This is a genomic window from Dyella sp., from assembly GCF_036384435.1.
Taxonomy (GTDB): Bacteria; Pseudomonadota; Gammaproteobacteria; order Xanthomonadales; family Rhodanobacteraceae; genus GSA-30.
In genome coordinates, this window is record NZ_DASVMI010000159.1 from 1 (window position 1) to 48318 (window position 48318).

The 48318-nt window shown below is 60.8% G+C and carries 42 protein-coding genes and 1 pseudogene; 18 read left to right on the forward strand and 25 right to left on the reverse strand.

Features of this window, described 5'->3' with window-relative positions; translation table 11 throughout:
• From VF436_RS16285 to VF436_RS16300, 4 genes and pseudogenes are all read right to left on the reverse strand, one after another.
• Positions 1-124, reverse strand: a pseudogene (locus VF436_RS16285) (hydroxymethylglutaryl-CoA lyase); the annotation flags it as partial.
• A gap of 9 nt (positions 125-133) precedes the next feature.
• Positions 134-2128: an acetyl/propionyl/methylcrotonyl-CoA carboxylase subunit alpha gene (locus tag VF436_RS16290; protein WP_330905083.1), complete on the reverse strand. Its 1995-nt coding sequence runs from the start codon at positions 2126-2128 to the stop codon at positions 134-136.
• 158 nt (positions 2129-2286) lie between these two features.
• A complete protein-coding gene (locus VF436_RS16295; RefSeq protein WP_330905122.1) occupies positions 2287-2664 on the reverse strand; it encodes a VOC family protein in 378 nt (125 codons plus the stop codon).
• Positions 2665-2679: 15 nt separating this feature from the next.
• Positions 2680-3465, reverse strand: coding sequence for an enoyl-CoA hydratase-related protein (locus VF436_RS16300; RefSeq protein WP_330905084.1), 786 nt, complete (start codon positions 3463-3465; stop codon positions 2680-2682).
• A gap of 219 nt (positions 3466-3684) precedes the next feature.
• On the opposite strand from VF436_RS16300, the gene VF436_RS16305 reads away from it, so the two are divergent.
• Genes VF436_RS16305 through VF436_RS16315 form a run of 3 tightly spaced genes read left to right on the forward strand, consistent with a single transcriptional unit; the run spans position 3685 to position 6070 of the window.
• Positions 3685-3927 carry a FeoA family protein gene (locus VF436_RS16305; RefSeq protein ID WP_330905085.1) on the forward strand — a complete coding sequence of 81 codons (243 nt, stop codon included), beginning with the start codon at positions 3685-3687 and terminating at the stop codon, positions 3925-3927.
• The gene (gene feoB / locus VF436_RS16310; protein WP_330905086.1) at positions 3924-5771 is read left to right on the forward strand and encodes a ferrous iron transport protein B; all 1848 of its coding nucleotides are present in this window, start codon (positions 3924-3926) and stop codon (positions 5769-5771) included. The genes VF436_RS16305 and feoB overlap by 4 nt, the downstream gene beginning before the upstream one ends.
• Positions 5768-6070, forward strand: coding sequence for a DUF6587 family protein (locus tag VF436_RS16315; protein WP_330905087.1), 303 nt, complete (start codon positions 5768-5770; stop codon positions 6068-6070). The genes feoB and VF436_RS16315 overlap by 4 nt, the downstream gene beginning before the upstream one ends.
• Before the next feature lie 75 nt (positions 6071-6145).
• Here the strand turns inward: VF436_RS16315 and VF436_RS16320 are convergent, their stop codons facing one another.
• From VF436_RS16320 to VF436_RS16340, 5 genes are all read right to left on the reverse strand, one after another.
• On the reverse strand, positions 6146-7570 hold the full coding sequence (locus VF436_RS16320) for a hypothetical protein (RefSeq protein ID WP_330905088.1): 1425 nt from the start codon (positions 7568-7570) through the stop codon (positions 6146-6148).
• On the reverse strand, positions 7567-9258 hold the full coding sequence (locus VF436_RS16325; RefSeq protein WP_330905089.1) for a molecular chaperone HscC: 1692 nt from the start codon (positions 9256-9258) through the stop codon (positions 7567-7569). The genes VF436_RS16320 and VF436_RS16325 overlap by 4 nt, the downstream gene beginning before the upstream one ends.
• Positions 9259-9307: 49 nt before the next feature.
• Positions 9308-10915 carry a carboxyl transferase domain-containing protein gene (locus tag VF436_RS16330; RefSeq protein WP_330905090.1) on the reverse strand — a complete coding sequence of 536 codons (1608 nt, stop codon included), beginning with the start codon at positions 10913-10915 and terminating at the stop codon, positions 9308-9310.
• A 274-nt stretch (positions 10916-11189) separates the two neighbouring features.
• Positions 11190-11612, reverse strand: coding sequence for a hypothetical protein (locus VF436_RS16335; protein ID WP_330905091.1), 423 nt, complete (start codon positions 11610-11612; stop codon positions 11190-11192).
• 179 nt (positions 11613-11791) lie between these two features.
• Positions 11792-12976 carry an acetyl-CoA C-acyltransferase gene (locus VF436_RS16340; protein ID WP_330905092.1) on the reverse strand — a complete coding sequence of 395 codons (1185 nt, stop codon included), beginning with the start codon at positions 12974-12976 and terminating at the stop codon, positions 11792-11794.
• Between the two features lie 206 nt (positions 12977-13182).
• On the opposite strand from VF436_RS16340, the gene VF436_RS16345 reads away from it, so the two are divergent.
• From VF436_RS16345 to VF436_RS16365, 5 genes are all read left to right on the forward strand, one after another.
• Complete coding sequence (locus VF436_RS16345; RefSeq protein WP_330905093.1) at positions 13183-16023, forward strand: S8 family serine peptidase; 2841 nt, start codon at positions 13183-13185, stop codon at positions 16021-16023.
• 460 nt (positions 16024-16483) lie between these two features.
• Positions 16484-17188, forward strand: coding sequence for a fimbria/pilus chaperone family protein (locus tag VF436_RS16350; protein WP_330905094.1), 705 nt, complete (start codon positions 16484-16486; stop codon positions 17186-17188).
• A gap of 96 nt (positions 17189-17284) precedes the next feature.
• A complete protein-coding gene (locus VF436_RS16355) occupies positions 17285-19645 on the forward strand; it encodes a fimbria/pilus outer membrane usher protein (protein ID WP_330905095.1) in 2361 nt (786 codons plus the stop codon).
• 132 nt (positions 19646-19777) lie between these two features.
• Positions 19778-20437, forward strand: coding sequence for a DUF1120 domain-containing protein (locus VF436_RS16360; protein ID WP_330905096.1), 660 nt, complete (start codon positions 19778-19780; stop codon positions 20435-20437).
• 392 nt (positions 20438-20829) lie between these two features.
• A complete protein-coding gene (locus VF436_RS16365) occupies positions 20830-21492 on the forward strand; it encodes a hypothetical protein (protein ID WP_330905097.1) in 663 nt (220 codons plus the stop codon).
• A gap of 224 nt (positions 21493-21716) precedes the next feature.
• On the opposite strand, the gene VF436_RS16370 is transcribed toward VF436_RS16365, so the two are convergent.
• The 3 genes from VF436_RS16370 to VF436_RS16380 all read right to left on the reverse strand — a co-directional run bounded on the left by VF436_RS16370 (position 21717) and on the right by VF436_RS16380 (position 24517).
• Positions 21717-22874 carry an isovaleryl-CoA dehydrogenase gene (locus tag VF436_RS16370; RefSeq protein ID WP_330905098.1) on the reverse strand — a complete coding sequence of 386 codons (1158 nt, stop codon included), beginning with the start codon at positions 22872-22874 and terminating at the stop codon, positions 21717-21719.
• Between the two features lie 423 nt (positions 22875-23297).
• Entirely contained in the window at positions 23298-23732 is a 435-nt protein-coding gene (locus VF436_RS16375; protein ID WP_330905099.1) for a copper chaperone PCu(A)C, read from the reverse strand.
• A gap of 173 nt (positions 23733-23905) precedes the next feature.
• A complete protein-coding gene (locus VF436_RS16380) occupies positions 23906-24517 on the reverse strand; it encodes an SCO family protein (RefSeq protein ID WP_330905123.1) in 612 nt (203 codons plus the stop codon).
• A gap of 96 nt (positions 24518-24613) precedes the next feature.
• Here VF436_RS16380 and VF436_RS16385 point away from each other — a divergent pair, with 96 nt between their 5' ends.
• On the forward strand, positions 24614-24997 hold the full coding sequence (locus tag VF436_RS16385) for a DUF423 domain-containing protein (RefSeq protein ID WP_343215408.1): 384 nt from the start codon (positions 24614-24616) through the stop codon (positions 24995-24997).
• On the opposite strand, the gene VF436_RS16390 is transcribed toward VF436_RS16385, so the two are convergent.
• The 5 genes from VF436_RS16390 to VF436_RS16410 all read right to left on the reverse strand — a co-directional run bounded on the left by VF436_RS16390 (position 24994) and on the right by VF436_RS16410 (position 29055).
• On the reverse strand, positions 24994-25452 hold the full coding sequence (locus tag VF436_RS16390) for a DUF1203 domain-containing protein (protein ID WP_330905100.1): 459 nt from the start codon (positions 25450-25452) through the stop codon (positions 24994-24996). The two genes, VF436_RS16385 and VF436_RS16390, sit on opposite strands and share 4 nt — an antisense overlap.
• 70 nt (positions 25453-25522) lie before the next feature.
• The gene (locus tag VF436_RS16395) at positions 25523-26308 is read right to left on the reverse strand and encodes a type II CAAX prenyl endopeptidase Rce1 family protein (protein WP_330905101.1); all 786 of its coding nucleotides are present in this window, start codon (positions 26306-26308) and stop codon (positions 25523-25525) included.
• 11 nt (positions 26309-26319) lie between these two features.
• Positions 26320-26523 (reverse strand): Arc family DNA binding domain-containing protein, encoded by a 204-nt coding sequence (locus tag VF436_RS16400; protein WP_330905102.1) that lies wholly within the window; start codon positions 26521-26523, stop codon positions 26320-26322.
• 94 nt (positions 26524-26617) lie between these two features.
• Complete coding sequence (locus VF436_RS16405; protein ID WP_330905103.1) at positions 26618-27478, reverse strand: SPFH domain-containing protein; 861 nt, start codon at positions 27476-27478, stop codon at positions 26618-26620.
• 95 nt (positions 27479-27573) lie between these two features.
• Positions 27574-29055 carry a transglutaminase-like domain-containing protein gene (locus VF436_RS16410; protein ID WP_330905104.1) on the reverse strand — a complete coding sequence of 494 codons (1482 nt, stop codon included), beginning with the start codon at positions 29053-29055 and terminating at the stop codon, positions 27574-27576.
• Positions 29056-29204: 149 nt separating this feature from the next.
• Between VF436_RS16410 and purT the strand changes: the two genes are divergently transcribed.
• Both purT and VF436_RS16420 read left to right on the forward strand, forming a co-directional pair.
• Entirely contained in the window at positions 29205-30386 is a 1182-nt protein-coding gene (gene purT / locus VF436_RS16415; RefSeq protein ID WP_330905105.1) for a formate-dependent phosphoribosylglycinamide formyltransferase, read from the forward strand.
• A gap of 76 nt (positions 30387-30462) precedes the next feature.
• Positions 30463-31992 carry an FMN-binding glutamate synthase family protein gene (locus VF436_RS16420; protein ID WP_330905106.1) on the forward strand — a complete coding sequence of 510 codons (1530 nt, stop codon included), beginning with the start codon at positions 30463-30465 and terminating at the stop codon, positions 31990-31992.
• 5 nt (positions 31993-31997) lie between these two features.
• Here VF436_RS16420 and VF436_RS16425 read toward each other — a convergent pair whose 3' ends face one another.
• The 5 genes from VF436_RS16425 to VF436_RS16445 form a co-directional block, all read right to left on the reverse strand.
• Positions 31998-33719, reverse strand: coding sequence for a sensor domain-containing phosphodiesterase (locus tag VF436_RS16425; protein WP_330905107.1), 1722 nt, complete (start codon positions 33717-33719; stop codon positions 31998-32000).
• Between the two features lie 230 nt (positions 33720-33949).
• Complete coding sequence (locus VF436_RS16430; protein WP_330905108.1) at positions 33950-34654, reverse strand: arginyltransferase; 705 nt, start codon at positions 34652-34654, stop codon at positions 33950-33952.
• Between the two features lie 59 nt (positions 34655-34713).
• Positions 34714-35106 (reverse strand): hypothetical protein, encoded by a 393-nt coding sequence (locus VF436_RS16435; RefSeq protein WP_330905109.1) that lies wholly within the window; start codon positions 35104-35106, stop codon positions 34714-34716.
• Between the two features lie 17 nt (positions 35107-35123).
• The gene (gene tesB, locus VF436_RS16440; protein WP_330905110.1) at positions 35124-35987 is read right to left on the reverse strand and encodes an acyl-CoA thioesterase II; all 864 of its coding nucleotides are present in this window, start codon (positions 35985-35987) and stop codon (positions 35124-35126) included.
• Between the two features lie 48 nt (positions 35988-36035).
• Entirely contained in the window at positions 36036-36596 is a 561-nt protein-coding gene (locus VF436_RS16445; protein WP_330905111.1) for an N-acetylmuramoyl-L-alanine amidase, read from the reverse strand.
• 91 nt (positions 36597-36687) lie between these two features.
• Between VF436_RS16445 and VF436_RS16450 the strand changes: the two genes are divergently transcribed.
• The 3 genes from VF436_RS16450 to VF436_RS16460 all read left to right on the forward strand — a co-directional run bounded on the left by VF436_RS16450 (position 36688) and on the right by VF436_RS16460 (position 39866).
• Complete coding sequence (locus VF436_RS16450) at positions 36688-37215, forward strand: alpha/beta hydrolase (RefSeq protein WP_330905112.1); 528 nt, start codon at positions 36688-36690, stop codon at positions 37213-37215.
• Positions 37212-39398 (forward strand): bifunctional 23S rRNA (guanine(2069)-N(7))-methyltransferase RlmK/23S rRNA (guanine(2445)-N(2))-methyltransferase RlmL, encoded by a 2187-nt coding sequence (gene rlmKL, locus VF436_RS16455; protein WP_330905113.1) that lies wholly within the window; start codon positions 37212-37214, stop codon positions 39396-39398. The genes VF436_RS16450 and rlmKL overlap by 4 nt, the downstream gene beginning before the upstream one ends.
• Before the next feature lie 63 nt (positions 39399-39461).
• The gene (locus tag VF436_RS16460) at positions 39462-39866 is read left to right on the forward strand and encodes a hypothetical protein (RefSeq protein ID WP_330905114.1); all 405 of its coding nucleotides are present in this window, start codon (positions 39462-39464) and stop codon (positions 39864-39866) included.
• 71 nt (positions 39867-39937) lie between these two features.
• On the opposite strand, the gene VF436_RS16465 is transcribed toward VF436_RS16460, so the two are convergent.
• Complete coding sequence (locus VF436_RS16465; RefSeq protein ID WP_330905115.1) at positions 39938-40390, reverse strand: DUF6491 family protein; 453 nt, start codon at positions 40388-40390, stop codon at positions 39938-39940.
• A 208-nt stretch (positions 40391-40598) separates the two neighbouring features.
• On the opposite strand from VF436_RS16465, the gene egtB reads away from it, so the two are divergent.
• Together egtB and egtD are read left to right on the forward strand one after the other, a co-directional pair.
• Positions 40599-41843: an ergothioneine biosynthesis protein EgtB gene (gene egtB, locus VF436_RS16470; RefSeq protein WP_330905116.1), complete on the forward strand. Its 1245-nt coding sequence runs from the start codon at positions 40599-40601 to the stop codon at positions 41841-41843.
• A gap of 70 nt (positions 41844-41913) precedes the next feature.
• Complete coding sequence (gene egtD / locus VF436_RS16475) at positions 41914-42885, forward strand: L-histidine N(alpha)-methyltransferase (protein WP_330905117.1); 972 nt, start codon at positions 41914-41916, stop codon at positions 42883-42885.
• Positions 42886-43050: 165 nt separating this feature from the next.
• On the opposite strand, the gene mfd is transcribed toward egtD, so the two are convergent.
• Together mfd and VF436_RS16485 are read right to left on the reverse strand one after the other, a co-directional pair.
• On the reverse strand, positions 43051-46503 hold the full coding sequence (gene mfd, locus VF436_RS16480; RefSeq protein ID WP_330905118.1) for a transcription-repair coupling factor: 3453 nt from the start codon (positions 46501-46503) through the stop codon (positions 43051-43053).
• Between the two features lie 96 nt (positions 46504-46599).
• Positions 46600-47208: a GNAT family N-acetyltransferase gene (locus VF436_RS16485; protein WP_330905119.1), complete on the reverse strand. Its 609-nt coding sequence runs from the start codon at positions 47206-47208 to the stop codon at positions 46600-46602.
• Positions 47209-47384: 176 nt separating this feature from the next.
• Here VF436_RS16485 and VF436_RS16490 point away from each other — a divergent pair, with 176 nt between their 5' ends.
• Together VF436_RS16490 and VF436_RS16495 are read left to right on the forward strand one after the other, a co-directional pair.
• Positions 47385-47768, forward strand: a complete 384-nt coding sequence (locus tag VF436_RS16490) for an MmcQ/YjbR family DNA-binding protein (RefSeq protein WP_330905120.1) — start codon at positions 47385-47387, stop codon at positions 47766-47768.
• Complete coding sequence (locus VF436_RS16495; RefSeq protein WP_330905121.1) at positions 47765-48157, forward strand: VOC family protein; 393 nt, start codon at positions 47765-47767, stop codon at positions 48155-48157. Before VF436_RS16490 ends, VF436_RS16495 begins: the two co-directional genes overlap by 4 nt.
• Positions 48158-48318 lie beyond the last annotated feature (161 nt).

The following is a 48318-nucleotide window of genomic DNA, read 5'->3' on the forward strand; positions in this document are numbered from 1 at the left end:
GCAATCCGGTACCGGAGAGACGGTCGATCAGGGCGATTTTGACATCGGCCGGCAGGATGGTCTTTTCGTTCTGCAACCCGTCGCGAGCGCCGACTTCGACAATGCGTACACGATCGTTGGTCATGGTGTTTTCTCAACCTGCCTGGGCAAAGCGAACCAGCACGGCATCGGCTTCGACGAAGTCGCCCTGGCTTGCACTGACGCTTTCGATGGTGCCCGCGCGCGGGGCCTTCAAGGCCAGCTCCATTTTCATGGCTTCCATGACCAGCAATTCCTGGCCTTCTTCGACGCTGTCACCGGGCTTGGCCTTCACCAGCACGATGCGGCCAGGCATCGGGGCCGCAACCTGGTTGCCACCTCCAGCCTGGCGCGATTGCCAGGCAAATGCACTGGTCCTTGCCAGGCTGTAGCGGTCACCTTCGGCATCGTGCAACAGGACGCGCTGGGCATCGACCTGCAGTGGCGTGCGTTGTGCCTGGCCGTCGAATCGCGCACTCAGCAGTCCGTGCTCAAGGCGTGCGCCCTGGACGTGGCAAAGGTCGTCGCCGAGCGCAAGGCGATAATGACCGGCATGACCGTACGCCTCGATGTCATGGCGTTGTTCACGCCAGGAAAGGGCTACGATGCGCTTACCCTCGTGGCCGACACGCCATGCATCGGTTTGCGACCACGGCGAATGCGGGTCCTCGGTTGCCGTGGCGATGTGCGATTCATCGTGCAACAGTGCCGCAGTGGCCGCGGCAAAGAACACCCGAGCAGGCGGTGCTTCGTCGCCGGCCAGAAACTGATCCAGGTGACGATCAAGATAACCGGTGTCGATGCGTCCCTCGAGCACGATGGGATGGCGCACCAGCCGTTCGAGGAAGGCGATATTGGATTTCGGGCCGATGATTTCGCTTTGTGCCAGCGCTTGGCGCAGTCGCTGCAAGGCTTGTGTTCGGTTGGCATCGTGCACGATCAGCTTGGCGATCATCGGATCATAGAAGATCGTCACCGTGTCGCCTTCGATGACGCCGCCATCCAGGCGCACATGCGCCGACGGCGTAGGCAGGCGCAGGCGCAACAGCTTGCCCGAGCCTGGCAGGAAATTTTGTTCGGGATCTTCGGCGTACAGTCGCACCTCGATGGCGTGGCCGTGAGCTTGTACCTGCTCCTGGCGCAGCGGCAGTGGCTCGCCGAATGCCACGCGCAATTGCCATTCGACCAGGTCCAGCCCGAGTGTTTCCTCGGTGACCGGGTGCTCGACCTGCAAGCGCGTGTTCATCTCCATGAAAAAGAACTCGCCGTCCTGGCCGACGATGAATTCTACCGTGCCTGCACCGACATAATCGACGGCCTTGGCGGCCGCCACAGCGGCAGCACCCATGGCAGCGCGGCGTTCGGGGGTGAGGAAAGGAGAGGGCGTTTCTTCCAGTACCTTTTGATATCGACGTTGTGCCGAACACTCGCGTTCATTCAAGTGGATCACGTGACCGCGTTTGTCGCCGAAGACCTGGAATTCGATGTGCCGCGGATGTTCGACGTAGCGCTCGAGGATCACGCGCGTGTCGCCGAAGGCATTGGCTGCCTCGCGTTGCGCGGAGGCGAGCGCATCGGCGAACTCGCTTTCACCGCGTACAATACGCATGCCCTTGCCGCCGCCACCGGACGCTGCCTTGATCATCAGCGGGAAGCCGGTCTTGCGCGCCTGTTCGCCCAGGTAGGCATCGTCCTGGTTCTCACCGTGATAGCCCGGCACCAGAGGTACGTGATGTTGTTCCATCAGAGCCTTGGCAGCCGCCTTGGAGCCCATGGCATCGATGCTTTCAGGGTTGGGGCCGATGAACGTGATGCCGGCGTCCTGGCAGGCTCGCGCGAAGGCTGTGTTCTCGGAGAGAAATCCGTAGCCGGGATGCACGGCCTGGGCGCCGCTGCGGCGTGCCACGCCAAGAATCGCTTCGGCGCGCAGATAGGAGTCGGCCGGGCGAGGGCCGCCGATCGGCCAGGCTTCATCGGCCAGGCGCACATGTTGGGCATCGGCGTCGGCCTGCGAGTACACCGCAATCGTATGGATGCCCAGGCGTCGACAGGTGCGAATCACGCGGCAGGCGATTTCGCCGCGATTGGCAATCAGAACACGCTCGAACATGCCGTTTCCTTCAAAGCCCGCAGGGGCATCGCAAAGCCAATAAAACTAGCAGATCGGCACGCGTTAGCCGATGCGCGGCGCAGCAATGGGGCGGCGCGGCGAGTAGCGAGAGCGCGCTGCTTGAAGGCAAGCGTCTTTCTGTTCACCCTTGGATGGGGCTACTGCGCCGCGTGACAGACCGCTTCGATGTCATGTCCGTCCGGGGCGATCACGAACGCACCGTGGTAATGGGCGTGAAAGTGCGGGCGAAGGCCGGGTCCGCCGTTGTCGCGACCACCCTGCGACATCGCCTCGCGATGAAAAGCATCGACCGCCGCTCGGCTTGGGGGCCAGGAAGGCGATGTGCATGCGTCGAACCTGGCCAGGGCGATCCAGAAAGAGGGCTTGCCGTGTTCACCGAAACCGGTCGCTGCTTCGTTGCCGGTCTGTTCGGCGGTGACTTCCCTTTGGATCCCATAGCCCAAGGTCGCCGACACCGCGCGATACAAATGCCGGCTGCAGGCGTGATCGGAAATCGGAATGCCGATGTGGTCGATCTTGGTGCCTCCTTGTCATGAAATCCATTGCGGCGCGCGCTTGTCCAGGAAGGCGCCCAGACCTTCTTGGCCCTCGGCCGACACGCGAAGGCGGGCGATCAAGGCGGCATTGTCGCAATCGATGCGCTCGGCGGCCTCCAGGGTGGTTCCGCCCATGCGCAGCGCCAGTTGCTTGGCATGCCCCTGCGCCTGCGGGCCGGTCTTGTCGAACAGCTTCAGCGTGGCGTCGACGGCTTCGTCGAGCGCGTCAGCGGCCACACAGCGATGCAGCAGGCCCATCGATAATGCGGTCTGGGCATCGAAGATCTCGCCCGTGATGAACAGGCGGCGCGCGTGACGCAGGCCGATGGCCTGTACGACATAGGGCGAGATAACGGCCGGCACGAGTCCCAGCTTGACCTCGGTCAGTCCGAACTTGGCCGTATCCACGCCAATGGCGATATCGCAGCAGGCCACCAGCCCTACGCCACCGCCATAGGCTGCTCCATTGACGCGGGCGATGGTGGGCTTGGGGCAGAACTGCAAGCTGCGCATGAGACGAGCGAGCTTGAGCGAATCGTTGCGGTTGTCTTCTTCTGATGCCTTGGCCATGCCGCGCATCCAGTGCATGTCCGCGCCTGCCGAAAAGCTTGCCCCCTCGCCGGTCAACACAAGCGCCCGAAGCGACGCGTCCTCACCCACCGCCTCGATGGCGGCAGTCAGCTGTGCGATGAGGCCGTCATCGAATGCGTTGTGCAGTTCCGGCCGGGCCAGGGTGATGTGGCGAACGTAGCCGCGGTCGGCGATCTGGATCGAGGACATGCCTTGGGGTTCCGGGGAGGGAGATTGTCCAGTATTCCACCGAACGTATCGTCGGAAAAAGACGGACTGAACCCTTTTCCTTACGCGGCGCATTGACGCGCACTGCGCCGATGAGACCGTAACTACCCGTATCGCAAGGTTTTACAGCCTGGAGGGCTTGTTTCCACCGGGGGCGATCACGATATACAATGCGAACCATTCTTATTTGAGTCATCCTTTGTGTTCCTCTCCGATTTGCCCAAAGGTGCCGCTGCGGTGGTAGACCGAGTTGACGATGCCCATGCCAACGATCCGATCGCGCAGCGCCTGCGCGATTTGGGATTTGTGGAGGGTGAACCGGTGCGCCTTGTGGCGCATGGCCCGCTCGGCGCCGACCCGCTGCTGGTACAGATCGGTTCGACGCGTTTCGCCCTGCGTCGCAGTGAGGCCTCCCGGGTGACGGTTCGGACGGAGGAGGCATGAGTGCCCAGACCTTGCGCATTGCCCTGGTAGGCAATCCCAACTGCGGCAAGACAGCCCTGTTCAACCAGCTCACTGGCGGGAGGCAGAAGGTTGCCAACTACGCTGGCGTGACGGTGGAACGCAAGGAAGGGCGGTTCGTCGCCCCTTCCGGCCGCGTATTGCAACTGCTGGACCTGCCGGGGACCTACAGCTTCGACGCCAACAGCCCCGATGAGCAGATCACCCGTGACGTGTGCGAGGGCAAGTATCCTGGAGAAGCCGCGCCTGACCTGATCGTCTGCGTGGCCGATGCCACCAACCTGCGCCTGCATCTGCGTTTCGTGCTTGAGGTCAAGCGCCTTGGTCGACCGATGGTGCTGGCGCTGAATATGATGGATGCCGCGCGTCGTCGTGGCATCGTGATTGATGTGGCCGAGCTGCAACGTCGGCTCGGCATGCCGGTGGTCGAGACCGTTGCCGTCAAGCGCGGTGGCGCCAAGGCGCTGATCGAGCGCGTGGATGGCGACGTACCTGAGGTATCGGCGGCCGGGGGTGATGAAAGCAGCGCAGCCAGCCTGCACCAGGAGGTGCGCGCCCTGCTTGCCGACACCGTGACCATGCCGCGCGCCACGGCGACCATTGACGATGCGATTGATCGCTGGGCACTGCATCCGGTATTCGGCCTGGGCATCCTGGGCGTGCTGATGTTCCTGATCTTCCAGGCGGTGTTCTCCTGGGCGCAGCCGGTCATGGATGCAATCCAGGCCGGAGTGACTGCTTTGGGCGTCCTGGTGACCTCCGCGCTGCCGGCCGAGAGCGCCTTGCACAGCCTGCTCAACGATGGCGTATTCGCTGGGCTGGGAGCGGTGCTGGTATTCCTGCCACAGATCCTGATCCTGTTCCTGTTCATCCTGCTGTTGGAGGAATCGGGCTATCTGCCCCGCGCCGCATTTTTGCTCGATCGCATGATGTTCCGCGCCGGCCTGACCGGGCGTGCGTTCATTCCGCTGCTGTCGAGCTTTGCCTGCGCGATTCCCGGCATCATGGCCACGCGCAGCATTACCGACCCGCGTGATCGCCTGACCACCATCCTGGTGGCGCCGCTGATGACCTGCTCGGCGCGCCTGCCGGTCTACACCCTGCTGATTGCCGCCTTCATCCCGTCGCGCACGGTATGGGGCATCTTCAACCTGCAAGGCGTGGTGCTGTTCGTGCTGTATGTGGCGGGCATCGTCAGCGCTTTGACGGTGGCCTGGGTGATCAAGCGTTTTCGCAAGGACAAGAGCGAGCATGCGCTGTTGATGGAGCTGCCCTCTTACCGCCTGCCGCACGCGCGGGACGTGGCGCTGGGTCTGTGGGAGCGTGCCAAGATTTTCCTGCGTCGTGTGGGGGGCATCATCCTCGCGCTCACCGTATTGCTGTGGTTCCTGTCCAGCTTCCCGGGCGCGCCGGAAGGCGCCACCCAGCCGGCGATCGATTACAGCTTCGCCGGTCGCATCGGTCACTGGATGGAATACGTGTTCTCGCCGATCGGTTTCAACTGGCAGATCTGCATTGCGCTGATTCCGGGCCTGGCCGCACGCGAGGTGGCGGTATCCGCCCTGGGTACCGTCTATGCCATGTCTGGTTCGGATGATGCCGTGGCCAGCCAGCTTGGCCCTGTGATCTCGCACGCATGGAGCCTGCCCACGGCGTTGTCGTTGCTGGCCTGGTACGTATTTGCGCCACAGTGCATGTCCACGTTGGCGGTGATTCGTCGCGAGACCAATTCGTGGCGCAATGTCGCGTTGACTGCGGGATACCTGTTTGGGCTGGCCTATCTGGCCTCATTGATCACTTACCAGGTTGCCAAGGCATTGTCATGAATACCTTCGCCGTCATCCAGACACTCATCATCGGCGTGCTTGTGCTGGGTAGCGCAGCCTATGCCTTCCGCAAGCTGTTGCCAGGCTTGAGCACGCGTCTGCTGGCCGGTGCATCGGCCAACCTCAACAAGCCTTGGCGCCCTCGTATCCTGCAGCGCCTGGGCAAGCGTCTTCAACCTGCCGCTGCAACGGGCAGCTGTGGTGATGGGTGCGGTTCATGCGGCACCTGCGGGCCCACGCCGCCCAAACAGGCGCGGCCGGATGTGCAGCCGCTGGAGTTTCGCCCGCGGCGCCACTAAAGCAATCGCAGGCCGGCAAGTGCACCATGGCGGTGGCTGCCGGCCGGTCATGACTGGACTGTCAGCGCGGCGCGCTTACGAGAACCCAGGCGCGCGAGCGGCCTTGAAGTGACGGCGTAGATCTTCCAGCCACACCAACGCCGATGCCGTGGAGAAGATAGTCCATGGCGGCACTGGCAAGAGCAGCATCGCAAGGATCAACGTGATGCGTGCGATGTTCGGGCTGAGCCTGATGCCCCGGCCATCATGGCGATACCAGTAGCGTCGAAAGCTCCACCAGGCCGCTGGTAGCAGCAACAGGAAATTCCAGGGCCGCGTAGCGGGTGGCAGCAGCAGGCAGGTAGTCGTTCCAGCCAGCCAGAACAACGGCACGATGAGCCAGCGCAGGGCACGCCAGCGTGCGGGCTGGTCTTCGGCGCGACACAGCCATGCATCCATCAGCATGCAGCCCCTGGCGCCGGCAAACGCCAGGCCGCCGACCCAGGCCATCCCGACCCCCATCATCGCGATGTGAGGCATCTCGGTGCTCGGAACGAACAAGGCCGTCATGGAAGCACCCGCTACCACGACCAGGGACAGCATCAGCATGACGCCGGTCATGAAGAGGATCTGGCCGCTTGTAGCGAGTCCTTTATTGCTTGCCGTCAACCAGAATCGCACCTGCTCCTGGGATATCACCGGTGGTAGATCCTCGGTATAGGGACCGGCCAGCGCGTGGATGAAGGCGGGCATGCTTTTGCCCGTGTTGGGATTGAAACCGGCCAGCAGTGCGCGCCACCATCGATAAGGCCGGGTCAACCGCCCCAGGCAGCGTTCCATGTGCCTGCGTGCGCCTGGCGTGATCATGCCTAAGCGGTGCGCAAGCGCGTCGCGGTGTTCAGGCATGCATTCCCAGGCCAGTTGGCTGCGTCGAATCAAACGTTGCAGCGCCATGGCGTTGTGGCCAGCCTTGACACTGTCGGCGTCGAAGAAATGAAGCAAGGCCTGCATGCACGGCGTGGATATCGCCGGCTCATCCCGGTATAGGAGGCGAGTCAGCAACTGGCCGGTCTGCGACTTGGTACGCAATGACCAGAATGCGGGCTGGCTATTGAGCCACGCCATCAGCGCATCCACATCGCCGGCTTTGGCACGGGTAAAGGCCTCGTTGCAAAAGGCCTCTGGATCCAGGCGGGACGCGGGTTGGGCTACCGGCTCGATGCGAGCGATGGTTGGCCTGGGAGCTGATGTAGCGGGAGCAGGGGCTGCCAAGCCGCCGGCATGCTGCGCATCCATCGCCGGCGCTTCGCTGGCGGGTGGCAACACATTGACCGTGACCATCGGTTGCATGGCTGCCTTGCGTCGTTGGATCGACAGCGCCTGCTGGTAGGCCTCATGCAGTTGCTGGAAACCTTCGGGGTCGTCATCCGGCCGCGTCTGGCGCAGCTTGGCGGTGTAGGCGCGCCGGATGGCACGCTCGTCCGCATCGCTGCCAATGCCCAGCAGCTCGAATGGGGTCATCGATTTTTTTCCAGCATATCCATCGCGCGACCGAATTCGCGATAGTGATCGCGGATCAGCATGTCGTCTTGTGATTCGAGCGCGGATCGGAAGCGCATGATCCAGTCCTGCAACTGATCACGTGCCTGGATATGTTCCTCGTAAAGCCGTTCGGCGCGAGCGAGCAGGGCAAGGTTTTCCTGCTTGTCACGCGGATGGATTTTCAGCTCATCCAGGCGCGCCAGTCGCGCGCGGATCTCTTCGGGCGTGAGCAGGCCAGGATTCTGTTCGAGGATCAGTTCGTGCTTGGCACCGGAATGCAATACCGTGGCTTCCACTTGCAGCACGCCATTGATGTCGTAGGTGAAGCGGAGTTTGACCGCGCCTTCCTGGCGCGACAGGCGTGGATCGAGTTCAACCTCCAACTCGCCCAGCTTGATGTTGTTGGCTACCAGCGGGCTTTCGCCCTGATAGACCTTCAAGTTCAGCACGCGCTGGCCATCCCGCATGGGCCAGAAGGTCTCCTCGCGACTGACTGGCACCACGCTGTTGCGGTGGATGATGGGTGAGTAGATGCCGGTCTGCACGCGCCCATGATCATCCATCTGGCCGACCTCCGTACCTAGCGTGTACGGGCATACGTCGGTGAGGATGACTTCTTCCAGGCGCTCGTCGCGTTTCTTCAGGCCTGCCGTAACACAAGCACCCAGGGCAATCGTCTGGTCGGGATGGATATGCCGCAACGGCAGTCGTCCGAACATGCGAGCAATCAGGCGCGAGACCAGCGGCATGCGACTGGCGCCGCCGACCAGCACGATTTCATCGAGTTGTTCCGGTTGCGCGCGGGCATCGCGCATCGCGCGCTCCAGGGGCGTGCGCATGCGCTGGATCAGCGGATCGGCCAATTGGTGGAAACGATCCTGGGTCATGGTCCAGTCGATCGCGCGCTCGCCCAGGGCGAACTCCAGCTTCACGTGATCGTGCTGGCTCAGTTCGCGCTTGGCCAGCTCCAGGCGCCGACGCAATTGGCCGCGCTGTTGTGGCGAGAGATCTTCGGGAAGCAGTTTGTGGTCCGAGAGGAAAGCCGTCTCCAGCACGTCGAGGAAGTCCTCGCCGCCCAGGAAATTGTCCCCGGCGCTGGCATGCACCTCGACCACGCCATCGAACAGTTCGAGTACGGTGACATCGAAGGTGCCGCCGCCCAGATCGAAAACAAGGAAGCGTGCACCGTCACGCTTTTCCTGTATCCCGTAGGCGAGCGCGGCTGCGGTGGGCTCATTGATCAGGCGCTCGACGCGAATACCGGCCAATTCGCCGGCCGCGCGGGTGGCCTTGCGCTGCGCGTCGGAAAAATAAGCGGGAACGCTGATCACCGCTTCGGTGACTTTCTCGCCGGTCGCCGCCTCTGCGTCGGCGATCAACGAACGCAGGATCAGCGCCGATAATTCTTCCGGTCGGAAGCTGCGCTTGCCCAGGCGGGTCTCGCGCGCGGTGCCCATCCAGCGCTTGAACGACGCCACACTGGCGTCGGGGTGGCTGACCATGCGGTCTCGTGCTGCCTGGCCAACGATGACATGCCCGTCGTCATCGATGCTGACCACCGATGGCGTCAGCACATCCCCCAGGGCATTGGGAAACAGGCGCGCACCGGATACATCGAAGCAACCGATCAGCGAATGGGTGGTTCCCAGGTCAATACCGACGATCATCCGTGAATCCCCTCACATGGATGGCTGTTATGGTCGTGGAAGGCATGCGTTACATACGGAACACGCCGTAGCGCTGCGGCTCGATCGGCGCGTTGAGTGAAGCGGAGATCGCCAGGCCCAGGACGCGACGCGTATCGGCCGGATCGATAATGCCATCGTCCCACAACCTGGCGCTGGCGTAATACGGATGACCCTGGCGTTCGTACTGCTCGCGAATCGGCGTCTTGAAGCTTTCCTCTTCCTCGGCGCCCCAGGACTTGCCACCGGCTTCGATGCCATCACGGCGTACCGTGGCCAGCACGGAGGCGGCCTGTTCGCCGCCCATCACGCTGATGCGCGCATTGGGCCACATCCACAGGAAGCGCGCGCCATAGGCGCGACCGCACATGGCATAGTTGCCGGCTCCGAAGCTGCCGCCAATCACTACGGTGAATTTGGGTACATGCGAGCAGGCCACTGCGGTGACCATCTTGGCTCCATCCTTGGCAATGCCGGCGTTTTCGTATTTCCTGCCTACCATGAAGCCAGTGATGTTCTGCAAGAAGATCAGCGGCACGTTGCGCTGGTTGCATAGTTCGATGAAGTGCGCACCCTTGAGTGCGCTTTCGGCAAACAGGATGCCGTTGTTGGCGACGATTCCGACGGGATAACCGTGGATATGCGCGAACCCGCATACCAGCGTCTTGCCGTAGCGCGCTTTGAATTCATGGAATTGTGAGTCGTCGACGATACGCGCGATCACTTCGCGGATATCGAAAGGCCTGCGTGTATCTTGTGGAATGACACCGTACAGCTCCTCAACGGCATAACGGGGCTCGACCGGCTCGCGCAGTGCCAGCGGCATGCTCTTGCGACGGTTGAGGCTTGCAACGATGTCGCGTGCGATCGACAGCGCATGTGCATCGTTTTCGGCGAAATGATCGGCGACGCCGGAGATGGATGTATGGACGTCTGCGCCGCCCAGGGCCTCGGCATCGACCACCTCGCCTGTGGCGGCCTTTACCAGCGGCGGGCCGCCGAGGAAGATCGTGCCTTGTTCGCGCACGATGATCGTTTCATCGCTCATGGCCGGCACATAGGCGCCGCCCGCCGTACACGAGCCCATGACCACCGCGATCTGTGCGATGCCCAGCCCCGACATGCGCGCCTGGTTGTAGAAGATGCGCCCGAAGTGTTCCTTGTCCGGGAACACCTCGTCCTGCAACGGCAGGAAGGCGCCGCCGGAGTCGACGAGGTACACGCAGGGCAGGCGGTTTTCCATCGCCACCTCCTGCGCGCGCAGATGCTTCTTGACCGTCATCGGAAAATACGTGCCGCCCTTGACCGTCGCATCGTTGGCCACTACCACGACCTCGATGCCATTGACCCGGCCGATCCCGGTGATGATGCCCGCCGCCGGTGCCGCGTTGTCATACATGCCATGCGCGGCGAGCGGCGAGAGCTCCAGAAACGGTGAGCCCGGGTCCAGCAAGGCTCGAATGCGCTCGCGCGGTAAGAGTTTGCCGCGCGCGGTGTGCTTGTCGCGCGCTTTCTCTCCGCCACCCGCCGCACTGCGCGCCAGCTCCTGATGAAGCTCGCCGACCAGGCCGCGCAAGTGCGCACTACTGGCCTGAAACTCGGGAGAGCGGGTATCGATCTGCGTAGCAATCACACTCATGGGCGGGTCCAACGTTGATCAAGCCATCGATAATAGTGGGCGCGAGGCGGTATCGGAAACCGGAGGGGAGAGGTGCTGGGTCGGGAGGCGGGAGAGGGGGCATTAAATCCGAAAACCTGAGGCAGGCGATCCTCATTGCGACAAACCATGTCGAACGTGACGGTTTACCGCCGTCCTTGCGCTTGCGACTCCGCGGTCCTTCTCCCATCCATGTGCTTATAAAAAAGCCGGCCGCTTGCGCGGCCGGCTTTCGTGACGCCAGGAACCGAAAGGCTTAGTGGCCCTTCATGGCATCCTTGGACTTGTCAGCAGCGTCCTTCGCGTTGCCAGCAGCGTCCTTGGCAGCGTCGGCGGCCTTGCTGGCAGCGTCGGCAGCGTTGGAAGCAGCGTCCTTGGCAGTGTCAGCAGCCGGAGCAGCCGCGGTCGAAGCCGGGGCAGCAGCGGAAGCGGAAGCAGCAGCCTGCTTGGCCTGGTCAGCAGCCTGACCGGCGTTGTCGGCCGCAGCCTTAGCCTGGTCAGCAGCCTGGTCAGCCGCAGCGCCCGGGGCCTGAGCCGCAGCCTTCTGCGCCTGGTCAGCAGCCTGCTGAGCCTGGTCAGCCGACTTCTGGGCGTCCTGCGCGGAATCCTGCGCGCCGTTGCTGCAAGCCGCCAGCAGCGCGACGAGCGCGGAGGCGAGTAGGGTACGCGTCAACTTCATTGTGAATCTCCTTAGCCGTGGAATGCCGTTTGGCGGCGTATTAATAACGCGTTCCCTGATTTCCCGCCACACATTTGTGAAAAAAGGCTTCAGGGCGCAGTTAGGCGACGTTCGCTGCCACCATCGGGTAAATGCATCCCCGATGGCGGCGGCGTTCAGTCATGTGAAGAGTGATGCGGTCAATCCAGGCGCTCGATGGCGACCGCCGTGGCTTCGCCACCGCCGATGCACAAGGAGGCCACGCCGCGCTTTAACCCGCGTACTTTCAAGGCGTTGAGCAAGGTCACCACCAAACGAGCGCCGCTGGCACCGATCGGATGGCCCAGCGCGCAGGCGCCGCCGTGGACATTGACCTTGGCATGGGGAATACCAAGCTCCTTGATCGGTGTCATGGCGACCACTGCAAAAGCTTCATTAATTTCAAACAAATCGACTTCTTCAACCTTCCAGCCGGCCTTATCCAAGACCTTCTGAATCGCGCCCACCGGGGCGGTGGTAAACCACTCCGGCTCCTGCGAATGGGTGGCATGGGCGACCACGCGAGCAAGCGGCTTGAGACCGCGAGCCTGGGCGTCGGCGCCGGAAAGCATGATCAGCGCGGCAGCACCGTCGGAGATGCTGGACGAGCTGGCGGCGGTGATGGTGCCGTTTTCCTTGCGGAAGGCAGGCTTGAGTGTGGGAATCTTGCCAATATCGGAGCGACCTGGCTGTTCGTCCGTATCGATCTGCATGTCGCCCTTGCGGCTGGTGACTGTGACCGGAACGATCTCATCGGCGAATGCGCCCGACTGCTGGGCGGCCTGCGCGCGCTTGACCGATTCGATGGCGTAGGCATCCTGCTCTTCGCGCGTAAAGTGGTATTTGTCAGCGCACAGTTCGCCAAACACGCCCATGGCCTTGCCGTCATACGGGTTGGTCAGGCCGTCCCAGGCCATGTGGTCAACCAATTGGCCATCGCCATAGCGGATGCCCGTACGGGCATTTACCATGTGCGGGGCATTGGTCATCGATTCCATGCCGCCAGCCACGACGATTGCGGCCGAGCCTGCCTTGATCAGATCGTGGCCCAGCATGATTGCCTTCATGCCCGAGCCGCAGACCTTATTGATGGTGGTGGCGCCAGTGGATACCGGGATGCCTGCCTTGATCGCGGCCTGACGTGCAGGTGCCTGGCCGAGATTGGCCGGTAGCACGCAACCCATGATCACCTCACTCACATCCTTCGCTTCGACGCCGGATTGTTCCAGGGCGGCACCGATGGCGGTAGCACCCAGGGTCGGGGTGGGCACGCCCGTGAATTGGCCAAGGAACGAACCGATGGCGGTGCGCTTGGCACCGACGATGACAACATTGACGTCCGACATGGGGAGCTCCACTGGATACGGCGGGGAAGAATTGTTCGATTATCGCAGCCCGGGGCGAGGGGCGGCAAACCGTCCAAGGTCCAGTTGCCAGACCGATTGTTTCGCGATCTGTTGCGACCAAGTTATGTCACTATGTTGACAGGACGGCGCGGGGGCGCCGTCCATATTTTGATCAGACCTTTCCAAGGTCTGGGGGGATGGGACAAATGCACGCGTTCTTACACGGACAGCGCAGCCGTCGTGCGGCCGTTGTTATCGCCATGGCCTTGTCTTTGGGGGCATGTGGTGGTGGCGGTGGGGGCAATGGCAATACACGCCCGTCTGCGCCCCCTGCGGCCCCGCCCGCGCCTCCACCGGCACCTCCGCCGGCTGCGCCGCCGCCGCCCCCGATCGATGCGCAACTGTCCCTGACGCATGCCGATCAGGCACTCGCGATGGGGTTGACCGGGCAGAACGTAACCATTGGCGTGGTCGATACCGGCGTGATGGCAAATCATCCGTCCCTGCAAGGGCGCGTGACCCAGGAGCTCATCTATGTCGATCCCTCGACGAATAATACGTCGATCGATGACGTTGTCGGACACGGCACCTGGGTTTCGGAAGTGGCCGCTGGCAAGCCATTTGGACAATTTGTCGGTGGCATCGCGCCAGGCGCCAACATCGTGTCCGCACGTATCATCCAGGACAAAGAGCCAACGGACGACGGCTCGGGACAGGGCAATCGCGTAAGCGCGGCGGACGCGCAGTTCTTTGGTTACGTCAACCAGGATCTGATGAACGCCCATGTAAATATCATCAACAATTCCTGGGGTGGGCTTTACTGGGATGCCAGTGACACCGTGACGACCCAGGCATTCGATACCGCATACAGTCCTTTCATCAATCAGTATGGTGGCCTGGTGGTGTTTGCGGCAGGTAACGATTCGCGGGCCAATCCCAGCGATACGGCCGCACTGCCCAGTCGCGCGCCGGATCTGACCAAGGGTTGGTTGGTCGCCGTGGCGTTGGACAGCAACCATCCCACACAATTGGCAAGTTATTCCAACGCTTGCGGGGTTGCACAGAATTATTGTCTGGCCGCGCCCGGCGACGTGATCGTTAGCGACAAGGATGCGACTACAACCAATCCAAATGGCTACTGGATCGTCTCCGGCACATCGTTCGCCGCGCCGGAGGTCTCCGGCGCAGCGGCATTGGTATGGCAGCGGTTCCCTTATTTCAGCAATGACCTCGTACGTCAGACCTTATTGGGCACCGCCGACGATCTCGGTGCGCCAGGTCCCGATCCTGTATTTGGCTATGGCGCACTCGACGTGGGACGCGCGGTGGAGGGGCCTGCACGATTCGATTGGGGGGATGTCACCGTGAATTTCACTGGGCAGTCCATCTGGTCCAATGACATTTCCGGAACGGGTGGCCTGATCAAGCAGGGGAGCGGCGAGCTTGATATCAATGCCGACGGCCACTATACGGGCCTGACCCAGGTGCAGGGCGGTACGCTTTACGCCAACTCCATTGCGTCGGCTGTCCAAGTAAGCAATAACGCCGCATTCGGCGCAGCCCAAGTCGGGGGCGACGTGACCAGCGCCGGTTACGTCGTGCTCAATGCCAGTCAGAACGGCGCGGTTACCACGCATTACTCCGGTAACTACACGCAGACCAGCACGGGGCACCTTGTGGTAGACCTGGGTAACCAATTGGAGGTTGCCGGCCAGGCGCACATCGATGGCCAATTGTTGGTCAATGGCACGGCGCCTGGTTACGTGGAGAACTCGCATACGACGGTACTGACCGCGCTTGGTGGACTCTCGGGCACATTTGCCAGCTTGAGCACCAGCTCGAATGTGCCGTTGCTCACGGCTACTTTGCATTACGACCCGAGTTCGGCGTGGCTGGATGTCAGCCAGGTACAGGTGGCGCAAGTGCAGGGCCTGGTTCTGACCACGTCGTCGGCCGGCGCAGCGCAGCGCGTGGATGGTGCCTTTGGATGGATCAACGGCGCGCTCAACGGCGGTTCCGGGGTTCCTCCAACGGTGAACTCGGGGTTTGTCGACGGCGCAGCGAAAATCCAGCAGACGCCGAACAACGCCGCGCTGCAACAGTCACTGCAATCGTTGTCGGGCCAGTTGCATGCGGCCAGTGCCGCGATGACCTTCGAGGCGATCGATGCGGGAACACAAGCCTTGTCCGATCGTTTCGATAACCTGCTCGACATGCCTGCCGGTGGTGCCTGGACGCAGACGCTGGGCTATCACGGCAACATGAGTCGCAGTGGCTTCAACAACGTCGGCTACGACTTGAACGGTTGGCTGGTTGGCCAGGATTTTCGCCTGGGTTACAACGGCGTCGCGGGCTTCGCGGTCAGTCAGGCGCGTGGCCTGGGGCGTCTTGCCGAGAGCGCCGACCAAGGCAGTAGCCGTTCGGTCGAGGGTATGTTCTATGGCGGCATCGTGCGCAACGACTGGTATGCCATGGGCCGTTTCGGTGTCGGCGATTATCGCGAGGACATGCGCCGTAATCTGCTGCTCGGGCTCACCGCGGCACCGGTAGCCAGTGATTCATTAGGACGCTACGAAGTGGCCTATGGTGAAAGCGGCTACCGGTTTCATCTCGGTAACGCCATGCTGACGCCATACATGAATCTGCAGTACGCGCAGATCGAGCGAGGCTCGGTCAACGAACTGGGTGGTTACGGTTTTGGCCTGAAGTCGAACGGGCAGAATATTCAGCGTTGGCAGGCAGGATTGGGCGTGCGTAGCTCGCAGCACTGGTCGATGGGGCAGGCCGGGGAACTGGGCTTGCAGTTCCGCTTCCTGTGGCAGCAGGCCTTCGGGATGCGCGGCGACGTCTTCGATGCCAGCTTCGCGGCCTTGAATCAATGGGCGCCTGTCGGTGGCATTGGTTTGTCACGCTACGGCGGCGTAGCCGGCATGACGCTCAACTGGGATTTCTCCAGGCATTCGCACCTGGCGGCCGGTTATGATCAGCACTTCGATCAGCATCAGCTAGGCAAGACGGGTACGCTTACATACTCCTGGGAGTTTTGATTGCTTGGCGGTTGCGCGTCTGGTACGTCGCGTAACCGTCAAAACCTACATGCATTGGTGATCGTCGCCTCTTGAATGAGGCTGACTAAGGGCGAGGTTTTGCCTGACAAAAGTAAAGCCATTGCCCTATGATTTATTGCTGGGTTTATTACAAAATAAGTCCATGCTTTGAAGTGAAGGCGTTCCAGCTTTCATTTGATTCTTCGATGAAGGGTGTCTTTAGAAATCTTTCTTCGTCGTCTCATGGTTAGGCGTAAGTCATTTGGACCAATGGAGCGGCAGGCGTTGGTTTTCAGTCCTGGATACTCTCTGGACGCCTCTGTAACGCACCTCGACGAGTAATTTCTCGAAGTGCTCTACGGTAGAGGTTATCCGGCCTGATGCTCAGAGGTTTTGTGGAAGTGCTTGTGCGATTGCGCAGCTAAGGGTTGCCTGTTTGTAGGCATTTAAAGGAGTCGTTATGGACGCATTCAAGAGAAATGCGAGCGCAAGGATGCGCTGCGCCGCAGTTTTTTTTTCCTTTCTGGCGGCCGCGCCTGTCTCGGCTTCAACCTTTCGCCTGGAAAGCACGACCATTGTGCTGGACGAAAGGGATGCAAGAACAAGCTTTAGTGTCACCAATACTGGCGAAGATCCCATCCTGCTGTTGACTACGATCGAAGATCTGGACAACAGGAAACTCGCTGAAAATATTCTTATAAATCCTGCCATCATCCGTATTGATCCCGGCCAGAGCCAATTCGTAAATTTCGAGCTTAAAAAAGGTTTGGCTCTCGAAAGCGAACACATGCTCAAGGCATCCTTTGAAGGGGTTACGCAGCGTGTGACACATGGAACCGTCATGCCCATGCGTCATGAGATCGGGTTCATCGTTCAACCCGCGGTGACGCCTGTCGTTAACAAGCCCTGGGAGGGGCTGAGGTTCAAGCAAGAAGCCGATCATATTGAAATCAACAATCCTGGCAAACACGTCGTACGCTTGGGTGCGAGCCTCAAGCTGCAACCGTCAGGGCAGGTTGTGACACTTGAGCATCCCTACCTTATGCCGGGCGCGCGAGTCACGCTACCTGTCGATCAGGGCGTGAACGTCAACGGAGTAACCGTCATTCCGCTCAGTCGATATGGCTTCACCAAGGATCCAGTCACATTGGATGTGACGCACTGATAAGCGCGGGCGTACATGGAGTAGAACGCCGTGAAAGACTGTATCGTATCGCCTCGCAGCGATGCACGTTTCATGCAGCGGGCAAGGATGCGCGCTGTGAGTACATACTTATGTGTCGGATTGTTAATGTCGCCGCGCCCGGCTTGCGCTGCGCCGCAAGATTCTGGCGCCGCAAATGACGAGACGGCCTTCGATACGAAGGTGCTTCAAGCTCGTGGATTTTCCGCAGATTTTGCCAAGTTTTTCGCCCGGGGCGCGCGATTTCTTCCTGGTATCCATCGATTGAAGGCATCGGTGAACGCATCGCGTCCGCGTGAGCTCCTTGTCAAATTTGACGGTGAAGGTGAGCCCTGCTTCGACGTAACGTTATGGAAGCAACTGGGCTTGCGCATCCCCGAGGGCCTGAGTGGCGACACCTGCCTGGCTGTGGACAACGTCCATGCTGGCGCGCGCGTGAAATTACGGCCTGGCACGTTGGAAATGGAGTTGACCGTTCCCGAAGACGCCCTTGAGCTCGTCGAGCCCTCAAGCATGCATAAGCACGGCGGAGCTGCCCTCGTTCTAAACTACGATGCGTTCATGCACCAGTTTCGAAGCCGGTACACTTCTTCCGGATACGCACAGATGTGGGTCGAGTCGGGTGTCAATGTGTCCAATTGGACGCTGCGTAACCGTGGCACTTTCACCCGAAACCCCCAGGGAACCGTTTACCGCCATCAAGGCGCCTATGTTCAACGTGGCCTTGAGGATATCGGATCGGTTTTGCAGTTTGGTCAATTGTTCGGGGCGTCGGAGGCGTTCGGCGGAATTCCCTTTATCGGTGCGCAATTATTTTCCGACACGGCCCAGGGGCCGTTGACGTCCTTGGCAGTGCCAATCCAGGGGCTGGCAGAAAGCAACGCGGTTGTTGAAGTGCGTCAATACGGGCGACTGCTGTATCGGACAGTGGTTACGCCCGGCCCTTATTCGTTGAATCACATTGATGGATTGGCAGCGGCTGCGGATATCGACGTGCGTGTTATTGAGGAGAACGGGCGTATCCAGCAATTTTCTCTTCCAGGTCCATTGTCATCGGGCTCGCAGCAATCACCGGCGACCTATCAGTTCGGATTCGGCCGATATGACGTTCGTGGCATGCCATTGCGAAGTCGTAAACCCTGGTTAGCCTATGGCGGCTACGCCATGGATATCGCCAACCACTATCGCGTGGCCGGTGGAGTGCTGGCATCGTCACGCCACCAGGCGGGACGTGGCCAGTTATCAGTAACGAGCGGAAACTCCTGGATCACCGCCGAGATTGGCCTAACCCGTAGCCGTCATCTTGGTCTGGGGCGTGAATGGCAACTGCAAGCCAATACCAGACTGAACTCGGCTTTATCGGCAGGTGTTTCATGGAGGGCAAGAAGTCGTAATGTTTCCGTTCTTGAAGATGCGGTGTATCGATTTTCTCAATTCACGAGTGCGCCGCCGTTGCAGCGATCGCTTGGCATATCACTCGCTTGGTCCACCACCCGTTGGGGCGCTTATTCGTACAGCGCATCAGGTGACGGCCGAGGTAATGTCTTTCATTTTTTGTCGGCGGCGCGAAAATTTGGCATTCTCGATGTGCGGCTTCAGTTTCAGGTGGGAGGTCACGACAGACATGCTGCATACCTGAACCTCCAGATGCCGTTAGGGCGTGGTGATGCAAGATTGCAGGCTCTGCACCGTGATGCCGGCCAACATTCCATCGCTGCGACTTACCAACACAAGCTGAATCAGGATGTCAGCTATCAGGTCAACGCGGAGACCACGCGCGATCAAGGACGCCTGGGCGGCTCAATGCGATGGGATACTAGATATACACAGCTTTTTGGGTCTGTATCAGCAACCGGCAACGCGTCGCGATCGCTATATTTTTCGGTCGGCGGTAGCGCGGTATTGACGGGTGCTGGCCAATTTGCCATGTCTTCAAGTCGTGTGGGCGACACCTTTGCAGTGGTCCGTACACCCCGTGTGAGCGGTGTACGTCTGTCGAGTGGAGGAGGGGATGCGAAGGTATTGCCTTGGGGATCTGCACTGATCCCCACGGTCTATCCGTATCGAAACATCAGTATTCAACTTGTTGGCAAAAGCCTGCCACTGAATTATCGGTTCGCCAGCACCGCTATTGACTTGAATCTGGCGCGCGGTACGGTTGGCACGCATGCCTTCGAGGCGGCTGAGATACGCCAATTACTGCTTCGTATCAAACATGCTGACGGCAGCCCCGCCAGGACAGGGAGTGCTTTGGTTGGTGAGCAGCGTAATTTGCTCGGTTCAGTGATTGGCAACGGCAATGTATTGCTTGTCAATGACGATATCGGCAAACCCGCATATCTTGAGAACGGAGCGGAAAGGTGTCGAGTCAATTATGAGGTGCCAACACACTTCGACTCCCAGAAGCCATATGAAGAGGTTCTGGCCACCTGCACATAAGTGGCTAGTTACCCAATCAAGTCGCGCTGAACTGCGTCTCATGTCCAGGGCGAGTTGGCACATTGTATCGGCATGATGCCGAACAAGCGGTGGCCCTCTGTCCACCTAACTTTTAATCAAAGGACTGATTTAATGAGAAGCAAATACTACACACTACTCATGGCGATATTCGGGACGGCTGCGTTTGGTCACGCATGCGCTGCTGCGCCAAGTTCGGCTTTGAAATTGATGGGAGCCATGGCTGCTCCAAATTGTACGGTAGCGATGACGGATGACGGTGAATTTAAACTAGGAAAAATATCGCCGACGCAGATCAAGCCGGATACCGGTCATACGTCACTTCCTCCCATGGAGAAAGATTTAACGATAACGTGTGACGCCGATACTTATCTCACTTTCTCGGTCGTGGATAATGAAAATTCTTCAGCATCTGTGGCAAGTGCATCCTACTTTGGCATGGGCTCTGTCAATACCACGGGAAAACTCGGGTATTATAGTGTCGTGATGTCTGATGCAACGGTAAGCGTAGGCGGCGGCCCGCAGACAGCTGCTCGAGTTTTCGTAACAAACAATGGCACCTTTAGTCCTGCGGCCACTGCTTTACTGGGCGGTGCCGGTTATATCCAAGGGTGGGCCGATGCCAGCAAGGAGGAGATGATTGCCGCCAAGCTGTTCAAAGCCAAGCTTACAGTAAAGCCCGAACTTGCAAATGCAAAAATCATGAGTGGTGCGATATCCGATGAGACGGCTATTGCAGGGTCGTTGACCTTGAATTTCAGGTTTGGTTTGTAACGTTCAAGTCTCTGGCGACACGTTTGTAATCATTTGAGTTGTCATGACGTGGCAAGAGGCAAAGCCAAGGTTTATTTCGTCGGTCGATGAGTGGTAGGACTTTCTGTTCATCGCGTCCAGTAATGGGTGCGGCTCATCGGCAGCGATATTGATAAGTCCGCATGGCTATAAATTGGAATCGAAAGACTTCGTGTCAATCATGGCATGAAGCGCGCTTGATTCGAAAAGGCCTCATGGGAGGGTCGGCGTTACATGCGTTTAAACGGCTTTTTAAAATTCAACCCGTCTGAATTGCGTAAAGTGCACCGGATGGGTCGTCAAGTTGCGTCGGCATGATGCCGGGCAATCGGTGAGCGGTGGTTTGCCGACATTTTAATGAAAGGAATGGTTTTATGAAAAAAAAGTACTACGCCCTGCTTGCAGCAACCTTGGGAGCGGTGACGTTCGGTTCAGCATTCGCGGCGGCGCCAACAGCCAGCATAAAATTGTCCGGCACGTTATCTCCCCCCAATTGCACGGTGGTGATGGCCGACGATGGTGAATTTGGCATTGGCAAGATATCGCCGACATTAATCAAGCCAGACAAGGTCGCCGTTCTCGATCCTGTAGAAAAGGAATTGGTAGTGACATGTGACGCAAGCACATATTTGACGTTCTCGGTGATAGATAACGAGAAATCGTCATCGGCTTTGTCCCATAAGAGTGCTTTTGGCGAGGGCTTCGTTAATGGCTCCGGGAAGCTGGGGTACTACCAGGTTTTGATGTCCGATGCAAAGGTGAGCTTGAGTAGTGGAAGTCCAGAAATACCTGCTCGTGCTTTCATGGCGACAGCGGGCGCTATCACTCCAGGCGACAGAATTTATCTGTCAGGCGACGCAGGTGATGTCACAGGCTGGGCCGACGCCAGTAAGAACGAGATGATTGCGGCCCAGTTGTTCAAGGCAAAGTTCACCCTGACGCCTACCCTTGCATCAGCGAAAGATATGAAAGGTGCGATAACCGACGATGCTGCGATAGCAGGATCACTGACTCTGAATTTCAAGTTCGGTTTGTGAGGCCTGATCTTGTGATGGATCTGAAACAACTCAAACGGTCGCCTGAGTCAGGAGTCATGTCGATGCAGTTATGATCCTATTGAGCTGGCACAAAACAAAAGGGCGCGTGGCTAACGCGCCCTTTTGTTACTGTTTCTGCATAACTGCCTGGTGCCTGAAATGGCATCGCCGGATGGCAAAGTCGTACCAGGACCACTGTGCGTCAACCGTCACCTGTCACTGTTTCAAGCCTTTCCGTGGAACAGTTCGCGCCCGATCAGCATGCGGCGAATTTCATTGGTGCCTGCACCGATTTCATAAAGCTTGGCATCGCGCAGCAGGCGTCCAGCCGGGAACTCATTGATATAGCCGTTGCCGCCCAGCGCCTGGATGGCTTCCAGGGCCACCTTGACTGCATTTTGTGAGGCATTCAGCAGGCAGGCTGCCGGATCGATACGGGATTTCAGGCCCGCATCGAATTGCTGCGCCACCATATAGGCGAAGCCGCGCGAGGATTGCAGCGCGGTATACATGTCGGCGATCTTTGCCTGCATGACCCCGAAGGTGCCGATCGGAGCGTTGAACTGCTTACGTTCGCGTACATAGGGTAACGCCAGGTCTACTGCCGCCTGCATCAATCCGATGGGGCCGCCCGAAAGCACCAGGCGCTCCGTATCGAGTCCGCTCATCAGCACGCGTACGCCTTCGTTGACCTCGCCGACGATATTCTCGGCAGGGATTTCGCAATCCTCGAATACCAGCTCGCAGGTGTTGGAGCCGCGCATGCCCAGCTTGTCCAGTTTCTGTGCCGTGCTGAAACCCTTCATGCCTTTTTCGACAATGAAGGCAGTCATGCAACGGCTACCAGCCACGCGCGGTGCGGTGCGCATGTATACCAGTAGCACGTCGGCATCCGGACCGTTGGTGATCCACATCTTCGAGCCGTTGGCAACCCAGACGTCGCCCTTCAATTCGGCCTTGCAAGTCATCGACCCGACGACGTCCGAACCGGCTCCCGGTTCGCTCATGGCCAGGGCGCCGACGTATTCGCCCGAGCAGAGCTTGGGAATGTACTTGCGGCGTTGAGCTTCGTTACCGTTGTGAAAGATGTTCTGCGTCGCCAGGTTGGAGTGGGCGCCGTAGGACAATCCCACCGAGCCCGATGCACGAGAGATTTCCTCCATGGCCACCATATGCGCAAGAAAGCCCATGCCAGTGCCGCCGTACTCCTCCGGGATGGTCATGCCCAGCAGGCCCATGTCGCCAAACTTCTTCCACAAGTCGGCGGGAAACAGGTTTTCGCGATCAATCAGGTCTGCGCGTGGCGCGATTTCCTTTTCGGCAAACGCGTGCACGCTCTCGCGTAACAGGTCGATATCTTCTCCAAGCGGAAACGGACGCATGGTGCAACTTCTCCATCAGTGGGCGCGAGGCCTGGCGCAAACCTCAGGATGATAGCCCGGCGCTCCCTTTTAGCCTTGGCGCACCGCGTCACGACACGGCAGTGACGAGGGGCAAACTATTGAAAATGAGAATCAATGCTATTTCTTATGTCCAGCTGAGATGGGCCCACCGGGTGGTCGGGCGCGCGGCTTGCGGCTCGATACCATTGGGTATCGCATCGATGGCATGTCCATTCCGGCTTGGGCGACGGACATCCAGGTCGAGTATTCCCAGCAGAACCAATGGCGCAAGGGCTTGCCCGGCTTCATGGCCGGCTTTTTTCGCAATCCGGCGCATGCCCCATATTGTTAGCAAGAGGCCTGCTGGCCAGCCCTTGACCAACCTTATGAGGCTACTTTTCATGGCTCGCTTGCGCGACGACGTCACAACGTATTGGCTGGCTTGACAGCGAACGTGACATCCGAGGTGCTGCCGTCACCGAATACCAGGGTCACCTTGACGTTGTCGCCGACCGCGATGGGTTTGGCGGCCTGCATCATCATGAGGTGGTAAGCGCCGGGCGACAGCGTGGCCTGGCCATGCGCGGGGATGGTCAGGCTGTCGACCATCTCCATGCGTCCCATGCCACCCTCAGTGCTGCTTTTGTGCAGCATCACGCTGGCGTAGCTGGCACTTTTGGCATCGCGCAGTTCAATCGGCTTGTCGCCATCATTGGCGAGCACCACGAAGCCACCAGCAGGCAGGTTGGCTGGCAACAAGCGGATCCATGCGTTCGAGGCATGCACGTGTTGGGCGTCGGCGGCATGCGCAAGCGCTGGAGTGACGAGCGTGGCTAGCAGCAAGGCATATGGCTTCATAAGTGTCCTGGCAGTCTGGTGAGGGCTTGTGGCCCATCCTCATCGTTTTCAGAGCGACTTCAGTCGCGAAGCGGTCTGCGATTCCATCGCAGGCCGGGGCTTGAAAATGACCCGCTCACGACCAAGCCGCCACGCCGCGCACAACACAGCCACTCAATCGCGCAAACCTCCCATCAAGCCGAGGTTCCCGGCGCGATCAGCAAATGCAGGTCGTGAACCAGATCATCTTGCGGATTGTTTGGTGTGGAAATGAGTCGTGCCTTGCCTTGTTTGTCGAAGATGTAGATTGCGGAGCTATGGCTGACCTCATAGCTGCCATCGCCTTTGTCCGGCTCGCGCGTGAAGGCGGAGCGGTAGCGCTTGCTCAGCGCTTCGATGTCGCCTGGCTTGCCACTGAGGCCCACGGCGCGGGGATCGAATGCATTCACATAGGCGTGCATGACGTCGGGAGTATCGCGCGCCGGGTCGACGGATACGAATAGTATGCGCGCCTGATCGGCCAGAGGCCCCAGGCGTTGCATCACCACGTGCAGTTGCGCCAGCGTCAACGGGCACACGTCCGGGCAATGCGTATAGCCGAAATACAGCAACACCACCTTGCCCTGGTAATCCTTGCCGGTCACCGGCTTGCCATGGTCGTCGGTCAGGCGGAAATCCAGATCCGGCATGTGGCCGGTGATCTGCGTCAGTCTCCACGGCATGTCGTCGTGATGACATGCGGCGAGTGTCACGGAGATGCATGCCAGTGCGGACAGCACAGTCAGGCGAGCGAATTGGCGCATCATGCGGACGGTTTTCATGAGAACATCGACGAATGATCGTGGTCCTGAAGCATACGACAGGGCGGCGGCTATCGCGTCACTTTCGAGGAACGGCCCTCCATGCGGCAAACTGTCTCATCATCGCTGGTCCCCGCCTGGGTGGCATGGCTACTTGGATGCGCTGGTGCGGCCGCCGTGGGCATGGGCGCCTTTGGTGCTCACGCCTTGCGCGATGTGCTGGATGCGAAAGGCATGGAGCTGTGGCATACCGCAGTGCAGTATCATTTTTGGCATACGCTGGCACTGGGACTGGCCGCTTTTCTGAGCGGTCGCCCCGCGCGCTGGGCGGCGGGGCTTTTCGGCCTCGGTATCGTGCTTTTCAGCGGTAGCCTCTATGCATTGGCCTTGGGGGCCCCGCGTTGGACTGGCGCCATTACCCCGCTGGGGGGTGTGGCGTTCATTGCCGGATGGATCGCGCTGGCCTTGGCCATGCGGCGACGCTAGACCCGGTCGATACGCGCGGCATAGCAACCGTGGCGTGCGTAATGCACGTGCAGGTAATCGATTTCAGCGTGGTCGAAAAGGCGTTCGATCAAAAATGTCAGTTGCTCGCCTTCGACTACGTCGGCAGCGCATAGCATGTGCGTGCTGTCGAAGCCGCGCACGGACAACAGGCGACGGCGCAATTGCGCCGGTATCTCGTCGATGGCGTCGAAGCGTTGTTCATCGCGACGCACGAAGATGGCATGGCTGGCGCGGTAGGGCGTACCGGCTGGCTGGTGTTCGTAGTTGACCAGAATCACCTCGTCGCCGGGCGTCGCATCGGTAAGGCTGATCCGGCAGGGAACGCCCGTCTGCGCTGTCATGCGTTGCGCGCGACGTAAGGCCAGGGCTTCTTCGGTCAGGTCGAAAAGCTCGCGGAACGGTTCGGCTGGGAGGCCGGTAAGGCGGAACGACATGGCGTGTCTCCATCACGATAGATGTCCGTAATGTCGTTGTAAGCCCGCGTCGCCGCCATCCGTTTTTTGCTCAAGCCCATAATGGCATGACGACATGCAACACAAGATCGGCGCAGAAATGCGCGATGACGGCGTGCTCGAAACCCCACCGCCAGAAGATGACACCAAAGAATATCCCGGCCACTGCATTCAGGCCGATGATGCGCAACAGGGCTAACGGCCCAAGGGGCATGCCGGCGTGGAGTGCCGCCGGTAGGTGACCGGCACCGAAGAGGAGCGCAGCTACCACAATGGCGCACAGGCAAATGATGCTTGAAGCGCGGTTGCTGTTGATGCTTGCGAAAAGCCAGACCAGCACGCCGACCAGGAACAGTCGGCATTCGATTTCTTCGACGATCCCCCCGTAGAACGATGCCAATGCACCACGCCAGGCCATGTCGGGATGGGACACATGCGCTACGGCATGCCCGGCAAAGCCGGGATGGATGCGAGCCAGGGCGCTGACCAGCAGGCCACTGGCGACACCCCATATCACGGCGGCCAGCCAGTGGCTGCGTGCTTCGGGCGTGACCGCGCGGCCTTGTACGCGTGCCAACAGCCATGGTGCGCCAAGTCGATAGGGTTTGCCTGCCGCCAAGCCAGCCCAGCCGAGCAGGAAGCATAAAATGCCTGCCTGCAACGATTGCAATAACGCAACTTCCCAGAATGGTAAAGGTAGCCTGGCCAGTGCCACCGTCATCGTGGCGTGCACGTAAGGCATCAGCAGCAACGTGGCAAAAATCGCAGCCAGACCCAGGCAAGCGGCAAGCCGAAGGTGTGCCCGCCGTTCGGGCAGGAGAGGTGGAAGCGTGTTCATCAAAACCCCGGTCAGTCGGTGTTGCCGTTGCCTTCGTCGTCGGCGACCGGTGTGACGGTGCCGGATTTGAGCCGTCCCTGCTTGCGCAACGCTTCACGCAAGACGAATTCGATCTGTGCGTTCACGCTGCGCAGATCATCGTCGGCCCAGCGCTGCATGGCGTCGAGCACGGCAGCGCTGATTCGCAGGGGATAGGCTTTTTTTTCAGTCGTCATGATTCTCTTGGACGCGTTTGCGGCGACGCGCGGCCACAAGGACAATCACGATGATAAGAAACGTGCTGGTGCCGGGAATGAGCATGGCCATGCCTTAGCTGTAGAGGGAGCCGGCGTTGACCACCGGCTGGGTGGCACGATCGCCGCAAAGCACCACCAGCAGGTTACTGACCATGGCGGCCTTGCGTTCTTCATCCAGTTCCACGACGCCTTCGATACGCAATTTGTCCAGCGCCATGCCAACCATGCCGACAGCACCTTCGACGATGCGCTCGCGCGCAGCCACGATGGCGTTGGCCTGTTGGCGCTGCAACATGGCCTGGGCAATTTCCTGGGCGTAAGCCAGGTGGCTGATCCGGGCCTCAATGACCTGCACGCCGGCTTTGTCCAGGCGTGCCTGGATCTCATCACGCAGATGCGTGTTGATGACCTCGCCATGGCTGCGCAATGCCGGCTTGCCATCGTCGTGCGCGTCGTATGGATAGTTCTGCGCCATCTGCCGCAGTGCCGATTCGCTCTGGATCAACACGAAGTTCTCATAGTCGTCCACGCAGAACACGGCCTCGGCCGTATCCACCACCTGCCAGACGACCACGCTGGCAATTTCGATGGGGTTGCCATCGCTGTCATTGACCTTGAGCTTGCCGCTTTCGAAATTGCGCACGCGCAGCGAGACGCGGCGACGGCTGTAGAACGGATTGGTCCAGCGCAGGCCTTCCTCGCGTACGGTGCCGGCGTACTTGCCGAACAACTGCATGACCTGGCCTTCGTTGGGCGCTACCTGGAAGAAGCCCTTGATGAGAAAGATTGCCGCCGCATGCAACGGCACGCCGACGAAGGCAGCGCGGATATCTTGCTCGGCGTGCAGGTACAGCAGCCCGCCGGCAATGGCGAGCACGACACAGACCACCGCAACCGGAATACCGGCGGCCGAAAACCCCTTGCGTTCGTTCATGACTACCCCTCCCGTGGACGGCAGAATTAGATATCAAAAAGATATCAGTCTGCAAGTGCCAACTTTCCCGTGGGAGAGGCGTCGAGAGGGGCCTCCTAGAGGGTCTTGCCCGCCGGTGGCGTGTCCAGGATCTCCCAGAACGGCAGGACCCGGTCGATGCGCATGGTGGCGAAGACCTGTCCGGCGTTGAAGAAATGCCAGGGGTCGCCATCGCCGGAGTCGATGGCAATATGCGAGGTATCGAAGTGACGCAGCGCTGCATCGAAGCTTTGCCAGCGATGGTTGACCCAGGCTTGTACCCAGGCATGCGGCAGGAACACCCGCGAGTTGCCCGCGTAGCGATCGGCGTAGACCATTCCGGTCACCATGCGCGCTGGAATTCCCTGGGCGCGAGCCAGCGCGGTGAGCAGGATCGCGTATTCGGTGCAGTCGCCGCGGCGCGTGCTGGCGACCTCCAGGGCCGATGCATAGCCAACATCCAGCCCATGGCCGGTGATGTAGTTGCTGACGAACATTCGCAGCCTGCGCATCTTGTCCTGGTCGGTGGTGGCGTTACCCACCGCTTGACGGGCCAACGCCTGAATCGGAGGGGCGTCAGATTGCACCCACAAATTGGGCTCCCTGTCTGCGTCGGTCGGTGGTGGCTGGCCACCTGCGGTTGCCGGGCCGATATCAACCTCCCAGTCGCCATCCGCCAGGGCGTGTACACGCTGTTCGTCAGTCTCGGCCAATGGCTGTGACGCTTGGCTGCCAGTGTGGATGATGTAACGCAGGAAATTTTCGCGCAGGTAGGGCGGTAGCGGACGTGGCGAATCGACGATGGCTGCCCGGAACATGTCCAGGTCCTGGACCGGCGCTTCGGCGCAGGTGCGGCTGCAGGCCAGCATCTCCATGTCGCGGCCTAGCATCGAGAGAACGCCCTTGCGTACTTGCCCGTCCGCAGCCAGCCAAAGGTCGATCAACTGGGTTCCTTTGGCCGTGCGCATGGTTTGCCGCTGGTGGTTGAGTAGTTCGCTTCCCTCGGGCAGGTTTACCTGCTCGTTTCCCAGCACCTCGACCTGTATCGGAACAACCTGCTGGGTAGCCTGGTCGAAGATCAGCAGATCGTAGTGTTTGCCAGTGAAGGGCGCCTGCTTGAGCATGGCCTGGCGCAGCCCTTCGGCCAGCAGCGCGCCCTGCGGCCATCGAGCGGTGGCCGACTGTTTAGCTCCTGCAACCTGGTTGACGGCGTTGAACCAGCCATGGGCATCGATGCTGCCATCGGAACTGCTGTCCATCGAAGACATCGACATGCGCGAGCTGAAGGCCAAAGGTGCACCCGTAAGGCTTTCCACGCTGCGATCGACGTTGTCCATCGGAATGCTCTTGCCGTTACGGTTGAGCATGATCGACAGCGTCTGGGTCGTGACCACCTGGTCACCGTCGACTTTTCTAGAGATCAAAAGGTGACCGATCTTGCGTCCGGACAGGCGCACGCTCATCCAGGTTTCTTCACCGGGCGCCTGGCTGGCCTGGGTGGGGGCCCAGGCTAATACGCACCACAACACCAGCACGAGCAGGGTCGTTCTACGGTACATGGTCGTGTCCTCGGGTTCGGACGGCGCTTAGTGAGCACCTGGATTGCCCCGGCGTCAACCTGCCATGCAGCGTAGAAGGTGCATGCAGGTTTCCACGCCTTGTCGCCCGACACTTACAATGGCCCATTGGACCCTTGGAGATCGCCCTCATGAAGCCTTTCGGCACCCCTCATTCCAGTCATGCCCTGCGCGTTCTGCTGCTGGGCTCTGGCGAGCTAGGCAAGGAGGTGGCGATCGAGTTGCAGCGCTATGCGGTGGAGGTCATTGCGGTCGATCGCTATGCCCATGCGCCTGCCATGCAGGTCGCTCACCGCAGCCACGTCATCGACATGCTTGACGGCGACGCACTGCGCGCCCTGATCGCCGAAGAAAAGCCCGATCTGGTGGTGCCGGAAATCGAAGCCATCCACACGCCAACCCTGGTAGAGCTCGAAGCACAGGGTCTGAAGGTGATTCCAACGGCCCGCGCCGCGCGCCTGACCATGGACCGCGAGGGCATTCGCCGGCTGGCCGCCGAGGAGCTCAAGCTTCCTACCTCGCCCTACCGCTTCTGCGACACGCTCGATGAATACCGCGATGCGGCACGCGTGCTGGGCTTTCCCTTCGTGATCAAGCCGGTGATGAGCTCCTCTGGCAAGGGCCAGAGCGTGGTCCGCCAGGCATCGGAACTGGCGGCCGCCTGGGACTATGCGCAGTCGGGAGGCCGTGCCGGCAAGGGGCGCGTGATCGTCGAGGGCTTTGTCGATTTCGATTATGAGATCACCTTGCTCACCGTGCGTCACAAGGATGGCGTGAGTTTCTGCGCGCCGATCGGCCACCGGCAGGAGGATGGCGATTATCGTGAATCCTGGCAGCCGCAGCCGATGAGCGAACTTGCCCTGGCCGACGCTCAGCGTCAGGCCGAGGCGATCACCGGCGCCTTGGGAGGCTGGGGCGTCTTTGGCGTGGAGTTCTTCGTCAAGGGAGACGCGGTGATTTTCTCCGAGGTAAGCCCGCGTCCCCATGACACCGGCCTTGTGACCCTGGTATCGCAGGAACTCTCGGAGTTCGCGCTGCATGCTCGCGCCATCCTGGGGTTACCTATTCCGGTGATCACCCAGCTTGGACCGTCTGCATCGTGCGCGGTGCTGGTGGAAGGCGATGGCCAGGGGCCTCGCTACCACGGCGTGGCCCAGGCCCTGGCCGAGCCGGATACGCAGTTGCGGATCTTCGGCAAGCCTGCGGTCAAGGGCCGCCGTCGCATGGCGGTGACGCTTGCGCGCGACACCGATGTCGAAGCCGCCAAGGCCAAGGCCATTCGTGCCGCCAGGTGCTTGCGCGTCGAGCTATGAAGCGCTGAAAGGACAGCTACACCGGCCAGATATAAGCTAGGCCGGTTCTCTGAAGCCATCGCCACGGAGCATCACCATGGGTTTTGCACACTGGATGATCGTCGTCGTCGAGACGTTCGCCGCCTTGTTCCTGCTGTTGTTGCTGGTTTTCCTCGCGGTCGTCGCCGTCGTCTGGGTCATCGATCGCAACCAGGAAGCCAATTCGGTTCTGCGCAATTTTCCGGTCATCGGGCATTTTCGCTATTGGTTCCTGCACCTGGGCGAGTTCTTTCGCCAATACCTGTATTCCAGTGATCGCGAGGAAATGCCGTTCAATCGCGCCCAGCGTACCTGGGTATATCGTGCGGCCAAGAACGTGGACAACACCAATGCCTTCGGCTCCAGTCGCGACCTTCGCGGCGAGGGCGTGCCGTTCTTCGTCAATGCGCCGTTTCCATCACTGGGTGAACAGGTGGTCGAGCCCAAGCCGGTGTTGATCGGTCCGTATACGCGAGAGCCTTACAGCCACTCCGCCTTCTTCAATATCTCGGCCATGAGCTTCGGTGCATTGTCGGCGCCCGCGGTGCGCGCGCTTTCGCACGGCGCGGCCAAGGCCGGTATCTGGATGGATACCGGCGAAGGTGGCCTGGCGCCGTATCACCTGGAAGGTGGCTGTGACATCGTCTTCGAGATCGGCACGGCCAAGTACGGTGTTCGCACACCCGACGGCAAGCTCGATGATGAAAAGCTCAAGACCGTGTGCGGCCACAAGCAGGTCAAGATGGTCAGCATCAAGCTGGGGCAAGGGGCCAAACCCGGCATGGGTGGCTTGCTGCCCGGAGCGAAGGTTACGCCGGAAATTGCCGCTATTCGCGGCATCGCCGTGGGTGAGGATTCACAGAGTCCGAACCGGCATACCGACATCGGCAATGTTTATCAATTGCTCGATTCCATCGCCCATATTCGTGATCTCACCGGCAAGCCGACCGGATTCAAGGCCGTCTTCGGTGGCGTGGAATGGATCGAGGAAATGTGCGACGAGATCGCTCGACGTGGCATCGAGAGCGCACCGGATTTCATCATCATCGACGGCTCCGAGGGCGGCACGGGAGCCGCTCCGCAGACCTTGATGGAAGGCGTTGGTCTGCCACTGCACGAATCCTTGCCTGCCGTGGTCAACGTGCTGATCGCCAAGGGCCTGCGCGAGCGCATCAAGGTGATCTGCTCGGGCAAGTGCATTACCGCGTACGACGTGGCCTGGGCGCTGTCGATGGGCGCGGATTTTGTCAACTCAGCACGAGGTTTCATGCTCGCGTTGGGCTGCATCCAGTCCTTGCAGTGCAACCGCAATACTTGTCCCACCGGCATCACCACGCAAAACACGAAGTTGCAGCGTGGCCTGGTGGTGACGGACAAGAGCGAGCGTGTTTTTCACTACGCCCGCAATGTCATGCAGGAAGTGGGCATCATCGCCCATAGCTGTGGCGTGGACGAACCGCGTGACCTCGATCGTACGCACTGTCGTGTCGTGGGAGATGATGGTCTCTCGGTGCCGCTGATCAAGCTGTTTCCGTACCCGACGGCTACGGAAAGCGTCGTCTCGCAGCCGGTCGCGGAAATGGGTTGAGCGGCTCAGGTCGGCTGTCGCGCGCGCATGCCGCGATGGCTGCGCAGCCACGCCGACACCTGCGCGCCAGGGATGGGCGGCGAGACGTGATAACCCTGCGCCTCGTCGCACGCCATGCTCAACACGCTGTCGTAGATACGTTCGGTCTCCACGCCCTCCACGACGACGCGAAAATCCATGCTTCTGGCCAGTTCCGCCACCGAACGCACGATGGCTTCGTCATGCCGGCTGGTCGTCATGCCGCGTACGAACGACTGATCGATTTTCAAGCTCGTTGCTGGCATCTGTCGTAGCGCGGCGAGGTTGCTGTAGCCGGTGCCGAAATCGTCGATGGCGATTCCGGCGCCAAGTTCGCGAATCGCCGAAAGATAACGTCGTGTCGTAGCGCTGTGCTCCATCAGCGTGCTTTCGGTGAACTCCAGCTCCACCGAGGAAAGATTCACGCCATGGCGTGTGGCCGAATGGTCCAGGCGTTCGAGCAGGCCACTACCCAGATCCGTACTCGATACGTTGACGGATAGCTTGATGTCGTGTCCTTCACCGTGCCAGACAGCCAACTGGCTCATGCTTCGATCAAGCACCCATTGGGTCAGCGTCTGCATGATGCCGGCGCGTTCGGCCAGGCCAATGAATTGGGTGGGCGGGATCAACCCCAACGTGGGATGGTGCCAGCGCAGGAGTGCTTCCACGGCAATGCAGCGCCCATGGTCGAGGTCCACGCGGGGCTGGTAGTGCAGGGTCAATTCCGATTCATCGGCCAGCGCGGCAGCCAGCTCGGTGACCAGGAAGAATTCCTGTCGCTGTTGCTCATCCTGTGCACGATCGTAGATGGACCAGCCGCGCGTATGGGATTGGGCCGCGTGCGAGGCGCTCATGACCAGGCGCAGCGGATCGCCGCCGCGTAGTTCGCGCGCATGGATCTTCAGCAGGCCTACGCCCGGTTGGATGGTCAAGGGGATGCCCAGGCAATCGAATGGTTCGCGCAGGCTTGCGACCAGCGCATCCATGCGAGACGGGTCGATCAGCATGTCGCGGTCGTGCAGCAGCGCGGCGAAGCGCGTGACACCCACTTGGTAGAGACGCACATCGTCAGGTATCCAACCTTGTACGCGTTGCGCGGCCAACCGGATCAATTCATCGGCATAGGCATGCCCCATGGCGCGGACAAACGCATTAAAGCGTTGCACGGGGGCCACGTCCACGGCCATGACCCAGGCGTGTGGCATGCCTTCACTCAATTGCACGCGCATATCCTCGAAGAAAGCATTGCGGTGCGGAAGCTGGGTGATCGGATCGGTGCGCCCCAGATAATTGCGCAGGACCACGCCCGTGCCTGCCAGTGCGGCCGCATCACGCAAGGCGCTGCGTTCGGCGTCGCCAAGTGCCAGGCGTGGCTGGAAATCCATCACGCACAGTGCCCCGATCTGTTGCCCGGTGAGCGTAAACACAGGTTCGCTGGCAAAGAAACGAATCGGTTCGTGTGCGTGACTCAGGTGCAGCGACTTGTCTTCGAAGCGCATGTCCAGGTGCGTGTCGAGGATCCACTGCGGCGTAGCGCGATGGGCGGTCTCTGCATAGAACGGATGCTGTGATCGCCCGACATCGCGGCTGCTGGAATCGTGGCCGCTGGTATAGGCATAGGTTTCGCCGCCATGCAGCACCAGCGACACCAACGGTACGTTCAGTGAGCGTGCCGCCAGCCGCACTACCGCATCGAATCCGGGCACTGCAAAGCCCCCCGTCGGTGGGGTCCGTGCGGTCGGTGGAGCGGTCGCGGAGGGGGCCAGTTCATGCCCACCCGCCTGCGGCCCCGGGTCGGAACCCGTGGACGAATGCATCGCTATGAACCCCTGTGCCAGCAAGGCGAAAACGCCGGATCAGACTACTCGCACCACGTGGTCGGTAGCAATCGCAATCGGGCGCTATTTCTTGCGCCGCAATGGCGGCCCAGCGCGTTTCAGGGCATCGGCGCCCAGCCTTGCGGGCCGCGTATCTGCGAGGGACGAAAACGGCGCTTGTAATCCATCTTGGGGTGGCCTTCGATCCAGAAGCCCAGGTAGACCCACGGTATGCCACGGCGTTGTGCCAGTTGCACCTGCTGCAGGATAGCGAAGGTACCGAGGCTACGCGCGTGCTCATCAGGGTCGAAGAACGTATAGACCGCCGAAACGCCGTTGACGCACACATCGGTGACGGCAACGCCGACCAGGCGTCCGGCCAGGCGCAGTTCCAGGAACAGGGTGGGACTCCAGGGGGCGGTCAGGAACCGACGAAAATCGCTGGCATCGGCTTCGTCCATGCCGCCGCCGGGATGCCGTTGGCGCAGATAGCGCTCGTACAGCGCGTGCCGCTCGGCGTTGTACCCGGCCATCGACTCGTGGACAGTGATGTCCGCGTTACGCTTGAGGCAACGCTTTTGCGAACGATCCGCGGCGAAATGCTCCACGTCGATGCGGCAAGGGGTGCAGGCACGGCAACTGCCGCAATGAGGCAGGTATAAATGTCCGCCGGCACGGCGAAAACCGCGTTCGAGGGCTGCGCCATAGAGTTGGTCGAGTTGGGGTGCCGCTGGGTCGATGACCAGGTTCTGCGCCGTGCGCTCGGCAAAATAGCCGCAGGTGTGCGGCAGGGTCTGGAACAGGCGGACATTATCGGAGCGCATGGCCCGATTCTATGCCTGCTTCGGGGGGAGGTGGCTACCTCCAACGGCCGACCGGCCGTTCAGAGATAGCCAAGGTAGCGCAGCATCAGGATCAGGAACGCGCCGCCAACCGCGATCAGCACGATCCTGCGAACGCGGTTGGCCACGCTGCGCCGCTGTGCGGCGGGGCTGGGATTGCGAGCAGCGGCCAGTTCGTCGCCGTGTCGTATGGTCGGTTCGATGCCCAGTTCGCGTAATAACGTGCGTGCGCGGGTGTAGTCATCGGCGCGGCTGACCCAGACCTGGGCCCAGTTGTCCCGGTTTTCCTGGTTCTGTGAGTAACTGAAGCGCCGGTAGCTCGGCCGCTGGTAGTTGGAGCGATTCTGCACCGAATTGTCGATGCCGTGCTCATGGAGCAGGGCCACGACTTTTTCGATGTTTTCCGGCCGGGGAGAGGAATAGAGCTGGCGCATGGCGTGATTTTATCCTGTCAGCCCCGTAGGCGGATCAGGCCTTCCTGCGCGCTGGAGGCGATCAGGCGGCCATCGCGGGTGAAGATCTGCCCACGGGCCAAGCCTCGGGCACCCTGGGCGGTGGGGCTATCGAAGGAGTACAGCAACCAGTCGTCCATGCGGAATGGACGGTGGAACCACAGCGCGTGATCGAGGCTGGCCATCTGCACATTGTGCGTGTAGTAGGAGATGCCGTGCGGCAGTGTAGCTGTGCCGATCAGGTTGAAATCGGAGGCATAGGCCAGCAAGGCCCGGTGCAGAGCTGGCGAATCGCCCACCGGCGCGGCTGCGCGAAACCAGATGTGCTGCAGCGGAGGGCGCTTGACTGGCTTGAGCTTGTCCTGTGGCCACACATGGCGAAACTCGATCGGTGCATCCACGCCGAGCCAGCGCTGGATCTTCTCCGGCAGCTTGGCCAGTTGCTCGGGTGGCAGCGGCTGCATCGGTTCGATGTCCTCGGGCATGGGGACTTCGGGCATCGATGACTGGTGCTCGAAGCCATGTTCTTCGATCTGGAAGGAGATCGAGCCATTGAGGATCGGCTGACCGTGCTGGATCGCCACCACCCGCCGTGAGGAGAACGTCCCACCATCACGGGTGCGCTCGACGCTGTAGACGATGGGGGCGTCGATGTCCCCCGCACGCAGGAAATACGCATGCAGCGAATGGGCGGTACGCGTGGCGTCCACCGTCTGCTGGGCGGCGGATAATGCCTGTCCCAGCACCTGGCCGCCGAAGACGAACTGCGTGCCGATGTCGCGGCTCTGGCCCCGGAACAGGTTGTCTTCCAGTCGTTCCAGTTCGAGCAGTTCCACCAGTTCGCTGACGTGGGTTTCTCTCATGGCGTGTGTGCCCCTGCGCGGTCGAGCAAACGGGAGAGTATAGCCGGCTTACGGGTGATGGCCGACGCGTTGCAGGCCGCTGCCTTCCAGGGCCTGCTCCCATGGAAACAGCGGGCCGGGATCCATCTTGCGGGCGATTTCCTTGCCCGGGTCGTCGCTGGCAGGCATGCGCGCGGTATCCAGGTCTTCATGGCCGGCCACTTGATGCAGATTGGGGAGTTCCTGACGCAATTGCGACAGCAAGGCGCGCAGGGCGGCGATCTGCTCGGCGGTATAAGGTTCGGTCATCGTCTGGTGATGGCTATCCCACCAGTCGGGATAGCGCCCCAGGTTGACCAGTTCGATACCCACCGAGTGCGAGTTCTGCCCACGAACGTGGTTGGCCACGCGGGTGACCGGGACGTAGCGATAGATGCTGCCGTCGCGGTCGATGTAGTAGTGTCCGCTGGCCCCTGTGCCATTGTCGTAGAGCTTGCGCTCGCCGTATTGGCGAGCCATGGCCATGTCCGGCAGTTCGGTGCAGTGAATCACCACCAGGGTTATCGCCGAGGCTGGGCGCTCGGGCAACAGGTGGACATAGGGCAGCGGTTGATCGTGGATGGTCAGCATGGCCGATAGCGTAGCCCAGGCCGGTGCGCTTCAGGCGAGTGGCGCATGGCCGGGGCGGGTATCATGCCCGCCTGTCATAGTGGAGACCGCGATGCGCGGCCAGATCATTCTTTCCCACGGTTCGGATTCCAGCCCGGACGCCATCAAGGTCAGCACGCTGGCCACGCTTGCCCAGTCGCTGGGCTGGCAAACGCAGCGACTTGATTATCGCCAGGACGATGCCCTGGGCCATGTGGGTTCGGTGGCGCCTCGCGTGGCCCGGCTCAAGGCAGCTGTTGCCGCGCTGGACGAGCCCCCGATCCTGGTCGGGTCGAGCATGGGCGCGTTCGCCTCCGGCCTGGTCTCGCGCGATCTGCCGGTCGCCGGTCTGTTCCTGCTGGCCACGCCCCCGGAAATTCCCGGTTATGCCGAGGGTTTCGACATGCGTCGCGATGTGCCCACGATGTTGGTCCATGGCTGGCGCGATGATATCTGTCCGCTCGACCCGATCCAGCGATTCGCCGGGGAGCGTCGCGTCCCGCTGCTCGTCCTCGATGACGATCACCGGCTCAACGAGGTCATCGATATGATCGCTGGGCAGTTCCAGTGGTTCCTCTCTCATCTGGGCCATGCCGCATGAGCGCCTATTTCGCCACTTGCCCCAAGGGGCTGGAATACCTGCTGCGCGATGAACTGATCGCACTGGGTGCGGCCGATGTGCGCGAGGCGCTGGCCGGCGTGTACTTCGCCGGTGAACTGGAAACGGCATATCGCGCCTGCCTGTGGTCGCGCCTGGCCAGTCGCATTTTGTTGCCGCTGGCCGAGTTCGAGGCGGCAGACGGCGAGGCGCTCTATGCCGGCATGCAGGCGATCGACTGGTCCATGCATCTGGCCTCGCATGGCACCTTCGCCATCGATGCAGTGACCGCGCAGAGCAAACTCACCCACAGCCAGTTCATCGCCCTGCGCGCCAAGGATGCCGTGGTCGATCAGTTCCGCCAGCGTGACGGCACGCGTCCCGATGTGGATACCGATGAGCCGGACGTGCGTATCAACATACGCCTGCGCCGCGATCGCGCGACCGTATCGCTGGACCTTGCCGGGTCGCCGTTGCATCGTCGCGGCTGGCGCGAAGTGCAGGGTGAAGCTCCGCTCAAGGAAAACCTCGCCGCGGCCATGCTACTGCGTGCAGGCTGGCCCCAGATCTACCAGGAAGGAGGCGCCCTGCTCGATCCCATGTGCGGTTCGGGCACGTTGCTTATCGAGGGCGCGCTGATGGCCGCCGATGCAGCCCCTGGACTGCGCCGTGACTATTTTGGTTTTCTCGGCTGGCAGGGCCATGACATCGCCTTGTGGCGGCGTCTGCTCGATGAAGCACGTGAGCGTGCCGAGAGGGGCCTTCGGGCGTTACGCAGTGACTTTTTTGGTTCCGACGCCGATGCCCGCATGGTGCAGACGGCCAAGCGCAATGCGCAGGAAGCCGGTGTCGCCGGATTCTTCACACTTGATCGCCAGGACGCGTTGCACGTGACGCCGCCGCCCGGCATTGCGCGCGGCCTGGTCATCACCAATCCGCCCTATGGCGAGCGCCTGGGGGAACGCGAGCAGATGCCGGTGCTCTATCGGGCGCTGGGTGAAGCGTTGCGCGCCCGCTTCACGGGGTGGCGTGCTGCCGTGCTGGCTGGCGACGTGGAACTGGGGCGTGCCATGCCGTTGCGCGCTGAAAAGCGCTATGTACTGTTCAATGGCGCGTTGGAAACCACCTTGTTGCTCTTTGAACTGCATGCGCGCGATCAGACGCCACGCGAGGCCAAACCGTTGTCACCCGGCGCGCAGATGCTCAGCAATCGCCTGGAGAAAAACCTGCGTCACCTGCGCAAGCGGCTTGATCGAGAGGGCATTTATTGCTGGCGTGCCTATGACCAGGATCTGCCCGAGTACGCAGCGGCCATCGACGTCTATGGCGATGCCGCGGGCAGCATCTGGCTGCATGTACAGGAGTACCGAGCGCCAGCCGATATTCCGGTTGAAACTGCTCGACAGCGTCTGCGTGAGATCGTCAGGGTAGCGGGAGAAGTTTTTGCAGTGCCTCGCGATCGCATTGCACTGAAGACGCGCGAGCGCGGCAAGGGCGGCTCCAAATACGGCCAGTTCGATCAGCGTGGCCAGTTCGTCGAAGTCGACGAAGGAGGATTGAAATTCCTTGTCAATCTTACCGACTACCTGGACACCGGGCTTTTCATCGATCACCGCTGGGTACGCGGCAGGATCGGCGAGCTGGCGAAGGATCGACGTTTCCTGAACCTGTTCGCCTACACGGCGACCGCCAGCGTCTACGCGGCGGCCGGCGGTGCGCGCGATACGACCAGTGTCGATCTGTCGGGCACCTACCTGGAGTGGGCCTCGCGCAACTTGGCGCTCAACGGCTTCACGGGTGCCCGCCACCGGTTGGTCCAGGCCGACTCCTTGGAGTTTCTCAAGCATGACCGCGAGCGCTACGGCCTCATCTATGTTGATCCGCCGACGTTTTCCAACTCCAAGCGGGCCGACGACTTTGACGTCCAGCGCGACCACACGCGCCTGCTTGAGGCCTGTGGTGATCGTCTCAGTCATGACGGAGTCATCGTCTTTTCCAACAATTTCAGACGTTTCAAGCTCGACCGGGACGCCTTGCAAGAGCGCTTCGTCATCGAAGACGTCAGTGCGCCCAGCATCCCGTTCGATTTCGCGCGCAGGGCCGATATTCATGGCTGCTGGTTGCTGCGTCCGCGTCAGGCTGACGCGCCGGTAAATCCTTGGGATTCGGCCCGGATCAAAAAATGAACCCTTCAGTTCACATTAAGTGCATGGGTCTAGTATAGGACCCGTAATTCACGGAGGTGTGTCATGACCAAGCGTATCGGTGGTGCAAAGGTTTTTGCCATTGGCCTTGCCCTTGCGGGAATGGTGGCAGCACCGCTTTCCGCATCAGCGCACGGCTGGGGCGGCGGTTACCGTGGTGGATACGGCTACCATGGCGGTTACCACGGTTATTACGGTGGTTATCATCGCGGTGGCTACTGGAGCGGCGGTCGCTGGATCGCTGGTGCGATCGTGGCTGGTGCGACAGCGGCTGTGGTTTCTGACGCGCTGCGTCCGGCTCCTGTCTACTACGGGCCGCGCGTGGTCTACACGCAGCCGACCACGGTTGTGTATGACAGTGCGCCTGTCGTGACGCGTCGCGTGGTCGAAACCCGCACCGTCTACGAAGATCCGGGTTACACCCGGTACGTTCGCGATGACGGTTATTGATCGACTGCTGCATGTTCCTGACAAAAGCCCGGCCTCGTGCCGGGCTTTTTCATGCAGTCTTGCTGGTGATCTCAAGGACGAGCTGGCGGAGTCTGCTGCTCTGCGCCATGGCCGTGGCGGCCGGCTTGCTTGCTCAAGGTATCGAACGTCGATTTGTTGACCAGCCTGACGGATTGAATGCCGCACGGCGGCTGGTCGCGTGAACGCACCGATTCACCGGCTTCACCGCAAATACGCCCCTGCGCATTGATCGCATTGGCTTGATTGGGGCGGAAGACCAACCCTTGCGTCCCAACGCCCAGATTCGGGCATTCACTTTGCAGTTTGACCAGATAGCGTTGCGGCCCGGTACGAACGATGGCTGTACGTGCATCGACGATGTGCCATTCGTCGATGCGATCGGTTCGCAGGCAAGAACTCATAGGGCGCAGGGGTTTGAAAGCATGGGCGGGGTTGTCTGCGGCGTGTGCCGAACGCGAGGCGCTCAGCAGCGAGAGGGCCAGCAGGGGCAAGGCAGCGTTCATCGGATCACCTCACAGGTTTGAAACGCGGCAAATGCAAGGTCGGCCACTAGGATTGCCACTGTAAACCATCCGCCATCGCCGCATCACATTTAATGAACGGAACATCGGGCATCGTCCACTTTATGCCTTTTTATCGTCACGTCGGGCGGGGTGTTACGGATAGCGGGATGCGACCGAATGACCCCATGACCGTCCCAGGGAGTTGCCCATGACAACGGCCTCGATCCAGGCCGCGCCATCGCTGGCCGAACATTTTGCCAGGGTACGCGGTAGCAGCATTGCGCTCAGCGCAGGCCTCAGCGCTGAGGACATGCAGATTCAGTCCATGCCCGATGCAAGTCCCGGGAAATGGAATCTCGCTCACACTACATGGTTCTTCGAGCAATTCGTGCTCGCGCGCGAGCACGATTATCGACCGTACAACGCCGACTGGCATTATCTGTTCAATTCGTATTACCAGTCCGTGGGGCCCATGCATGCGCGCCCGCACAGAGGCCTGCTGTCACGCCCGAGCCTAGCCGAAGTGCTCGACTATCGTCGTTACGTTGACGATGCCGTGCAGGACATCCTGGCCAGTGATATCAATGAGGAGATGGCCTCGATCGTCACGCTGGGTTTGCAGCATGAACAACAACATCAGGAATTGTTGTTGACCGACATACTGCACGCGCTCTACAGCAACCCGCTCAAACCTGCATACAGCACGGGCAGCGATACGCCAGCCACGGCGTCGGTTCCAATGAATTTCGTAAACGGGCATGAAGGCCTCGTGCAGGTCGGTCATGATGCAGAAGGGTTTGCATTCGACAACGAAAGCCCACGTCATCGTGTATGGCTGGCCCCGCATGCCTTGGCCAATCGAGCAGTCACCAATGCCGAATACGCGGCCTTCATCCATGACGGCGGTTATCGTGAACCTACATTATGGCTGTCCGAAGGCTGGGCCACCGTACAGCGCGAGCAGTGGCAGCGTCCTTTGTATTGGCAACGCGATCTAGTCAGTGCATTCACATTGCACGGTGTGCGCACACTCGATCCCCATGCGCCGGTGTGTCACCTGAGCTATTTCGAAGCCGACGCATTCGCTCGTTGGGCGGGGGCTCGATTGCCCACGGAGGCCGAATGGGAGAGTGCCGCCGTTGCATTGCCAGTTACCGGCAATCTACTGCGTGACGCGCCATGTATGCCCCGCGCAGCACAAGGCGAAGGCTTACAACAGATGTATGGCGACGTATGGGAATGGACCTCGTCAGCCTACGGTAGTTATCCGGGTTTCAAGACCCTGCCAGGCGCGCTTGGTGAATACAATGGCAAGTTCATGAGCGGACAGATGGTGTTGCGTGGAGGATCGCTGGCAACGCCTTACGACCATATTCGACCGACTTACCGCAACTTCTTTCCACCCGATGCGCGTTGGCAATTCATGGGCGTGCGTCTGGCTCAGGATCGTTGATCGCCCATGCAGGGCGATCGGCCAAAACGATCGATGAGTGATCAACCACTTTTGGAAAAAGGCTATTGCAATGAACACGCAGGTTTGCGAACTCCGCGATGACGACCGCCGGCCACCGGCCAGCGATGTGTTGCAGGTGGTGCAGCGCGGATTAGGGATGCGTCCCAAACGCCTGCCATCTTGGTTGTTCTACGATGAGCGAGGTTCGCAGTTGTTCGAGGAAATCTGCGCGCAGCCGGAGTATTACCTCACGCGCGCCGAGATCGACCTGATGAACGTGCATGCTGCCGAGATCGCTCAGGTGCTGGGGCCTGACGTGCGGTTGATCGAGTACGGCAGTGGCAGCGCCATCAAGACACGTATGTTGCTGGAACAATTGACCACGCCAGTCTCGTACATGCCTGTGGAAATTTCCCCCGAGCCGCTGCGCGAAAGTGTCGAACAGTTTGGCCGGTTATTCCCCGGGCTGGCGATTCAGCCGCTCTGCGCGGATTTTACCCGCCCGCTGCGTTTGCCCATTCCGCCGCGAGCGCCACGGCGCAATGTGCTTTATTTCCCTGGTTCCACGATCGGCAATTTCGAAGCGCGCGACGCCATTGACTTGCTGCGCAAAATGCGTAACGAGATGGGTGAGGGCGGCGGCATCTTGGTGGGTGTGGATCTGAAAAAGGATTCGGCAGCGATCGAGGCTGCCTACAATGACAAGGCCGGCGTCACCGCTGAGTTCACCCTCAACATGCTCACGCGTATAAATCGCGAAATCGGTAGTGATTTTGACCTGTCTGCCTTCCGTCACCGTGCGCGTTACAACCCGATGGCCGGCCGAATCGAAACCTACATTGTCAGCACACGCGAACAGCAGGTACGTGTGGGGCGTGCACGCGTGACTTTCGGTGAAGAAGAAGCCATGCAGGTGGAATACAGCTGCAAATATTCGTTGGAAGACTTCGCCACCCTGGCTACCCACGCAGGGCTGCGTGTCCAGGATGCCTGGATGGATCCGCAGCGGCAGTTCAGCGTTCAATTCCTGGTAAGGGCCTGATACAACGCCTCACGAAGCACTACAGGAGCCAATTCATTCGCGAAGCAATCTGCGATGCAGTCGTCGATTGGGGCTTTGAACCCCCAAGTCGCGACCGCGTCGCGTCTTGCGTCGCGACTGAAGTCCCTCCTTACATCCACGTGGCCTCAGTGTGCTGACCTCTACTCAGGCCGGACGCCTGGCTCCCAGCGCGACCAGTACATCTTGCGCGCTGCGAATGCGTTCGGTGGCGCCTGGCAGTTCCAGGGTCACGCGTAGCTTGTCCTGTCCCTCAAGCTTGTACACCCGGGGCAGACGCTGGATCAGCTTGATGATGGTCATTGGATCGACTTCAGGTTTATCGCGAAACACGATGCGGCCGCCGTTTGGACCGAAATCCAGTTTGCGAATGCCCAGCGGTGTGGCCATCAGTTTCAAGCCGGCAACCGCGAACAACTGTTTGGTGGCATCGGGCAGCAGGCCAAAGCGATCGATCATCTCTACCTGGAGATCGCGTAGCAGATCTTCATTGCGAGCGCTGGCAATGCGCTTGTAAAGCGTCAGACGCGTGTGCACATCGGGCAGGTAGTCGTCCGGGATCAAGGCTGGCAGGTGCAACTCCACCTCGGTCTCATGCTCCGACGTCAGGTCAAAGTCCGGCACTTTGCCAGATTTGAGTGCGCGCACCGCACGTTCCAACAGTTCGGTGTACAGGCCGAAACCGATTTCCTGGATCTGCCCGGACTGTTCATCGCCCAGCAACTCGCCCGCTCCACGAATCTCCAGGTCATGGGTGGCCAGGGTAAAGCCTGCGCCCAGTTCTTCCAGCGAGGCCAATGCTTCCAGGCGCTTTTCCGCATCCGCGGTCATTGCCTTGCGATCAGGCACGATCAAGTAAGCATATGCACGATGATGCGAGCGGCCTACGCGACCGCGCAACTGATGCAACTGCGCCAGTCCAAAACGATCGGCACGATCGATGATGATCGTGTTGGCCGTCGGAATGTCGATGCCGGTTTCGATGATCGTGGTGCACACCAGCACGTTGTAGCGCTGGCGATGGAAATCGGCCATGACGCGCTCAAGATCGCGCTCGGGCATCTGGCCATGGGCGATGGCGATACGTGCGTCGGGAATAAGTTCTTCGATCTCGCGCGCGGTGCGTTCGATACTGCTGACTTCGTTGTGCAGGAAATACACCTGGCCGCCACGTTGCAGTTCGCGTTGGAACGCTTCGCGGATCAGTGCCGGCTCCCAGGCTGAGATGAAGGTGCGTACCGCCATGCGATGCGCAGGAGGTGTAGTGATCAGCGACAAGTCGCGCAGTCCACTCATCGCCATGTTCAATGTACGCGGAATGGGGGTAGCGGTCATGGTCAGCAGATCCACTTCCGCACGCAGCTTTTTCAGCTGCTCCTTCTGGCGCACGCCGAACCGCTGCTCTTCATCGACGATGACCAGGCCAAGGTTCTTGAACTTGATGTCTGGCTGCAACAGCTTGTGCGTGCCGACTATCACGTCGATCTGGCCATCAGCCAGCCGCTTAAGTGCTTCGTTAACTTCCTTGCTCGACTTGAAGCGCGACAGTACATCCACGCGCACCGGCCAGTCGGCAAAGCGGTCAGCGAAATTCCGGTAATGCTGCTGGGCGAGCAGGGTGGTCGGTACCAGCACTGCTACCTGTTTGCCTGCGGTGGCGGCGGCAAAGGCCGCACGCAATGCCACCTCTGTCTTACCAAAGCCGACATCGCCACAGATCACGCGATCCATCGCGCGAGGTGCAGCCAAGTCTGCGAGCACCGCATCAATGGCATGCTCCTGGTCGGGTGTTTCCTCGAATGGAAAAGTCGTGCCGAACGCCTCGACCATCTGCCGGTCGATCGTCAGCGATTGGCCGCCGCGTGCCTCGCGTTGCGCATAGATGGCCAGCAATTCGGCGGCGACGTCGCGAACCTTTTCAGCGGCTTTGCGACGGGCGCGTTCCCAGGCATCGCCGCCGAGCGAATGTAGCGGTGCGAGCTCGGGCGCGGTGCCCGAATAGCGACTGACCAAGCCCAATTGCGCCACCGGGACATACAGTTTGTCGCCCTTGGCGTATTCGATGGTCAGGAACTCGCCGGCCATACCGCCGACATCCATCGACACCAACCCCTGGTAGCGCCCCACGCCGTGATCGACGTGCACGATCGGCGCGCCGATCGTCAGTTCGGTCAGGTCGCGAATGATCGCTTCAGGGTCGCGTTCAGCACCCCGGCGCCGTTTGCGCTCGGTGCGGACGCGTTCGCCGTAGAGTTCGCGCTCCGTCAGTACCGTGAACGCGGGTTTGGTTACCGCGAAACCCTGTTCCAGCGGCGCGATGGTGATGGCGAACGTTGGGCCGCCGTCGCGAGCAAAGCCGGACCAGCCGTCGACGAGTTCAGGCTTGAGGCCTGCGCCGGCAAGGATTTCGTTCAATGCCTCGCGACGACCCGCCGAATCGGCGGCGACAAGCACGCGTCCTGGGTAGTTGGCCAGGAAGTGCCGCAGTGAAGTTCCGGCTTCCTCGCCCTTGCGATTGAGCGGTAGTTCCGGGGCTGGCTGGGTGCCGACATCGGTGGCGTGCTCGTGGCCGCTGGGTACCACTTCCACGCGCAGGCGCTTGTTGAGCTGCTCGCGCAACTGCGTCGGCGCCAGATACAGCTCGGCTGGTGGCAATACCGGGCGTTCGATGTCATGTGCGCGTTGGTCGTAGCGTTCGGCGGCCTGCTGCCAGAACTGCTCGGCGGCATCGAGCCCGTTTTCCGCGAGCATGAAGACGGCGTTGTTGGCGAGGTAGTCGAACAGTGTCGCGGTCTGTTCGAAGAACAACGGCAGGTAATACTCGATGCCTCCCGGTGTGACACCTTCCTTCATGTCCTGATACAGCGGACAACGGCGTACGTCGATCGGGAAGCGCTCGCGCAAGCGGGAGCGAAAATCCTTGGCGGCGTTGTCCGTCAACGGGAACTCGCGTGCCGGCAGCAGTTCGACGCGCTCGACCTGCAAGTTGGAACGTTGGCTCTCGGGGTCGAAGCTGCGGATCGAATCGACCTCGTCGTCGAACAATTCCACGCGATATGGCTCGGTGGTGCCCATCGGAAAGATGTCGATCAGCGCGCCACGCACGGCGAAGTCACCGGGCTCTGCCACTTGCGGCACATTGCGATAACCGGCCGATTCGAGTCGGCGCTGTTCGGCACTGAGATCGAATTTCTGTCCCTTGCGCACCACCAGGCCTGCGCCGGTGATATGGCTGCGCGGGGCAATACGTTGCATCAGCGTGGCAATGGGTACCACCAGCACGCCACGCTCTACGGTCGGCAACTGGTACAGCGTGGCGATGCGCTGGGAGACGATTTCCGGATGCGGGCTGAAGACGTCGTAGGGCAGGGTTTCCCAGTCGGGAAAATGCAGCACTGGCAGATTGCCCGCAAAGATACGCAGTTCGTCTTCCAGCGCATGCGCGCGTTGCGTGTCGCGGGTTACGGCGACCAGCAGCCCCTGGTGCGAGCGTGCAGCCTCGGCCACCAACAGGGCACGGGCCGAGCCATGCGGCGGCGTCCAGAACCGGCGTTGCTTGGGCGTGGTGGGAAGCGGGGGATGGGGCAGAACACTGGGCATCGGCGCGTCGGATCGCTTTAGGCCGCGACCCTGAGGCCGATCGGCGGGAAAGCTGACTAGTTTAACCCCTTGGGCCCTCTGGCGTGACCAGAGGCATCAAAGCACAAGCGAAATCTGTGCGGTGCCTGGCTCATCAGGGGCCAGACGCTGGACAAAGCCCAGGTCGCGGCACAAGTGCAGCATCGGCCGGTTCTCGAGCAGCACATAGCCCCATATTTCGTGCAGGCCGCGTTTGCGGCATTCCTCGACCAGGTGCTGCATCAGCAGGGCTCCCAGGCCCAGGCGGGTCCAAGCTTGCTCCACCACGACCGAGAACTCGGCGCTGTTAGCCGATTCATCCACGTAGATGCGCCCAACGCCGCGAATCTCGCCCGGTATGACGCTTTCATCCTCCAGGACGAAGGCGCGCTCAAAGGCCGGATCGATGCGACACAGCCGGATGGCCATGGGCTCGGGCAACTCGGACATCGAGTGCAGGAAGCGCCGGCGGATATCCTCCGGCGACAGGCGCTTGAAGCACCGCTTGATACCCTCGACGTCGCTGGCCTCGATATCGCGTAGCCGCAAGTTACGGCCATCGTGGATCCTGACCAGTTCTCCCTGGGGTTCGCGCACAAGGCGAAGGCGCGCAAAACGCTCACGGCTGCGCGGGGGCACCGAAGGCGGCAGGGCGTCAATGTCGAGTGCGGGGAGGGCCATAGGCATACTTTACCGTATTGTGTGCACTGCAACATGAATAAAAAGCTTGAAATAAAGGATATCCGATGACGTTTTGCCGCAGTCGCGTGATCCATGCGGCCGGAGTAAGGCGGATCGTGACACTCGGGGTGTCCAACCTGTGTAACGGGCAGCACAATAGGCCCTTTCCGATGAGGACAAGCATGGGCCAGGGGCTGACGACCCGACAACTGGAGGCGCTATGTGGCCGGTGGCCAGGCGTTACTCGGGACATCAAGTGGGGCGATGCCCTGGTGTTCAGCGTCGGCGGAAAGATGTTCGTGGTGACGGGCATGCAGCCGGGCCAGGCGGGGCGCCTGATGTTCAAGGTCCCGGTCGAGCGCTTCCTGGAGCTGACCGACCAGGCAGGCATGGCGCCGGCCCCCTACCTTGCTCGAGCGCATTGGATCGCCGTCACCGACCGGCCCCGGTTTGATCGGGCCGAACTGGAAGCGCATATCCAGCAGTCCTACCTGTTGGTGCGCAGCAAGCTATCGAAAAAGCAGCAGGCGGCCCTGGGAAGGGCGCCGTTCGAGGATGAGAGATGAATCAACACATCGGCAGCGTCGCGCTGCTCGTGGCCGACTACGACCAGGCCATTGCCTGGTACACCGGCAAGCTGGGTTTCGAACTGGTTGCCGACACCGACCTGGGCGGTGGCAAACGCTGGGTCTTGCTGTCGCCGCCGGGTGCCCGTGAAACCCGCTTGCTGCTCGCCAAGGCCGATGGCGAACAACAAGCCGCGAATATCGGTCAGCAAGCCGGCGGCCGCGTCTGGCTGTTCCTGCATACGGATGACTTTCAGCGCGATTGGCAGCGCATGCGCGAGCGGGGCGTGCATTTTCGCGAAGAGCCCCGGCATGAAGCCTACGGCTCGGTTGCCGTGTTCGAGGACCTGTACGGCAATGCATGGGATCTCATCCAGCCTCGACCATGATCATGATGCGTGCCCTTTTGATGGCCTGCGCTAATCAAAGAAGCGATGCTTGGCCGGGTTGCCGTGAAATATCCAGCCTTGGCCGAGGGGTGCAAGGAGTGGGTACAAAAGCGGCAGGCGACAGAGGGGCGTCTTTGGTATTAAAGCTGCGAAACCTGTGG

Excerpts from the sequence above, each read along its gene's own strand:
- VF436_RS16410 (WP_330905104.1), bottom strand. The coding sequence starts at position 29,055 with ATGTACCGTAGAACGACCCTGCTCGTGCTGGTGTTGTGGTGCGTATTA.
- egtD (WP_330905117.1), top strand. The coding sequence starts at position 41,914 with ATGAACACGCAGGTTTGCGAACTCCGCGATGACGACCGCCGGCCACCG.
- VF436_RS16460 (WP_330905114.1), top strand. The coding sequence starts at position 39,462 with ATGACCAAGCGTATCGGTGGTGCAAAGGTTTTTGCCATTGGCCTTGCC.
- VF436_RS16370 (WP_330905098.1), bottom strand. The coding sequence starts at position 22,874 with ATGCGTCCGTTTCCGCTTGGAGAAGATATCGACCTGTTACGCGAGAGC.
- VF436_RS16290 (WP_330905083.1), bottom strand. The coding sequence starts at position 2,128 with ATGTTCGAGCGTGTTCTGATTGCCAATCGCGGCGAAATCGCCTGCCGC.
- VF436_RS16420 (WP_330905106.1), top strand. The coding sequence starts at position 30,463 with ATGGGTTTTGCACACTGGATGATCGTCGTCGTCGAGACGTTCGCCGCC.
- egtB (WP_330905116.1), top strand. The coding sequence starts at position 40,599 with ATGACAACGGCCTCGATCCAGGCCGCGCCATCGCTGGCCGAACATTTT.
- VF436_RS16340 (WP_330905092.1), bottom strand. The coding sequence starts at position 12,976 with ATGTCGGACGTCAATGTTGTCATCGTCGGTGCCAAGCGCACCGCCATC.
- VF436_RS16330 (WP_330905090.1), bottom strand. The coding sequence starts at position 10,915 with ATGAGTGTGATTGCTACGCAGATCGATACCCGCTCTCCCGAGTTTCAG.
- tesB (WP_330905110.1), bottom strand. The coding sequence starts at position 35,987 with ATGAGAGAAACCCACGTCAGCGAACTGGTGGAACTGCTCGAACTGGAA.
- VF436_RS16405 (WP_330905103.1), bottom strand. The coding sequence starts at position 27,478 with ATGAACGAACGCAAGGGGTTTTCGGCCGCCGGTATTCCGGTTGCGGTG.
- rlmKL (WP_330905113.1), top strand. The coding sequence starts at position 37,212 with ATGAGCGCCTATTTCGCCACTTGCCCCAAGGGGCTGGAATACCTGCTG.
- VF436_RS16320 (WP_330905088.1), bottom strand. The coding sequence starts at position 7,570 with ATGACCCCATTCGAGCTGCTGGGCATTGGCAGCGATGCGGACGAGCGT.
- VF436_RS16430 (WP_330905108.1), bottom strand. The coding sequence starts at position 34,654 with ATGCGCTCCGATAATGTCCGCCTGTTCCAGACCCTGCCGCACACCTGC.
- VF436_RS16400 (WP_330905102.1), bottom strand. The coding sequence starts at position 26,523 with ATGACGACTGAAAAAAAAGCCTATCCCCTGCGAATCAGCGCTGCCGTG.
- VF436_RS16380 (WP_330905123.1), bottom strand. The coding sequence starts at position 24,517 with ATGATGCGCCAATTCGCTCGCCTGACTGTGCTGTCCGCACTGGCATGC.
- VF436_RS16350 (WP_330905094.1), top strand. The coding sequence starts at position 16,484 with ATGGACGCATTCAAGAGAAATGCGAGCGCAAGGATGCGCTGCGCCGCA.
- VF436_RS16465 (WP_330905115.1), bottom strand. The coding sequence starts at position 40,390 with ATGAACGCTGCCTTGCCCCTGCTGGCCCTCTCGCTGCTGAGCGCCTCG.
- feoB (WP_330905086.1), top strand. The coding sequence starts at position 3,924 with ATGAGTGCCCAGACCTTGCGCATTGCCCTGGTAGGCAATCCCAACTGC.
- VF436_RS16445 (WP_330905111.1), bottom strand. The coding sequence starts at position 36,596 with ATGCTGACCATCCACGATCAACCGCTGCCCTATGTCCACCTGTTGCCC.
- VF436_RS16335 (WP_330905091.1), bottom strand. The coding sequence starts at position 11,612 with ATGAAGTTGACGCGTACCCTACTCGCCTCCGCGCTCGTCGCGCTGCTG.
- purT (WP_330905105.1), top strand. The coding sequence starts at position 29,205 with ATGAAGCCTTTCGGCACCCCTCATTCCAGTCATGCCCTGCGCGTTCTG.
- mfd (WP_330905118.1), bottom strand. The coding sequence starts at position 46,503 with ATGCCCAGTGTTCTGCCCCATCCCCCGCTTCCCACCACGCCCAAGCAA.
- VF436_RS16345 (WP_330905093.1), top strand. The coding sequence starts at position 13,183 with ATGCACGCGTTCTTACACGGACAGCGCAGCCGTCGTGCGGCCGTTGTT.
- VF436_RS16490 (WP_330905120.1), top strand. The coding sequence starts at position 47,385 with ATGGGCCAGGGGCTGACGACCCGACAACTGGAGGCGCTATGTGGCCGG.
- VF436_RS16390 (WP_330905100.1), bottom strand. The coding sequence starts at position 25,452 with ATGTCGTTCCGCCTTACCGGCCTCCCAGCCGAACCGTTCCGCGAGCTT.
- VF436_RS16360 (WP_330905096.1), top strand. The coding sequence starts at position 19,778 with ATGAGAAGCAAATACTACACACTACTCATGGCGATATTCGGGACGGCT.
- VF436_RS16395 (WP_330905101.1), bottom strand. The coding sequence starts at position 26,308 with ATGAACACGCTTCCACCTCTCCTGCCCGAACGGCGGGCACACCTTCGG.
- VF436_RS16315 (WP_330905087.1), top strand. The coding sequence starts at position 5,768 with ATGAATACCTTCGCCGTCATCCAGACACTCATCATCGGCGTGCTTGTG.
- VF436_RS16435 (WP_330905109.1), bottom strand. The coding sequence starts at position 35,106 with ATGCGCCAGCTCTATTCCTCTCCCCGGCCGGAAAACATCGAAAAAGTC.
- VF436_RS16325 (WP_330905089.1), bottom strand. The coding sequence starts at position 9,258 with ATGATCGTCGGTATTGACCTGGGAACCACCCATTCGCTGATCGGTTGC.
- VF436_RS16495 (WP_330905121.1), top strand. The coding sequence starts at position 47,765 with ATGAATCAACACATCGGCAGCGTCGCGCTGCTCGTGGCCGACTACGAC.
- VF436_RS16485 (WP_330905119.1), bottom strand. The coding sequence starts at position 47,208 with ATGCCTATGGCCCTCCCCGCACTCGACATTGACGCCCTGCCGCCTTCG.
- VF436_RS16450 (WP_330905112.1), top strand. The coding sequence starts at position 36,688 with ATGCGCGGCCAGATCATTCTTTCCCACGGTTCGGATTCCAGCCCGGAC.
- VF436_RS16385 (WP_343215408.1), top strand. The coding sequence starts at position 24,614 with ATGCGGCAAACTGTCTCATCATCGCTGGTCCCCGCCTGGGTGGCATGG.
- VF436_RS16300 (WP_330905084.1), bottom strand. The coding sequence starts at position 3,465 with ATGTCCTCGATCCAGATCGCCGACCGCGGCTACGTTCGCCACATCACC.
- VF436_RS16365 (WP_330905097.1), top strand. The coding sequence starts at position 20,830 with ATGAAAAAAAAGTACTACGCCCTGCTTGCAGCAACCTTGGGAGCGGTG.
- VF436_RS16375 (WP_330905099.1), bottom strand. The coding sequence starts at position 23,732 with ATGAAGCCATATGCCTTGCTGCTAGCCACGCTCGTCACTCCAGCGCTT.